Below are 57,671 nucleotides of genomic sequence, written 5' to 3'. Positions count from 1 at the left end.
ACTATTGATGCAGGTCAGATTGATGACTTGATGGAACGTAAAGCAGAAATCCGTGCGCCGAAAGGTTGGTCGGATAATGACGATACAATGAAACCATCAGGTAAAGAAGCACCTGAAACTGAATTAGCACCTGATGAGCCAATTGGCGATGGTATTGATGCGTTGACGAAAGAAGACGATACCGATACAAAACCTCAGGCTTAATTTAGCGTTGAATAAAAACCCTGGCCTTGGTCAGGGTTTTTTTTATCTTAATAAAATGGAATAGCAGATGCAGTTAACCAGTCGTAATAAAAACTTGGATCTATCTACCCCGCAGGTCATGGGTATTTTAAATGTTACGCCAGATTCATTTTCTGATGGTGGAAAGTTTAATCGTATCGATTATGCGCTAAATCATGTAGAGAGCATGCTGCAAGCTGGTACATCCATTATCGATATCGGTGGTGAATCAACACGACCAGGCGCGAAAGATGTAGCACTGAATGAAGAATTAGATCGTGTGGTACCGATTATTGAAGCGATACGTCAACGGTTTGATTGTTGGATTTCAATTGATACCAGTAAAGCTTTGGTCATGAAAGAGGCGGTAAATGCAGGAGCTGATCTGATTAATGATGTACGTGCGTTGCAAGAGCCTAATGCATTAGAGGTTGCCGCAAAAGCGAATGTGCCTATTTGCTTGATGCATATGCAAGGACAACCTCGTACAATGCAGCACCAACCGAATTATAATAATCTTATTCAGGATGTTGCTAATTTTCTGGATGAGCGAATTTCAGCCTGTGAAAATGTTGGTATTTCACGTCAGCAGTTGATCCTTGATCCTGGTTTTGGTTTTGGTAAAACACTGGAACATAATTATCAAATGTTGGCTAAGTTTGAACAATTTCACCAATTTGGCTTGCCTGTATTAGCTGGGATGTCGCGTAAGTCAATGATATTTAATTTATTAGGTAAGTCACCGGCTGAATGTCTCGCTGGGAGTTTAGCTTGCGCTACCATTGCAGCAATGAAAGGTGCGCATATTATTCGTGTTCATGACGCTAAAGAAACAGCTGAAGTTATGAAAATCTATAATATGGTACAGCAACAATCGAAATAAAAATGAATAGTGATGTGTGATTAATGAGTGCGTCACTGAAGTATTCAATATAGCTAGGAGCAAAACATGACTGAACGTAAGTTCTTTGGTACTGATGGTATTCGTGGTTTAGTAGGTGAAGCACCAATTACACCTGACTTTGTGATGAAATTAGGTTGGGCTGCAGGTCGTGTACTATCGCAAACGGGAACAAAAAAAGTCTTAATTGGTAAAGATACCCGTATCTCTGGCTATATGTTGGAATCTGCTTTAGAAGCAGGTTTAGCGGCAGCAGGTTTAAAAGCTGCATTTACTGGACCAATGCCAACACCAGCGGTTGCTTATCTTACTCGAACATTCCGAGCAGAAGCTGGTATTGTTATTTCAGCATCACATAACCCATATTACGATAACGGTATAAAGTTCTTTTCTGCAAAAGGAACTAAATTACCTGATGATATTGAGCTTGCAATTGAAGCTGAAATGGAAAAACCATTAACGTGTGTAGAATCGGCGTTACTGGGTAAAGCTTACCGTATTGATGATGCTGCTGGTCGTTACATCGAATTTTGTAAAGGTACTTTCCCAACACATTTAAGCCTTGAAGGTTTTAAAATTATTGTCGATTGTGCTCATGGTGCAACTTACCATATCGCACCAAAAGTATTCGCAGAATTAGGTGCTGAAGTGATCACTATTGGTTGTGAGCCAAATGGTGTCAATATTAATGATAAAGTTGGCGCAACAGATGTTGTAGCACTTCAAGCGAAAGTATTAGAAGAGAAAGCGGATTTTGGTATTGCACTGGATGGTGATGGCGATCGTGTGATCATGGTTGATGAGCTAGGTAATAAAGTAGATGGTGACCAAATTGCCTACATCATTGCTCGTGATGCATTACGTCGTGGTGAGCTAAAAGGTGGCGTTGTTGGTACATTGATGACAAACATGGGCATGGAAGTTGCTCTTAAGAATTTAGGTATTCCATTTGTACGTGCCAAAGTAGGCGATCGCTATGTAATGGAAGAACTTCAAAATCATGATTGGTTGATTGGTGCAGAAAACTCTGGCCATGTCATTTTACTAGATAAAGTGACAACCGGTGACGGTATTGTTGCTGGTCTTCAAGTCATGGCATCGATTGTGGCTAGTAAGATGAGCCTTAAAGAGTTATGTGATGGAATGGTAATGTTCCCACAGGTACTTGAGAACGTACGTTTTAAAGGCGATTCTGATCCTCTACAATCTGATGCGGTCATTGCAGCCACAAAATTAGTGGAAGAAAAATTAGGTGATAATGGTCGCGTATTGTTACGTAAATCAGGCACTGAGCCGTTAATTCGTGTTATGGTTGAAGGTCAGGATGCGGCTAATGTTAAGCAGTATGCACTTGATATTGCAAAAGCAGTAAAAGAAAACTGTTAATTTGCATTTTGCGATAAATTTCAACTATGAATTTTATCGAATAAAGAAGAAGGCAGGGTAGCGTGTTACTCTGCCTATATTTTTATGTCGACTTTGTTTTGGCTAAATGTTGTGCAAGTGGTGTGGTGTAAAGCATTTTTCATCAAATATTACTTGTCACTACGATAGGGTTTCGCTAGTATGCAGTCGCTCCTTGGAAGATGGAGTGCGCTGGCCCTGCCTAGAGCAAAGCTGGCATAGCAATTTAACCATAGGTGGAAGCCATGTACGAAATTCTACTTGTGATTTATCTTGTCGCCGCGCTTGGTGTAATTGGCCTAGTTTTGGTACAGCAAGGTAAAGGCGCAGATATGGGAGCCTCATTTGGGGCTGGAGCATCAGGCACATTGTTTGGCTCTAGCGGTTCCGGTAACTTTTTAACCCGAATGACAACAGTTTTGGCTGCAATTTTCTTTGTTATTAGCCTTGTTCTTGGCAACATGAGTGCAAAACAAGCGACAGAGGGAAGTGGTTGGGATAACCTAACTGCACCAGCGACAACACAACCTGTTGTTGAAAAAACAAAAACTGAGAAGGCGCCATCAACTGATGAGATCCCTCAGTAATTAAAGATTTAGCCGAGATGGTGAAATTGGTAGACACGCTAGCATGAGGTGCTAGTGCCGCAAGGTGTAGGGGTTCAAGTCCCCTTCTCGGCACCATTATACTGGTTACTTGAAAAAGTAACGCCCGAACGATATAATTCGTTTAGAATTCGGACGCGGGGTGGAGCAGCTTGGTAGCTCGTCGGGCTCATAACCCGAAGGTCGTTGGTTCAAATCCAGCCCCCGCAACCACTTTCCTGAAAATAAACTATTCTTAAATGCGAATGTTTGTTTTCTTACTGAGACGCTTTTTATTGTGTCACAGTAATCAGGGTCCAGTAATAAAAAACCCCGTAATTCGGGGTTTTTTATTATCTGAAACATGACCATTCAGGTATCTACTGGGCTTTATGCCCTTTTTTTGTTTCCAGGGGGGTTGTTTTGACAGCTTTAGAGACACAATTAACCGAAATGCTTGAACCATCAGTACTAGCTTTAGGCTTTGAATTGGTAGGTTTAGAGTTCATTCGTGCTGGTGAGCACTCCACACTTCGCGTATTTATTGACCATGAAAATGGTATCAATGTTGACGATTGCGCAGAAGTTAGTCGCCAAATAAGTGCAGTGATGGACGTTGAAGATCCAATTACTGTTGCTTATAACTTGGAAGTATCTTCCCCTGGATTGGAAAGACCACTATTCAAAGCAGCACATTATCAACAGTTTGTTGGCCACGAAGCTAACATAGTGTTAAAAATGGCGATGGGTAACCGTCGCAAGTGGAAAGGTGACATTGTCGCAGTTGAAGGCGAATTGATCACACTTAAAGTAGATGGCAATGAAGAGTCCTTTGCACTGAGCAATATCTCGAAGGCCAACCTGGTTCCAAAATTCTAACCGCTAAATTGGGGCATTAGAAATGAACAAAGAAATTTTGGCTGTCGTAGAAGCGGTATCCAACGAAAAAGCTGTTCCTCGTGAGCGTATTTTTGAAGCATTAGAAATTGCACTTGCAACAGCGACTAAAAAGAAACACGAAGCAGAAATTGATGTACGTGTAGCAATTGATCGTAAAACTGGTGAGTTTGAAACTTTTCGTCGCTGGAAAGCGGTAGAAGAAGTGACTCAGCCAACGCTTGAGATCACTCTAGAAGCGGCGCAGTTTGAAGATCCAACAATTGCAGTTGGCGATTACGTTGAAGATGATATTGAATCTGTTACGTTTGACCGTATTACGACACAAACTGCAAAACAAGTTATCGTACAAAAAGTACGTGAAGCTGAACGCGCTCAAATTGTTGAGCAATTTATCGATAACGAAGGTGAGTTGATCACTGGTATCGTTAAAAAAGTAAACCGTGATGCGGTTATTATTGATCTTGGTAACAACGCAGAAGCTGTTATTCAACGTGATGACCAGTTACCACGTGAAAACTTCCGTCCGGGTGACCGTGTTCGTGGCCTGCTATATAAAGTTGCGCCAGAAGCGCGTGGCTTCCAGTTATTCATGACACGTTCTAAGCCAGAAATGCTTTCTGAGCTATTCCGTATTGAAGTGCCAGAAATGGGCGAAGAGCTTATTGAACTAATGGGCGCTGCACGCGATCCTGGTTCTCGTGCAAAAATCGCAGTAAAAACTAACGATAAGCGTATTGACCCAGTGGGTGCGTGTGTTGGTATGCGTGGTGCACGTGTTCAAGCTGTTTCTGGTGAGCTTGGCGGTGAGCGTATTGATATCGTGCTTTGGGATGAGAATCCAGCGCAATACGTGATCAATGCTATGGCTCCAGCTGAAGTTGATTCAATCATTGTTGATGAAGATAACCATACGATGGATATCGCAGTGCAGAAAGATAATCTAGCACAAGCGATTGGTCGTAGTGGTCAGAACGTGCGTCTAGCCTCTCAACTTACTGGTTGGGAACTAAACGTAATGACGGTTGAAGATCTTCAGAAGAAACACCAAGAAGAAGCGAAAGAGTCAATTGAAGTGTTTACTAAGCACCTAGATATTGATGAAGAGTTCGCAACGGTATTGGTTGAAGAAGGTTTCACTACATTAGAAGAAATTGCTTACGTTCCAGTAAGTGAGCTAATGGATGTTGATGGTCTTGATGAAGAGACTATCGATCAACTACGTAGTCGTGCAAAAGCAGCATTAACTACGCTTGCGCTTGCTAAAGAAGAAACGCTTGACGGTGCTGAGCCAGCTGAAGACTTACTAGGTCTTGAAGGTTTAGAGCGTGAATTGGCGTTCAAATTTGCAGCGAAAGGTATTTGTACGCTTGAAGATCTTGCTGATCAGGGAACTGATGACTTGACCGACATTGAAGGCGTGGACGATGCAAAAGCGGGTGAGCTAATTATGGCTGCGCGTAATATTTGCTGGTTCAGTGACGAAGCGTAATAAAAAATAAAGCAAGGGAGGAGCATTATGTCAGAGGTTACCGTTAAAACATTGGCGGAAGAAATTGGTACGCCAATTGACCGTTTACTTCAACAGCTTTCAGAGGCAGGTATTGCTAAGAAAGCTGATGAAAATGTAAGCCAAACCGAAAAGCAGGCGTTACTTAACCATCTCCAAAAAGAGCATGGAGGTAACAGCAATACTGACGGCGCTCCAAATCGTCTTACTTTGCAACGCAAGACACGCAGTACGCTTAGCGTGTCTGGTAGCGGCGGCAAGAACAAAAATGTTCAAGTAGAAGTGCGCAAAAAGCGCACTTACGTAAAACGTTCAGCTTTGGAAGAGGAACAACGCGCAGCAGAAGAAGCTGTGAAACGTGAAGCCGAAGAAGCCGCAAAACGTGAAGCGGAAGCTATTGCCAATAAAGCAGCGGAAGAAGCTGCAAAACGTGAAGCTGAAGAAGCAGCTAAGCGTGCCAAAGAAGAGCAGAGTAAAGCAGAAGAATCTGCAAAACGAGAAGCGGAAGAAAAAGCAAAGCGAGACGCAGAGGAAAAAGCGAATCGTACCAAACAGGATAAGCGTAAAGCTGAAGAAAAAGCTTTGCGCGCTGTTGCTGACAAACAGGCTAAACTAGATGCTGAGGCACTACAGCGTCGTCTGGAAGAGGAAGCCAAGCGAAAAGCCGAAGAAGAAAGTCAGCGCCAGCTAGAAGAGGCTCGCAAGATGGCAGAACAGAATGAAAAGAACGGGGTAAAACCTGATCAAAACGTAAGTATGGAAAAATCTGATTACCATACAACGACATCAACTTACGCACGTGCTGCGGAAGATGAACAAGACCGCAAAGAAGAAACTTCTCGCCGTCGTAAGAAGAAAAAACCAGCTGCTAAGCAAGATGAGCGCGGTGGCCGTGGTGGCCGTAACCAACGTGGTCGCGGTAAACCTCAAATGAACAAGCCAAGCTCAATGCAACATGGTTTCGACAAAACAGCGCAAGTTGCTAAGCAAGACGTTGTTATTGGCGAAACAATTGTTGTTTCTGAACTTGCTAACAAGATGTCTGTAAAGGGCGTTGAAGTTATCAAGGTGATGATGAAGATGGGCGCTATGGCGACTATCAACCAAGTTATCGACCAAGAAACAGCAGCACTTGTTGCAGAAGAAATGGGTCATAAAGTTATTCTACGTAAAGAAAATGAGCTTGAAGAAGCTGTGCTTTCTGATCGTAACGCAGATGACCTAGCAAAAGTTTCTCGTGCTCCTGTTGTAACTATCATGGGTCACGTTGATCACGGTAAAACATCAACACTTGATTACATCCGTAAAGCGCACGTTGCTTCTGGTGAAGCGGGTGGTATTACTCAGCACATTGGTGCATACCACGTTGAAACTGACAACGGTATGATCACTTTCCTTGATACTCCTGGACACGCAGCGTTTACAGCTATGCGTGCTCGTGGTGCTCAAGCGACAGATATCGTTGTTCTTGTTGTTGCAGCAGACGATGGCGTAATGCCTCAAACAATCGAAGCAATCCAGCACGCGAAAGCGGCAGGTGTTCCTCTGATTGTTGCTGTGAACAAGATCGATAAAGAAGATGCTAACCCAGATAACGTTAAAAACGAGCTTGCTCAATACGACGTTATTCCTGAGGAGTGGGGCGGTGAGAACATGTTTGTTCACATCTCTGCGAAACAGGGTACAAACATCGATGGTCTTCTAGAAGCTATTCTACTTCAATCTGAAGTACTAGAGCTAACAGCAGCTTCTGAAGGTATGGCGAAAGGTGTGGTTGTTGAATCACGTCTAGATAAAGGCCGTGGTCCTGTAGCGACTGTGCTTGTTCAAGAAGGTACGCTTCATAAAGGCGATATCGTTCTTTGTGGTTTAGAGTACGGTCGTGTTCGTGCGATGCGTAATGAACTAGGTAAAGAAATCGAAGAAGCGGGTCCATCGATTCCTGTTGAGATCTTAGGTCTTTCAGGCGTACCAGCATCTGGTGACGAAGCGACAGTTGTACGTGACGAGCGTAAAGCACGTGAAGTTGCACTTTACCGTCAAGGTAAATTCCGTGATGTGAAACTAGCTCGCCAGCAGAAAGCGAAACTTGAGAACATGTTCTCTAATATGACTGCAGGTGAAGTTGCTGAGCTTAACGTTGTACTTAAGGCTGACGTTCAAGGTTCTGTAGAAGCTATCGCAGATTCTCTACGTAAACTTTCTACTGATGAAGTTAAAGTGAACATCGTAGGTTCTGGTGTTGGTGGTATTACTGAAACTGACGCAGTTCTTGCAGCGGCTTCTAACGCTATCGTGCTTGGTTTCAACGTTCGTGCTGATGCTTCTGCGCGTCGTACTATCGAAAATGAAAACCTAGACTTACGTTACTACTCAATCATTTACCAGCTAATTGACGAAGTTAAAGCGGCAATGGGCGGTATGCTTGCTCCTGAATTCAAGCAAGAGATCATTGGTCTTGCTGAAGTTCGTGACGTATTTAAGTCACCTAAGATCGGCGCAATCGCTGGTTGTTTGGTAACTGAAGGTACTATCAAGCGTAACAACCCAATCCGTGTTCTACGTGATAACGTAGTAATCTACGAAGGTGAGCTTGAGTCACTACGTCGCTTTAAAGATGACGTTAACGAAGTTAAGAACGGCTACGAATGTGGTATCGGCGTTAAGAACTACAATGATGTTCGCGTTGGTGACCAGATCGAAGTTTACGAAATTGTTGAAATTCAGCGTACTCTTGATTAATTATCAACGTCGCTAACTGATTCAACAACATGATTATGGGGAGCTTCGGCTCCCCATTCTTTCAAGAGCCCTATTCTTAGAGAGAGCAACAAAATGGCAAAAGAATTTAGCCGTACCCAACGTGTAGCACAGCAGCTACAAAAAGAATTAGCTGTAATTCTACAGCGTGAAATCAAAGATCCAGCGATCGCAATGACAACGATTTCAAGCGTTGATGTATCACGTGATATGAATTACGCCAAAATCTATGTGACGTTTTTCCCTATCGGTGAGCAAACTGCTGAAGGTAGCCTAGAAGCACTACGTGAAATGGCTCCTTACATTCGTTCACTATTAGGTAAAGAGATCCGTTTACGTGTAACCCCAGAGCTGAACTTTATTTTTGATCAGTCTCTAACAGAAGGTATGCGTATTTCAAACCTAGTATCGAAAGCGGTACGTGACGATGAAGATCGTCGTGGTGATGAAGACGAAGAGAAAGGCGAGGAGTAAGCATGGCACGTCGTCGTAAAGGTCGCCCAATTAATGGTGTCATTTTAGTTGATAAGCCTACGGGAATTAGTTCAAACGATACCTTACAGAAAGTAAAACGTATCTTTTTTGCTCAAAAGGCGGGCCATACCGGTGCGCTTGATCCTTTGGCGACGGGTATGCTGCCCATCTGTTTTGGTGAAGCAACAAAGTTCTCTCAGTTCTTATTAGATTCAGATAAACGCTATCGTGTGATCGCAAAGCTGGGTGAACGTACTGATACTTCTGATTCTGATGGCGAAGTGGTTGAAACACGTGATGTAAACGTTAATCGTGAGCAACTTGAAGCGTGTATTGATAAGTTCCGTGGTACAACTGATCAGATCCCATCGATGTACTCTGCGCTGAAGTACAAAGGGCGTAAATTATACGAATATGCGCGTGAAGGCGTCGAGGTTCCTCGTGAATCACGAAAAATTACTGTTTATTCTGTTGATTTACTGCGTTTTGATAATGATGAAGTCGAAATGGAACTTCATGTATCAAAAGGTACTTATATTCGTACTATCGTTGATGATCTGGGCGAAATGCTGGGTTGTGGTGCTCACGTTATCATGTTGCGTCGTACAGGGGTTTCTAACTTCCCGTATGAGCGAATGGTTACTATTGAGCAGTTACAAGCGATGCTTGATGATGCAAAAGCGAATGAAATAGAGCCAGGCTCTGTGTTGGATGCGTTATTGTTACCAACCGACACCGCAGTACAAGATTTGCCTGAAGTGAATATCAGTACTGAGGTTGCGGTGCATGTGCTTAATGGTAATCCGGTACATGCTGACAATGTTCCTGAAAAAGGGACATTAGTACGTATTTCTGTCGGCTCTGAGCGTGAGTTTATTGGTGTGGGTACTATCGATCTTAAAGGTATGCTAGCACCAAAACGCGTCATGGCGAATGAACATCAGCAAGATTAATCGACAATTGTAGAACCGTTCACTGCTTTGTTTTTAATGAATGTAATGAAGACTTCTATTTATTGTTTATTATTGCCATGGTTACTAATTATTCGCTTGTAGTTATCTATATCGATCAGTATAATCCGCGGCTTGGGTGTCGGCTGAATCAGAGATTGGCGGCACAAATTAAAACATCTTTGTATTAGGAATGAGTTATGTCTCTGAATGCAGAAACTAAAGCAGCAATCGTTGCAGAATACGCACAATGTGAAAATGATACTGGTTCTCCTGAAGTTCAGGTTGCACTTTTAACAGCGCAAATCAACCACCTTCAAGGTCACTTTGCTAACCATAAACACGACCACCACAGCCGTCGCGGTCTGCTACGTATGGTTTCTCGTCGTCGTAAGCTTCTAGATTACCTAAAAGGTAAGAACCTAGATCGTTACCAAGACCTAATCAAGCGTCTAGGCCTACGTCGCTAAGATTGCTTTTAGAAAGGAGCCTTATGGCTCCTTTCTTTTTGTTTTAGAAAAGATAATACATACCGCAGTTTATATTTTTCCTTCTGTTATTTTCCTCAATTTCGTCTACTATCTGTACCGAAGTTAATCTTATGTTTGTTGTATGCATGCTAAGGCAGGAATATGATGGATAAAGAGATATGCTGTAGTTAACTCCATTTTTATGTATCACGAGTCGTTTTCGTCGACCTTTAGGTCGCGGCTAATAAAATACCTCATCATGATGAGATATTTCCTTAGTCGCGATACGTGAAATTACATGAAAGTGAATATCATCACATGACGCTGTTGTTTGTCTTAGTTATAATTAGCAAGCAAATAGAAAGCGGAATATATTTAAGGAAATTCACGTGAATCCTATCGTAAAGACTTTCCAGTACGGTAACCACACGGTTACTCTAGAGACTGGTGTTATGGCACGTCAAGCGACTGCTGCAGTAATGGTTAGCATGGACGACACTTCAGTGTTCGTTTCTGTTGTTGGTAAGAAAACAGCAGTAGAAGGCCAAGACTTCTTCCCACTAACAGTGAACTACCAAGAGCGTACTTACGCGGCAGGTAAAATCCCTGGTGGTTTCTTCAAGCGTGAAGGCCGTCCTTCTGAAGGCGAAACTCTGACTGCACGTCTAATTGACCGTCCAATCCGTCCACTATTCCCTGACGATTTCAAAAACGAAGTTCAAGTTATCGCTACTGTGGTTTCTGTTAACCCTGCAGTAAGCCCTGACATCGTAACTATGATCGGTACATCTGCAGCACTTGCTATTTCTGGTATTCCATTTAATGGTCCTATCGGTGCAGCACGTGTTGGTTACATCAACGATCAATTCGTACTTAACCCAAGCAATGTTGAGCTAGAAGAAAGCCGTCTAGATCTTGTTGTTGCTGGTACGAAAGATGCTGTACTAATGGTTGAGTCAGAAGCTGACCGTCTATCTGAAGAGCAAATGCTACAAGCGGTTGTATTTGGTCATGACCAACAACAAGTTGCTATCAATGCAATCAACGAGTTTGCTGCTGAAGTTGCAACGCCAGCTTGGGATTGGGTTGCTCCTCAAGAAAATACTGCACTTAAAAATAAGATCGCAGAACTTGCTGAAGCTAAGCTTGTTGATGCTTACCAAATCACTGAGAAAATGGCTCGTTACGACCGTATTCATGAGATTGCTGGTGAAGTTAACGACGCAATTCTTGCTGAAGATGCAGAAGCAAATACCAAAGAAATCCACACTATCTTCCACGATCTAGAGAAGACAGTTGTACGTGGTCGCATCATTGCGGGTAACCCACGTATCGATGGTCGTGAAAAAGACATGGTTCGTGCGTTAGACGTACGTACTGGTGTGCTTCCACGTACTCACGGTTCTTCACTATTTACTCGTGGTGAAACTCAGGCACTTGTTACTGCAACACTGGGTACACAACGTGACGCACAGATCATTGATGGTCTAACTGGTGAGACGAAAGATCACTTCCTTCTACACTACAACTTCCCTCCATACTGTGTTGGTGAGACGGGTTTTGTAGGTTCGCCTAAGCGTCGTGAAATTGGTCACGGTAAACTGGCTAAGCGTGGTATTGCTGCTGTAATGCCATCTGTAGACGAATTCCCATACACAGTACGTGTAGTATCAGAAATCACTGAATCTAACGGTTCATCTTCAATGGCTTCTGTATGTGGTACGTCTCTTGCTCTTATGGACGCTGGTGTGCCAATTAAAGCGTCTGTTGCGGGTATCGCAATGGGTCTTGTTAAAGAAGGCGACGATTTCGTTGTTCTTTCTGACATCCTTGGTGACGAAGATCACCTAGGTGATATGGACTTTAAAGTAGCAGGTACTGATGACGGTATTACTGCACTTCAAATGGATATCAAGATCGAAGGTATCACTAAAGAGATCATGCAGATTGCTCTTAACCAAGCTAAAGGCGCGCGTAAGCACATCCTTAGCGTAATGGATAATGCAATTAATACTCCACGTGAAGATATCTCTCAGTTCGCTCCTCGTATCCATACAATGAAGATCAACCCTGAGAAGATCAAAGATGTTATCGGTAAAGGTGGTGCTGTTATTCGTGCACTTACTGAAGAAACTGGTACTACAATCGAGATTGAAGACGATGGTACTGTGAAGATTGCTGCGACTGAAGGTACTGCTGCGAAAGAAGCAATCCGTCGTATCGAAGAAATCACCGCTGACGTTGAAGTAGGTCGTATCTACACAGGTAAAGTAATGCGTATCGTTGATTTCGGTGCGTTTGTATCTGTGATTGGTACTAAAGAAGGTCTAGTACACATTTCTCAAATCTCACAAGATCGTGTAGAGAAAGTGTCTGATTACCTACAAATGGGTCAAGAAGTTCAAGTTAAAGTGCTAGAAATCGACCGTCAGGGCCGTATCCGTCTAAGCATGAAAGAAGCAGTTGAAACACCAGCTGCTGAAGCGCCAGCTCAAAACGAACAGCCTCAAGGCTAAGTTTTTTGCTAAAAGCATGATATAAAGGGGCTATCTAGCCCCTTTTTGTTATCTAAAAAACATCATGCAGTGTTCTATGATGTAGAGTAATACAATAGGACCGTGATTATTAAGCCTTAGGGAGAAGTGCTTTGATAGCAACTCGCTTTACATTTGCCGTTATGACTGTAGCGATGATGCTAACAGGCTGTTCGGCGATGCCAACCAAGTGGACCCATCCACCGATGGCGATACCATTTCAGCCAACCTTACAGCAGCAAATTCAATTAGCTCGTATTGATCAAATTTTGCAGCGAGATGATATTCCAGAGGCAACATTAGCAAAGATATATTACGAACGCGGGCTAGTTAATGACAGCTTAGGGTTACGCGATTTAGCACGATTAGATTTTAATAAATCCCTCACTTTAGAGCCGAATCAACCCGATTTATATAATGTGTTAGGGGTTTATTTTACCCAAATGGCACATTTTGATGCGGCTTATGAAGCGTTTGATTCTACCTTAGAGTTAGCGCCTAACCATCTTTATGCTCAACGTAATCGTGGTATTGCCTTGTATTACGGTGAGCGCTATGAATTAGCGAATCAAGATCTATTACCTCATTACGAACAAGATCATAATGATCCGTATCGCGTGATCTGGCTATACCTTAATGATGTTGAATTAACTCCAGAGCAGGCGCAAGCTCAATTAAAACAGCGTTATGATGCTAGTGATAAAAAAGCATGGGGATGGCAGTTGGTACGTTTGTTTTTAGGACAAATTACAGAACGACAACTACTGAGTGATATTGCAGAGCAGAGTGAAAATAACGATCAACTGGCTGAACATTTAACTGAAGCGTATTTTTATTTAGGTAAGTTGCATCAAAACAATCAGGATTATTCTACCGCGGTAATGCTCTATAAATTGGCGTTAGCAGGCAATGTGTATGAGTTTATTGAACACCGATTGTCGCTTCTTGAGCTCAGTCGATTATACTCAGCGTATCAAGAGCAATCCCCTGAGACACAAAATGAAGAAACTGTTCCAGTCGTCCCTGGGGGATAAAAAGAAAAGCCGCTAATGCGGCTTTTTTTATATTTTAGTAATTATTCGCTGATGTTCAATCCAGCCAAACTATGCCAATAACCATTACATTGGTGGCTATTCTCTAGTTGATGACGAGTTGCACTTTGTTCATTAGCACGGAAATCATCAACCAAAGATAATGTATCAAGGCCAAGTGGGCTTAAACGTACGACATCAACGATATCTGCCATACCTTTAAGATCGTTTATTAGATTATAGCAGTAGCCTGATTGAGTCTGAATTCCATTTAGGGTAAAGACTTTTTGGTTTTCTTGGCTATTTACCGTGATCCCTTGTGGATACTTAATACAGCAGGTTTCACAATCATCTTTGGCACGGTTCTCAGCACGAGCAGTAAAACAACGTGCTGAATACGCTAATGGCAGATAGCCATAGCTAAATACTTCCGTTTCAAATTTATTGCGAATACCCAGTTTTTCACATTCAATTAAGGTGTTATTTAACCATTCACGTGATAACTCAACCGGCATACACCAGCGGGTCATACCTTGTTTTAAAAACAGGTTTAATGTTTGGGCGTTGTAACAGTTAACTGCAGGGCCAACGACAAATGGGATCTTTGCCTCAGAGGCTAATTGAATCGCAGAAACATCGTTAGCTTCAATGATAAAGTCACCATTATCGATGTACTTTTTCATGATGTTAACTTCGCTTGGCGCTTCGAGTAGCGCCATCGTCGATAGCACGACTTGTTTTCCACTATTGGCAATATCTTTCGCGATCTCTAACCATTGTGCTGGCTTTAGTTCACGGCGCTTTGAACACACGCTTTCGCCTAAGTAAATGATATCAACAGTGCTGTTTTTTGCTTGTTGATAAAACGCTTCAACATCATTTTTAGGCCAGAAGTAAAGTAATGGGCCAAGAGAATATTTCATGGTTTGGCTCCTATTGCCATTTACGGTGATAAGCACCAAGTGTGGTTTGTTTACCTTCTGATACATTACCAAGACATGCATTCCAAGCTGGATTCACTTGGTAGCCTTCTGGATTAGCTAAATAGTGATCAATCGCTGCACGCCATGTGCGGGTTACCTGTTCAACATAAGCAGGGCTACGCTGACGACCTTCAATTTTTACTGAAGCAATATTAGCTTTAAATAGCTCAGGAAGAATCTCAAGGGTGTTTAGGCTCGTTGGCTCTTCAAGGGCATGATAGCGTTTGTTTTCACCATCGATGTTGATATCAAAACGACCTTTACACAGTGTAGGGTAGCCAGCATTTTCACCATGACCATAGCGATCAATGAGTACCTCGTTTAAGCGAGACTCCAAGCCTTGTGGCGTTTCTTGCCAACGGACAAATTTGGCTGGTGAACAAGCGCCTACAGTATTAGGGGATTCACCTGTCATGTAAGACGATAAGTAGCAACGTCCTTCTGACATAATACATAGGCTACCAAAAGCAAACACTTCTAGCTCCATATCCGTATTACGTGCCAGCTGTTTTACTTGGTGGATAGATAAAACGCGTGGTAATACAACGCGTTTGATATTGAAATTTTGTTTATAAAAATCAATCGCGGCAGTGTTAGTTGCTGAAGCTTGTACTGATAGGTGAAGTTCTAAATCTGGATACGTCGTAGCGGCGTATTCTAGCACTGCAATATCAGCGACAATCAGCGCATCAACCCCCATAGCCGCGGCATTATCTACCGCTTTTGTCCAGCGGTTGAAACCATCGGGATGGGCAAAGGTGTTGAGTGCAACATGTAATTTACGGTCGTGATCTTTTACGTACTGTACGGCTTTTTCGAGTTTACGGCCTGTAAAGTTTAAACCTGCAAAATGGCGGGCGTTAGTATCATCCTTGAAACCGATATAAACGGCATCTGCACCATTATCAATTGCGGTTTTTAAGGCTGGAAGGTTACCAGCGGGGCAGAGAAGCTCCATTATTTTTTATCATCCAGTCTTTGAATAAAATTATGACCGTTGATACTAAATTTGTTTATCTTATGGTGCTTTGACTTTAGGCAGGTTTTCGTTGTTTTTATTAATAAAAAGGAGCGTTATCGCTCCTTTTTTGAGGTGTTTTTGACTCATTTGTTTTGTAATAAAATCGCTTCTAGCTCATGTTTTGGCATAGGGCGGTAGAAGTGAAAACCTTGGATATAGTCACAGTTTAAATTAGAGAGTAGTGTGGCTTGTTGACGGGTTTCAATCCCTTCGGCAACCACACTCATTTTGAGTGATTTACCTAAGTTGATGATGTTTTCAATCAAGGTTACTTGTTTGGGAATGGTGTCGATATCTTGAATAAATGCACGATCCACTTTAAGTTCATCTAAGGGAAAGCGTGCTAGGTAAGAGAGTGATGAATACCCTGTGCCAAAATCATCAATAGAAAGTGCAAACCCTAGCTTTTTAATCGAGTTAAGCATTTGGACAGTATGTTCACCATCGCTCATTACCGCACTTTCTGTTAGCTCGAAAGTAATATCTGCAGGGTTAATGTTAGTAGAAAGACGGAGCTTATCAACAAAACTAATTAAGCCTGAATTACCAAATTGTTGTGGTGATAAGTTAATCGCGACACGACCTGTTAGCAGGTTACGCTTTTTCCATTGGCTAACGGTGGTAAAGACTTCACGCATGACCACGCAACCGAGTTGCTCAATCAAGCCTGAGCTTTCAGCTACTGGAATAAATTGAGCTGGGCTAATATAGCCTTCAACAGGGTGCTTCCAACGCACTAATGCTTCTGCCCCGTCAATTGCAAAATCACGAGCATTAACTTTGGGTTGGTACCAGACTTCAAGGCCATTATTTTGTAGCGCTTTTTGCAGTTCAATTTCGAGCCATAAACGCATTCGCGCTTCTTTGCTCATGGCATCATTAAATTCAACTAAGCGATTTCTACCCCGATGTTTTGCTTCATACATAGCGGTATCGGCATTTTGTAGCATCATGCGCGCATCATTACCGTGACCTGGGGAGGTAACCATTCCTATTGAGCAGGCTAAGTGCTTTCTAAAATGGCGGAGTTCAAACGGTTGATTAACCAGTGCGATGATCTGCTCAGAGATGATTTCGCCAGTACGTTCATGTTCAGGATTTGGTAGTAAGATCGCAAATTCATCACCGCTTAAATAACCTAAAATAGCCGTTTCGGGCAGTAATCGACGTAAGCGTTGTGCAATTTCTTGTAGTACTTTATCGCCAATGTGGTGACCCAGTGAATCATTGATATTTTTAAAATTATCAATATCAATATAAAGCATAACTACAGGTGTTTCTGCTTTCATTAATTGGTCTAATTGACGGGTAAAGCCATGACGATTGAGTAAACCAGTTAATGGATCCATTTGGACTAACTGCTCAATTTGCCCTTGTTGGCGCTTATTGTCATTGTCTTGGATCGTTTCGAGTTTAACCAGTAAGGCTTCAGTACCCATTTGCTTAACAGGAGAGACGGTCAGTTTTAAAGGTTTAGTCTGTTCGTTCTGAATGATAGGAAAGTAGTTTATTGTTTCTTTATTATCATTATTTTTTAAACGGTGACTGGTGCAAGGCTGTTTTTGATTATCGTGTAGTAGTTGATCCAGTGAACGCCCGAGTAATTCTTTTTTTGACGGTAAACCCAATTGAATTGCTGCTTGATCATTCGCATTAATGATTATGTTATTTTCAACTAAACAAATACCTTCAGTGATCAAGTTATTCAGTTGTGTTAGCTGATGCTCTGTTTCTTCTAATGAATGGATCAGGATCTGGCGTTCAGAGGTATCAATGGAATGTAGAACAATATGTTGAACTGTGCCGTTGCTATCTAATAATGGGGCAAGGCTAAAATGTAGACTTGATTCATGGCGACTGTCGTTAAGCACGACTTCAGCTTCAATACTTTCGCCATTAAATGCGCGCTCATAGTAAGGCTTTAGGGAATGGTAATAATGTTGCCCTAAGACATTGGTGTCGTTATTTCCGAGTAACTCGTCTCGTTCAAGGCCACTGATTTCACTAAAACGGTTATTTACCGCATGATAGTTATGTTGACGATCAAGGATCGCAAAAAAGAAGGGGCTATTGTCAGTCAGCAAAGGAAACCAATAGTCTAGTTGCTCTGTTGGCATGTCGTCACCACTCTCCATAATTGGTGCAGATATGTACATTGCTTAATAGTAGGCAATCACATTTTTTATTCATTAATGTACTCTAACTCGAATACGCCTAACATAGCGAAAATTATTATCAACTTTGCTAAAACAGAAGCATTTTTTTTGACTCAAGGCATAAAACGAAATAGTGATCTTGCCATACAATCGAAGACTAAGTGCGATTTTTAACAGGAATAAATCATAGTGATTGCTCAACTTCGAAAACAACTCGTTCAACATGGCCCTTCATTACTGCGTGTACCAGCAAAATTGACACCTTTTTCGCTTCAGAAAAAAGTGATGCTGGAAGGATTAGCTATGGTTTTCAAAGAAGCACTAGAGGATGGTGATTTTGAGTTTTTAGAAGATCGCTGGCTAAAAGTTGAAGTACGTGATTTAGGTTTACAGTGGTTTATTAGCTACGAAGATGAAAAACTGGTTGTGGCTGAGTCTTGTGAACAAGAAGACGTCAGTTTTAGTGGCGAGTGTAATGATTTAGTACTTATTGCTGCACGCAAGGAAGATCCTGATACACTGTTCTTCCAACGTCGTCTTCGAATTGAAGGTGATACTGAGTTAGGGCTAGAAGTTAAAAACTTGATGGATAGTATCGATCTTGATTCTCTACCTGCTCCTGTGAAATTTATTTTGCAGCAATCTGCTGATTTCATTCATCAAGGTATGCATGATCACAGTGCTGCCCAAGAGGCCTTAAATGCTCATTAGATCCGAAGCTCCTGCTGATATCTTAACGATTGATACGCTATTAAAAACCGTATTCCCCACTGATGCTGAAGCTAAACTTGTTATGGCGTTACGCGAGAATGGTAATCGAACCTTATCGCTGGTGGCATGTAATGATGACGGCGAAGTGGTAGGCCACGCTTTTTTTAGCCCTGTAACGGTTAACGGTATAGATACTAATTGGCAAGGTCTTGCCCCTTTAGCTGTACGAGAAGATTATCAACAGCAAGGCATTGGTTTAGCACTAATCGAAGAAGCGAAAAGTGTATTAGCTGATTTTGATTACCCTGCAATTGTGGTGTTAGGTCATCCTGAATATTACACCAAAGCAGATTTTCAAAAAGCGTTAGATCATCAACTAACATGCGTTTGGCCTGATACAGAAGAGGCATTTATGGTATATGAAGTTCTACCTGAATCAGTCTCGCAATATCAAGGTACTGTTGAATATTGTCGTGAATTTAACACACTGTAAAGATGAGTATGGGTATGTATCGATTAATACTCTAACGTCTTATAATGAAAGCACAGCTAACTCACGCTGTGCTTTTTTATGTTTTAAAATGATTAGTATTGAGAAGTAAGATATCTAATTTTTGCATATAGCTAATTACTACATCGTGATAATTTATTACTCATATAAATATATGATTAGGACTGTCACCGATGATCCCTCGCAGTATCACATCGCCAAAAAAATTCATTATTGGTCAAGATTTACTGTCTCAACTTGATGTTTTTATAAAAGACTTTGGTAATAATGCCTTATTGATTTGTGATGATTTTATTGTAGATCGTGTTCAACAAGACGCGATGCCTTGTTTAGAGCAAGCGGGGATCAAGGCATGTAGCGAGAAATTTCAATATGAATGCACTGATAACGAAATTGAACGTTTACGTAAGATAGTAACAGCACAAAATGCAAATGTTGTTGTTGGTATTGGTGGCGGTAAAACCATGGATGTAGCAAAAGCTGTTGCGCATTATAGCAATACATCTGTGGTGATCTTCCCAACAATAGCGTCAAGTGATGCACCTTGTACCGCCGTGTCTGTTATCTATAAAGAGAGCGGTGAATTTGATCGTTACTTGTTATTACCGCAAAACCCTGATGTGGTATTAGCAGATACTCGACTTATCGCTCAAGCACCGGAAAAATATTTTGCCGCGGGTATTGGTGATGCGCTAGCGACCTTTTTTGAAACTCGCGCTTGTTGTTATGCCGCGAGTTTAAATTTAGTGAAAACCCGAGTATCTCGTACCGGATTAGGTATGGCATTGATGTGTTATGAGCTGATTGTAGATAACGTTGAAATGGCAATGCAAGCCGTACGTCGTCAGGAAGTTACACCAGCGTTAGAAGAGATGGTGGAAGCCATTGTTTATTTAAGTGGTGTGGCGGCAGAATCAGGCGGTATTGCATGCGCCCATGCGATTTGTAATGGCATGTCGTCACTTGAGAAATTTAATCATATTCAACACGGTGAAAAAGTAGCATTTGGCTTGTTAGTGCAATTGATGCTTGAAAAAGCCGATATCGAAGAAATCGAGAATGTTATTTATGTGATTAAAACTGCAGGGTTACCATTAACATTGGCTGACTTTGGTATTGATGAGTTTATAGAGTCAGATTGGCGAGACGTTGTTGATATTGCTTGTTCGCCTAACAATTCGATGGGCAATATGCCTATTGCTGTAAGTGCTGAGCAAGTGTATCAAGCGGTGATTGCGGCCAATGAATTAGCACAACGTTATCACGATTAAGTTGAATGTGATGAAAAATACCGACCTAGAGTCGGTATTTTTTTATCTCTGATTTTTGATAAGAGTTTATGAGTACAACCGATACGTAATTTGGTAGGATCTGCGCTCATTGATCTTCATAGTATGTAAATATCATACCGTGATTGATAGATAAGATAGCAGGTGTGGAATGAAACAGCGTGATATTCAGGTTCTACAAGAAATGGGGCTGACTTATTGGCAGGTCAGAAAGCCTGAAATATTTCCCAATCAAGAGATCCCAGTCATCGATCTTCCTGAACATTGCAAGTTACTGCTTGTGACTAATGATGAGCTTAATGAGCATGATGCCTGGCTTTTCGGACGGATCCTGAGCAGTATGAAACTAACACCAGAACAAGCATTATGCTTGCCTCTTGAAGCCGTTGAGCAAGTCGGTGAGCATTACTTAACGTGGTGTTGGTTTGCTGGTTGCCAAGGGGCGCACCCTACAGGCTGTCAGGTATTAAATTCCGTATCTTTACACTTAATGCATAATGATCCTTCATCGAAGAAAGCATTATGGCAACAGATTTGTAGTTATGACGCATAAAATTATTCCGTTAGACACCCAACATGTTGATGATGTTTGGCGTATTGAACAAGCAGCTCATGCATTTCCATGGGCTGAGTCGATGATCCGTAAAGAGCCAAATCGTATTGCAGCAAACTATGTGTTAGTTATTGATGATCAGGTAGTGGGTTACTGCTTTGGTCAATTAGTGGCAGGTGAAGGAACGCTATTAAATATTGCAATTGATCCAGCACATCAACGAAAGGGATATGGCAAAGTATTACTTAATGGCTTTATTGATGCGTTAGAAGCCAAGCAAGCGGAAGAGATTTGGTTAGAAGTCCGCGAAAGTAATACCGGTGCGTACAAACTTTATGAAGCAACAGGCTTTAATGAAACTAACCGCCGTGTTGATTATTACCCAACGGAAAATGGGCGTGAAGATGCCTTGATCATGGCGTATATGTTTATGCCTTTTGGCTAAGTCCAGAATCAGTGATCAAGTGATATTAAAAAGCCGAGCGTGATGCTCGGCTTTGTTCTATCTAGCTGAGGTGATTAGTGCTCACGAGTCGCACGGAAATCAACTTCAGGGAAACGCTCTTTTGCAAGGTTTAAGTTAACCATCGTTGGTGCGATATAAGAGAGGTTATCGCCACCATCTAGTGCAAGGTTAGATTGGTTCTTACGTTTAAACTCTTCGAGTTTTTTCACGTCATTACACTCAACCCAACGCGCCGTTGCAACGTTAACGCCTTCATAGATCGCTTCAACGTTATATTCAGCTTTAAGACGGGCAACAACCACATCAAACTGAAGTACACCAACGGCACCAACGATCAAATCGTTGTTTTGTAATGGACGGAATACCTGTACCGCACCTTCTTCTGAAAGCTGTACCAGACCTTTTAATAGTTGCTTTTGCTTTAGTGGATCTTTAAGGCGAATACGACGGAACAATTCTGGTGCGAAGTTAGGAATACCAGCGAACTTCAGACTTTCACCTTGAGTGAAGGTATCACCAATTTGAATTGTACCGTGGTTATGTAGGCCGATAATATCACCTGCATAAGCCGTTTCTGCGCGAGAGCGGTCACCCGCCATAAACGTTACCGCATCAGAGATACTTACGTTTTTGCCCGTACGAACATGGTTCATCTTCATACCTTGGGTGTAAGTACCCGATACAATACGCATAAAGGCAATACGGTCGCGGTGTTTAGGATCCATGTTTGCTTGGATCTTAAATACGAAGCCAGAAAATTTCTCTTCCGTTGCTTCAACTTCACGCTCATTAGCTTGGCGAGGAAGTGGTGCTGGGGCCCATGCTGTTAAGCCATCAAGCATATGGTCAACACCAAAGTTACCCAGTGCGGTACCGAAAAATACCGGTGTTAGCTCGCCGGCTAAAAATAGCTCTTCATCAAATTCATTTGATGCGCCCATCACAAGTTCAAGCTCTTCACGAAGTTGTTCGGCAAGATCTGCACCAATTGCTTCATCAAGATCCGGGTTTTCTAACCCTTTAATGATACGTTGTTCTTGAATTGTGTGGCCTTGACCTGTGCTGTACAAGATCGTTTCATCACGATGAATATGGTAAACACCTTTGAATTCTTTACCACAACCAATAGGCCATGAAATAGGGGCACAAGCCATACCTAATTCATTTTCTACTTCATCAAGAAGCTCCATTGGATCACGAATATCACGGTCCAATTTGTTCATGAAAGTAACAATCGGTGTATCACGTAGACGCGTAACTTCCATTAACTTACGGGTACGATCCTCGACACCTTTTGCCGCATCGATAACCATTAAACATGAGTCAACAGCGGTTAGGGTACGGTAAGTATCTTCAGAGAAGTCTTCGTGTCCGGGAGTATCAAGAAGGTTTACTAGGCACTCGTTATATGGGAACTGCATTACAGATGTAGTTACCGAGATACCACGTTCTTTTTCCATCTCCATCCAGTCTGACTTGGCGTGTTGGTTTGAACCACGACCTTTTACTGTACCGGCTTTTTGGATAGCGTTTCCGAATAACAGTACTTTTTCAGTAATGGTGGTCTTACCCGCATCGGGGTGAGAGATGATAGCGAAAGTACGACGTTTAGATACTTCGCCCTGAAACTGAGTTTGCGACATTAGCGTGTTCTTTTTTAATAAAAGTACTCCGTTGCTGCCGTATTACATCAAGCAAAGCAACAGAACAGAATGAATGGAGTGAGTTATTACTTATTGTCGCTGATTTTAGCGCGAGACTCAATCTAGGTGTATAAGAATCATTAATAGTAGGTAGAAATAATATTAAGCTTATATTGAATCATCACTATCTACGTATTAATTACTACAGGAATATTTATGATAGATACCCACTGCCATTTTGATTTCCCACCCTTTAGTGATGATCCAAAGCAAGCACTAATGTTGGCAAAAGAGGGAGGGATACAGCAAATTGTGATCCCAACAGTAGGACAATCGAATTGGAGTAAAGTACAACAGTTATGTCAGCGCTATTCTGATCTTTATTATGGCTTAGGCATTCATCCTTTCTTTAGTGCCGAACATGTTGATGATGTTTGTCAGCGTTTAAACCTTGAACTGAGAAATGCACTTCAACAATCGGATACAAAGTGTGTTGCAGTGGGAGAGTGTGGATTAGATTTTGCCATTGAAACAGTAAATAGAGAATTACAGCAAACATGGTTACAAGCACAATTACAGCTAGCCAATGATTATCAACTGCCTGTTATCTTGCATTGTCGCAAAGCCTTTCCAGAATTAGTTCGAGCTATAAAAATTGATACACCGTCTCAAGGTGGAGTTTATCATGGGTTTAGTGGCAGTTATCAGCAAGCGGTTCAGCTACTCGACTTAGGATTAAAAATTGGTGTTGGTGGCACCATTACCTATGAGCGGGCGAAAAAAACGCGAGAGACTATCGCAAAATTACCACTTTCAGCGATTGTGCTAGAAACCGATGCACCAGATATGCCTGTGTGTGGCTTTCAAGGTTTACCTAATAGACCTGAGCGTTTAATTTATATCGCGCAGTCTGTTGCTCTACTTAAAGGGATAAAAATAGAACAAGTCATCGATGTAACAACCTTAACTGCACATGAACTATATAAATTCTAACCGTGATGTTGGTACAAAAGACAAACGATTGCGTAAAACGTTTGCTTTCTTGTGGGAATGTTTTGTGATGACCTTCACAGAGTGGTTAACTCTTTCATGTTTATGGCACCAAAATTGTGAAGTTAGCATTACTTTGTCCGCGCATCGATGGGTATAATGCGCCGGACTCTTATAGAGCCGAATTGTCGAGACGCCAAACTTAACTTAATAGGATAGACATAAACCATGAGCATGTTTATGAGCCTGGTTGGGATGGTTGTTCTGCTACTTATTGCAGTACTTCTATCAGACAACCGTAAAGCAATTAATCTACGTACTGTTGGAGGCGCGTTCGCGATCCAATTTTTATTAGGTGCATTTGTTCTTTATGTACCCGTTGGTCGTGATGTGCTGTATGGCATGTCTCAGGCAGTTGCTAATGTTATTGCTTATGGTAATGACGGTATCAATTTCCTATTTGGCGGTCTAACATCGGACAAAATGTTTGAAGTGTTCGGTGGTGGCGGCTTTGTATTCGCCCTACGCGTTCTTCCTGTTATCGTTTTCTTCTCCGCGTTGATCAGTGTTCTTTACTACCTAGGTGTGATGCAAGTTGTTATCAATATTCTAGGTGGTGGTCTGCGTAAAGTATTGGGTACTTCTCACGCTGAATCTATGTCAGCGACAGCGAACATTTTCGTTGGTCAAACAGAAGCGCCACTAGTTGTTCGTCCATTCATTCCTAAAATGACTCAGTCTGAGCTATTTGCAGTAATGTGTGGTGGTTTGGCATCAGTTGCAGGTGGTGTACTTGCAGGTTACGCATCAATGGGTGTTCCGCTAGAGTACCTAATTGCAGCATCATTCATGGCAGCCCCTGGTGGTTTACTATTTGCTAAAATCATCAAGCCAGAAACAGAGCAGCCTGTAGAGCAGCTTGCTGGCGATGATGAAGAAGGCGTTGAAAAGCCAGCTAACGTTATTGACGCAGCAGCAGCAGGCGCATCGTCTGGTATGCAACTTGCGCTAAACGTAGGTGCAATGCTTCTAGCATTCATCGGTTTGATTGCTCTAATTAACGGTATGCTTGGTGGTATCGGTGGTTGGTTTGGTATGCCTGAGCTGACACTTGAACTTATTCTTGGTTACGTATTTGCACCATTAGCTTACCTAATCGGTGTGCCATGGGGTGAAGCACAAGTGGCAGGTTCATTCATCGGTCAGAAGATTGTTGTTAACGAATTCGTTGCTTACTTAAACTTTGCACCATACCTAAAAGATGTGGCTGACGGCGGTATGGTTGTAGCACAAACAGGTGTTGCAATGACTGAGAAGACGAAAGCTATCATCTCATTCGCACTATGTGGTTTCGCAAACCTATCATCGGTTGCAATCCTATTAGGTGGTCTAGGTGGCCTTGCTCCAAGCCGCCGTGCAGAAATCGCTCGCTTTGGTATGAAAGCGGTAGCAGCAGGTACATTATCTAACTTAATGTCTGCAACAATCGCTGGTTTGTTTATCTCTTTAGCAATGTAATTGTTGAGATAACTGCCTAAAGAAGAACGCCTCAATGAAAATTGAGGCGTTTTTTTATGCTTGTATTTAGCAGATAAAAGGCAATCAACAGTAAAGGTAAACATTATGACTCATGTTCTAAATTAACTTCATAAAATCGATTGCGTTCCCTTTTCTTAAATTTCACTCTGCTATTCTTACGCTACTGATTATCAGGGTGTGGATACAGGTAGTATCAGGGGTAGAAGCAATATAATGACAATGAAATGTGTTCATTAACTGTTTCTGATTCTCTATTTTAGTAAACACATTATCCACTGGTGGAAACATAAGTTTGATAGGCGAAAGACGACGGTCTTGCTATTATTGAGCCTAGCAAATACAGCGATTTTGTAAGAGCAGGCAAGTTGAGCGGCTCTTACGCGGGAATAGGGATAAGTCATTTAGTAAGTATTTACTTACTGAAACTTCAAGGAATCAAGTCCGCTCATTTGTTGCAGTAATTTTTACTGTATTCGGTAGCCTAATGAATAATTATTAGCGCTTTACCTTCGTTTATACTGATATTTAGAGCCTTATAGCTAAGCGCTTTAAATGTAATATTACGACTGGAGATAGTCATGAGCGATTTAAAAACTGCTGCACTACGTGCACTTAAATTAATGGATTTAACAACACTGAACGATGACGACACTGACGCAAAAGTGATCGAGCTTTGTAAAAATGCAAAAACAGTGGTTGGTAATACTGCAGCAGTGTGTATTTACCCTCGCTTTATCCCAGTAGCGAAAAAGCAACTACGTGAGCAAGGTACGCCAGATGTACGTATTGCAACGGTAACTAACTTCCCACACGGTAATGATGATATCGAGATTGCTGTTGCTGAAACGAAAGCGGCGGTGGCTTACGGTGCTGACGAAGTAGACGTAGTATTCCCATACCGCGCACTTATGGCTGGTAATGCAGATGTTGGTTTTGAACTAGTGAAGCAATGTAAAGCGGCGTGTGGCGATAACGTGTTGCTTAAAGTTATCATTGAAACAGGTGAGCTAAAAACAGAAGCACTAATTAAACAAGCATCTGAAATTTCAATTAAAGCGGGTGCTGATTTTATTAAAACCTCAACCGGTAAAGTACCTGTTAATGCGACACCAGAATACGCACAAATCATGCTTAACGTGATCAAAGATATGGGTGTTGCAAAAACAGTTGGCTTTAAGCCTGCAGGTGGTGTTCGCACCGCTGAAGATGCACAACAATATCTAGCAATGGCTGATGATATTCTTGGTGCTGAGTGGGCTGATAGCCGCCACTACCGTTTTGGTGCATCAAGCTTACTTGCTAACTTGTTACACACATTAGGTGAAGGTGAAGAAGCAGCGCAAGGCGGCTACTAATACCTTTAAACAAGGTGGTGAAATACCACCTTGTTTTTAACTCTCTGGCGGCATTATTAATGTCGTACTAATTCTTTAATTGGTTTTTCCAGCACTGCGTTTTCGTGGTTGTTGCCTTTTTTGCACCTAAAATTTAGAAATAAAGCAAAACGAAAAATAATTAAAGCATTGGTAATCCCTACTTCGCTGAATTAAAAACAAGAGGATCAGCATGTACTTACCTCAAGAAATTATTCGTAAAAAACGTGACAATATTGAATTAACCGCCGATGAAATTAACTTTTTCATTCAAGGTGTGGCGAAAAATACCGTCTCTGAAGGCCAAATCGCGGCATTTGCAATGGCTATCTATTTTAATGATATGACGATGGATGAGCGTGTTGCCTTAACTTGTGCGATGCGTGATTCAGGCATGGTGATTGATTGGGGATACATGCATTTTGATGGTCCTATTGTTGATAAGCACTCAACGGGTGGTGTAGGTGATGTCACTTCATTGATGTTAGGTGCTATGGTCGCAGCATGTGGTGGTTATGTGCCAATGATCTCAGGTCGAGGTTTAGGCCATACAGGTGGCACATTAGATAAATTAGAAGCTATTCCTGGTTATAATATCACACCAACTAATGAGGTGTTCGGTAAAGTAACTAAAGAAGCCGGTGTGGCGATTATTGGCCAGACAGGTGATTTAGCGCCAGCGGATAAACGTGTGTACGCAACTCGTGACGTTACTGCAACGGTTGATAATATCTCATTGATCACTGCGTCTATTTTGTCGAAGAAGCTAGCAGCAGGACTCGATTATTTAGTGATGGATGTCAAAGTGGGCTCTGGCGCTTTTATGCCAACGTACCAAGCATCTGAAGATCTAGCAAAATCAATTGTAGCTGTCGCAAATGGTGCTGGCACTTGTACATCTGCATTGTTAACGGACATGAACCAAGTCTTAGCATCAAGTGCGGGTAATGCTGTTGAAGTACGCGAAGCGGTACAGTTTCTAACCGGTGAATACCGTAATCCTCGATTGTTTGAAGTAACAATGGCATTGTGTGCAGAAATGTTATTGATCAGCAAGTTAGCGGCTGATACTCAACAAGCGCGAGCAAAGCTGCAAACAGTATTGGATAACGGTCAAGCCGCTGAGCGTTTTGGTAAAATGGTAGCTGGCTTAGGTGGCCCTACTGATTTTATCGAAAACTATGACAACTATTTAGAGAAAGCTGAGATTGTAAAACCAGTATTTGCTGAAACAACAGGCTTTGCTCATGCTATGGATACTCGTGGCTTAGGTATGGCCGTTGTAGGCATGGGTGGTGGTCGTCGTGTTGCTAGCGATAATATTGATTATGCGGTTGGTTTTAGTGACATGATCCGTTTAGGTGATGAAGTTTACGCTGATACTCCTCTTGCAATGGTACATGCTCGTACTGAAGCGCAATGGGAAGAAGCAGCGAAAGCGATTCGCAGTAATATTACGGTGAATGATACTAAACCTGAATCGACCCCTGAAGTTTACCGTCGTATCAGCAAACAAGATGTGTAATGGAGTAACAATGAAACGTTCAATTATTTTAGTACTAGATTCTTTTGGTATTGGTGCCTCAGCAGACGCGGATAAATTTGGTGATGTAGGTGCAAATACCTTAGGTCATATTGCACAGGCGTGTGCGCGTGGCGAAGCCAATAATGGCGATCGCAACGGTCCATTACACTTACCTAATTTAACCAAGCTTGGTTTAGCAAAAGCGTGTGAAGAATCATGCGGTAGTTTTCCAGATGGCATGGATCCAAACTCTGAGATCACTGGTGCTTATGGTTATGCGCAAGAGCTTTCTTCAGGTAAAGATACCCCGTCAGGTCACTGGGAAATTGCAGGTGTGCCTGTATTGTTTGAGTGGGGTTATTTTAGCGATAAAGAAAACAGTTTCCCTAAAGAACTGACCGATCGCATTCTTGCTCGTGCAGGCTTAGAGAGTTTCTTAGGTAACTGTCATGCATCAGGTACACAAGTGCTTGATGATTTAGGCGAAGAACATATGAAGACGGGCATGCCTATCTTCTACACATCTGCTGACTCTGTTTTCCAAATTGCGTGTCATGAAGAAACATTCGGTTTAGAGCGCCTATTAGAACTTTGCCAAATTGCGCGTGAAGAGCTAGAAGATTATAACATTGGCCGTGTTATTGCGCGCCCGTTCATTGGTGCTGGAAAAGGTCAATTTGAACGTACGGGTAACCGCCGTGACTTGTCGCTTGAGCCGCCAGCAGCAACAATTCTGCAAAAGCTTGTTGATGAAAAACAAGGCGAAGTAGTATCGATTGGTAAAATTTCCGATATCTATGCAGGCTGTGGTATTTCAAGCAAAGTAAAAGCGACAGGTATTCCGGCTTTATTTGATGCGACACTTGAACAAATTAAACAAGCGGGTGACAACACTATCGTATTTACTAACTTTGTTGATTTTGATTCAGCCTACGGTCACCGTCGTAATGTTGCGGGTTATGCTGCAGCGCTTGAGTACTTCGATCGCCGTCTTCCTGAGATTTTAGCGTTACTTCAATGTGACGATGTACTGATCATTACCGCCGATCACGGTTGTGATCCAACATGGCCAGGTACTGATCATACCCGCGAACATATTCCTGTGCTTGTTTCAGGACCAAAGATTAAGCCTGGTTCATTAGGTTTACGTGAAAGCTTTGCTGATATTGGTCAGAGCCTAGCTGAGTACTTTGGTACAACAGATATGGAATACGGTAAGTCGTTTCTATAACTCAAATTAAAAATAAGGGTAAATCTTATTTACCCTTATTTATTATAAAAAAGACATGATTGTTTAGCATTTTCCACTTTATAATGCCAAGCAATCACAGCATGTTTAGCTAAACGTTAGTGATTAATTTTTAACACTGACAGCTAACTAAAAATAGGAAAAGGATACAACTATGGCTACTCCACATATTAATGCTGAAATGGGTGATTTTGCAGATGTAGTTTTAATGCCGGGCGATCCGCTACGTGCTAAATACATCGCAGAAACTTTCCTAGAAGATGCTAAAGAAGTATGTAATGTACGTAGTATGTTAGGCTTCACTGGCACATACAAAGGTCGCAAGATCTCTGTTATGGGTCACGGTATGGGTATTCCATCATGTTCTATCTACGCAACAGAATTAATTAAAGATTTTGGTGTGAAGAAGATCATTCGTGTGGGTAGTTGTGGTGCTGTACGTGATGACGTTAACTTGCGTGATGTTGTTATCGGTATGGGTGCATCAACAGATTCTAAAGTAAACCGTATTCGTTTTGGCGGTCATGACTTTGCAGCGATTGCTGATTTCGGCATGGTACAAAATGCGGTAGATGCAGCAAAAGCGAAAGGTATCCCTGTTAAAGTGGGTAATATCTTCTCTGCTGATCTGTTCTACAATCCTGATTTTGAATTCTTCAAAACAATGGATAAGTACGGCATCGTTGGTGTTGAGATGGAAGCGGCGGGTATCTATGGTGTTGCAGCTGAGTTTGGTGCTAAAGCACTAACTATCTGTACTGTTTCTGATCATATCCTACGTGGCGAAGCAACAACATCGGAAGAGCGTCAATTGACATTCAACGAGATGATCGAAATCGCGTTAGATTCTGTGATCCTAGGTGATGCAGAAGCATAATCTTTACTGATTAAGCACAAAAAACGGAAACAGTTCGCGCTGTTTCCGTTTTTTTATATTATTAATTTTTCTGTGATTAATAACCGTATTTAGTCTTTCGCGTTTGCCGTAAGTAAAAACGGGAAATGCCAAATATCTTTTCGACGACCAAAGGTGAGAGCTAATAGCAAGCCAATCATTAATGCAACGAGGATCAAGCCACGAATAATACTGGTCATGTATTCAATTTGGCTTTTTGCATGCGCTAATAGTTTATTGTGTTCAAGCGTAATACGAACAAAGCCAATCACATGTTTATTAGCAAAAATAGGCTGAACAATTTGTTGGCGACCAATACTTGCCATCGCCAGTGGTGTGGATAGCCCGGTTAGTTGCGTCAATGGCATTGATTTATCGGTTTTCGCCAAGGTCACACCTTCAATATTGTAGATACTCGCATCTAAAATTAAAGGCTCATCGGATAAATTATTCACCAATTCTTGCAGTTGATCTTGGTTATTATCCGTAATATTACTGGCTGCATTTTCTGCTGCTTGACGTACTAACATGCGTGATAATGTTTGAGTTTGTTCACTTAGCATTTGGTAATTACGCTGGGTTAAGAGCGCGCCGTATTCCAGCATTCCAATTAATGCCAAGCTACATAATAGGAGAACAGAAAGCCGTCCTAGATGTTGCCAGCGTTTCTTTTTCCACTTTATCATCGAGTTAACCTTTGCTGTGTTCTGGTGGTATTTTACACGATAATGAAGTAGTTAAGAATATTCTTGTTCATTGGGGTTATTATAATAAAAAACAAATAGTTAAACATACAGGATGGTTTTTAGTCATAAATAATTACTCTTTTTATTGTATTTATTTAAGATAAACAAGTGAAAATTAACTATGTTTTATTACAGTTTAGTAACATTTTGGGTTGCTCTTCACTATCAGTATCGGTAGTTTGTAAAGAAGTAGCGACAAGTTGCACCATTATTACGATATTGGCATTAAAATCATCGTAATATAGCAATAAGTTACTTTTAGGATAAATAATATGGATATTGAGTACGTGCTGAAAATAAAAAAACACCCCACGCTGTATAAACGTTTCCCACAACTATTAACGGTAACCAATGGTGATAAACGCCAAGCGCAATGGTTATTTTATGGGAAAAATATTAGCCATTATGATGTTGAATTATTAAATAGTGCGGTACACGGAGATCTTCAATTACTGGCTGGCTGGAAAGTGGGATCTTATGATGTTTTCACGATCGCCAATGATCTAACAGAGCAAGCAGAGCAAACACTGGCTGAATTACAATTAGATTATTTCCAACTTTCCGATCTTCCTGATCTAATTGAGCCAGGCTTAGTTGTTTTCGATATGGACTCTACTGCAATTCAAATTGAATGTATTGATGAAATCGCTAAGCTAGCTGGTGTGGGAGAGCAAGTCGCTGAAGTGACAGAGCGCGCGATGCAAGGTGAACTCGATTTTGAGCAGAGTCTGCGTCAACGTGTTGGTACTCTCGCAGGTGCCGATGAAGCGATATTGGCACAAGTAAAAGAGAACTTACCCTTGATGCCTGAAATGCGTGAAGTCGTGGCAACATTGCATGCTTATGGGTGGAAAGTCGTGATTGCTTCTGGTGGTTTTACTTATTTCTCTGATTATTTGCAGCAAGAGTTAGATTTAGTTGGGGCATTCTCTAATCAATTAGAAATCGTTGATGGTAAATTAACCGGGAATGTTCTTGGTGATGTGGTAGATGCGCAAGCAAAAGCCAATATTTTGCAAGGTCTTGCTGAGCGATATGATATTGAGCCCCACAATACGGTGGCAGTGGGTGATGGAGCAAATGATCTGGTGATGATGAAAGCGGCAGGTTTAGGGATTGCTTATCACGCGAAGCCCAAAGTTGAACAACAAGCCCCTGCGGTGATCCGTCACGCTGATCTGGGTGGTATTTTATGTATATTATCAGCATCGCTCGTACCACAACGACTAAGCTGGTAAGCCATTTATAGATAGATAAAAAGCCGTTGATTGTTTCTATTGATTATGGAAACGATTAACGGCTTTTTTTAATGGGTAAGCAGTAGCGTTATTAGCTGATCTCTAATCGAACTAACACTTCATCCGTTATATCAAAGATTTCTCCACAACCGATCAAAGAGATAAACTCTGCTTCTAATGCTCGTGCTCGATGGAGAGTTAAACGGGCTAATTCACTGAGCTTTTCACCAATTAATGCCGTTAAAGGGTTAAAAATAGGTAAGGCTGTGATGCGAATGGCAATAAAGCTACCGCTTTTACGTGCCAATGAAATAAATCTAACCCGTGATTCAATATCGTCAAATTCATAGCTGGCTTTGACTGCGATCTGTTTTATTTTGCCATCGACTTGTTCAAAAGCGATATAGAGTTCATGAACATAAGGTTCACGTACATTCTCGATCGGACGCATTGGGTAAGCTAACATTTCTTTGACTCGGCGTTTAAATAGCAAACCAAGTTCAAAATGTTTTTGCTCACCCAGTTGATAAAAAATGTCAGCGAGTGGTGACAGTGGAAAGTTCGATCCGACAGCTTTGACTTTTATTTTGTGATCTATTTTTTCTGCGAAATAGGGAATGCTATTTAAACGAGTTAATAGCATTTGATGCATAGCGAGCAGCATTGCGGGAGAAGGCAGGTGTTCTTCACAAAGGGAAAATCGTTCTTCATTACTTTGAATAAGTTTACGTAAAAACTTTTCACCAACACGTGATTCTTGACTATCGCGTATCGTAAGTTGGATATTTTTTCCGTTAGGGCTAGTACGAATCACTTGATAAGGCATTCTGCCCAAGATATCGAGCTTAGCTAAGCGTTGTAGCTGCTCAAATTTAATTGTAACGGGATCATCTTTTTTACAGCGAAATGGCGTATCAAGATTAATATTGAGTCCACGGCTCGAAAAGTCGATCGAATGACCATGGCTAATTAATTGCCCTTGTTGATATAACGAGATCGTTGTTTTATAGCTAAAACGTGATTCACTGCGTTGAGGTTTGGGATCAAAATGGATCGCTTCAGCTAAACAAATTGGATTTTTTGGATGCCTAAATGGATTGATCGCTTGGCTTGATAATGTTGATTTTTGTGTTAAACGGTAATCTGACTGGGTATTTTTATGGGTGATATCTTGCAGTACACCCACATGGGTGAGGTCTTGAAATTTCTCAATCATTTCAGGAGCAACATCATTGAGCTTTTCAAGCTCTTGCTGACGTAAAGGATAAACCGTTAACCGCATCACTCGCCAACTATCACGGTGTGAGCCTAATTGCCAAAAAATACGGCGTTGCTCTTGGTCCATTTCAGGTAAGGCTGCTGAATAAAAATAGCGTTGCCCTTGATGATCGTGATGGAAACAATAAATTAAGGTGCTAGATTGCTTTAGCCCTTTATGCCCTAGTGAAGCAATACGTTGCTCTGATAATAATTGATTGATCACGGGCTGATTACGTTCATCATGCCAGTATTGCCATAAATAACGGTTGTGATCGGTCAGTAAAGCGTATTTAAGATCAGTATCAGAGAAAAAGAGAGGTAGCCCTACGGTATGTTTTAGGAAGCAGTGTTCGTAGCCTTGGGTACGCGCCTGAATGATTTTATCTTCATGATTATTTCGATGGCGTAGTAGGCCTTTATTTTGACTGTCGATGATCAGTTGCTTTAACGCTTCATTTTCACTTAGTGCAATGAGACGTAGCCATTTAAAGCTAGTATCTTCAGGATTATCATCAATCCCTAATACACGGTAGCGATGAGGTTGTTCTAAAAGAGGCTCATTGTGTATTTTTGCTAATTGTGGGAAATAAGCATCAATACTTTGTCCTAACCGATAGCTAAATGCAGAGGGAACTTTAAATTTAGCTCCTGATGATGAAAGATCAGTTGTCATTCCCCAGATCTGTTGATTGAAAGGAATGCTGATAGTCACGGGTGTGCTAATTTGTAATCGGTTTTCTTCTCGATGGAGATAGTGACCAAAACGGATCAAATTAGCGGTAAATAACTCTGGGGCGGCTTTTTTCTCTGTTGATATGGCACGCTCACCTTGTTGATGTAATTCTCGAAAATCATTATGGGTATTTACCAATGCTTCATAGAGACCAATGCAATATTGATTATTGAACACTTTGCTACGACGATGAAGAATATTGATAGCAACATCATCAAGCCAATGGGTTTGACCATTGAAAATATAAGAGCGGCATTGGCCTTTTACGCGACCACGTAAATCAATAATTTTTTTGCATGGCGTCATTAACCGATTAATTTCCATTTTTATACGGAGTTTGATCGGCCCTGATTCGGTACTGGTTAAACTATCAAAAACTTGGTGGAAATCTTCACTTCCATAAACCGGTAATAGTTGTTCTATGAGTGCTTTGTAATCGTCCAACTGCATTTTATTTTCTGTTAAAAGATTCGCTGATAGTATTATCTGCTTATGGTGACAAAAGTTTAATGTAAAGTGATAAAAACTGACATTTGAAGTGGGTTTTACATCAAAAAAATTCTTGTTTATTCGACGAGTTAGACATTTAGGATAGAGAATGGCAAAAGCAGCGAAACGCGCATACGTTTGTAGTGATTGTGGGATGGACTTTGCTCGTTGGCAAGGCCAATGTTCTGGTTGCAAATCGTGGAATACGATCACTGAATTTACCATACCGAATACGAAATCTGGGTTAACCAGTACTTCTGCTCGTTCGAGTGTTGGTGGTTATGCGGGGATCATTGGTGGCGGCTCGAAAAAACTTCACGAAGTTGAAACCGTTGAAGCAGAAAAAATGCTGACTGAGATTGGTGAGCTTGATCGTGTGTTGTGTGGTGGTTTAACTACAGGCTCGGTTAATATTATTTCTGGTGATCCGGGAGCGGGTAAAACAACACTGTTGTCTGATCTGGTTGCTCGAATGTCACAACTGATGCCATCACTTTACTGTACGGCAGAAGAATCACTGTCGCAGTTTAAAAACCGTGTCAATCGCCTAAAGCTGAACTGTAATGAAGATAATTTATATCTGATGGCGGAAACCAGTGTTGAAGCCATCATCGCAGAGCTTGAAGTTAAGCAAATCAAGTTTGCGGTTATTGACTCCATTCAGGCGGTATCTACTGAACTGGCTAATGGTAGCCCGGGTTCGCCATCGCAAGTAAAAGCAGCAGCGCAAGCCCTTACACAGTATTGTAAACAAAATAATGTGACGATGTTTTTGATCGCACACGTAAATAAAAACAATGAGATTGCAGGTCCTCAAACGCTTGTTCACATTGTCGATTCTCTGCTGCACATTGATACCAATGATGGGCAGGTACGTACATTGCGTGCCAATAAAAACCGTTTTGGTGATGTTGATACGGTAGGTATTTTCCGTATGACAGAGCGCGGTATGCTTAGTGTTGATAATCCAAGTGAGATCTTTTTATCTGGCTCAACAACGGAATCTTCAGGCTCTGCGATTACTTGTATTCGAAAAGGTAATCGTAATCTATTGTTAGAGATCCAGTGTTTAACCACTGAAACTGAAGGTGAGTTTCCACAGCGTGTCTGTGTTGGTTTGAATATGAACCGGATTAAGATGCTAACGGGGATCTTACGTAAACATGCGAAGACCAAGATTTACCACGATACCTTTTTTAATATTGTTGGTGGTTTGAAAATTGATGAGTCAGAAACCTGTATTGATTTGGCGCTGGTGGCTGCGTTGTTAAGTAGTCTTAATGAATTTGTGGTGCCGCGTACTACGTGCATTATGGGAGAGCTCAGCCTTAACGGTGATGTACGCCCGATCGATAGTGGTGTACCTCGGGTAAAAGAAGCCGCGCAGCATGGTTTTACTGAGATTTTTATCCCTTTCCGTAATTACCATAAATCAATGGAAGGGTTAGGGGCGAAGATCACTCCCGTAAAAACTATTCATGAACTATTAGATCTTATCAATTAAGAGTGGGTGAGAAGCGATGATTCTGAATAAAAAGGATCCGCTTCTCATTTTTTATGGTTGATGGTTAAAGCTTGTTACTTAGTGGCGTGAGGAGCTGATTTGGGTTGATTCACCGTTTCAAATGTTGCTTCTTGATTTTTAGAAGCGAGTTGAACCTGCACTTTGACCATACTACCTACCGTATTGAGTAATGATGTCCATTGCACATTGGGTTCTTTTTTAAAGATACTATCGAAGTTTTTAATATCCCAATCGACAAAAGGGCGAGGATTTAACGGTTTACCTAAAAAGTGGATCTCATAATGGAGATGTGGACCTGTTGAAAGGCCTGAATTTCCTGTCCAGCCAATCAACTCCCCTTTATTAACAAACTGCCCAGCTTTGACATTAAATTTGCTCATATGAGAGTACGTCGACACAAAGCCCATAGTGTGATTTAAAGTCAGCTGATTGCCATAACCATGTTGGCTGCTGTTCACTTTTTCTATTACCGCATCGGCTGGGGCATAAATAGGTGTCCCTGTTTTGGCTGCAAAGTCTAATCCATCGTGTCTTTTTCGTTGTTTAGTAATCGGATGGACACGAGTGCCAAACCCCGATGTTAATTGTACATTCGGTGTAGGTTCACCATTAGGAATAAGTTGAAATAGTGTTGCTTTCACCGCCGAATTAATCGCAGCGGTATTAACGCGATCTTGGAGGTCGAGATCTTTATTGTCCTCACGTAATCCCAACACATTTTCCATGTCATCAATACGTTGATTTAATGTTTTTAACGTTTGTTTTTTTTGCTCGATTGTCTCGTTTAACGTTTTATTTAAAGCCGTCTCTTCAGATAATGACGCACTGAGCTCTAAGGCTTTATTCCGTAGTTGAGATACTTGCTGGTGAGAGTCTTGAACGGAGATATAAAGTTCAAATATGGCATGTGTGCTGTAGGTGAGTGCGCCACAAAGTAGACATAGAGCAATATAACGAAAACTATTAGTTAGCAATGCTCTCTTATTACTTTTACGTAGCTTGGTAGCAAGAGATTTCATATAAAACATCATGGAAGAATACACATTGAGCAATTTCTGAAGCTAGAGTCTATGTGTTAAGGCTAATTATTGCTAGTTTCCTATCTCTCATTTGTGCAACAGTCTTGCTATTTTATGGTCTTACCCACTTGTTTTTATTCATAAAAAAAAGAGCAACCGAAGCTGCTCTTTATTTTAGTATTATTGGTTTGTTACTTATTTAGCAATACGCTTGTATTTAATGCGGTGTGGCTCTGCTGCATCGGCACCTAGCGTTTTCTTCAGCCAATCGGTGTATTCAGTGAAGTTACCTTCAAAGAAGCTTACTTGGCCTTCATCACGGTAGTCCAAAATATGGGTTGCCACACGGTCAAGGAACCAACGGTCGTGCGAGATCACCATTGCACAACCAGGGAACTCTAGTAGCGCTTCTTCAAGTGCACGTAGCGTTTCAACATCAAGGTCGTTGGTTGGCTCATCGAGCAGTAATACGTTACCGCCTGCTTTCAGTAGTTTTGCAAGGTGAACACGGTTACGTTCACCACCAGAGAGATCGCCAATGCGTTTCTGGTGATCACTGCCTTTGAAGTTAAAGCGAGAGACATAAGCACGTGCAGGAATTTCGAAGTTGTTGATCTTGATGATATCAGCGCCTTCAGAAATTTCTTGGTAAACCGTGTTGTTGTCGTTCATGCTATCGCGGAACTGATCAACCGATGCCAATTTAACAGTATCACCTAGCTCAATGGTGCCTGAATCAGGTTGTTCTGTACCACTTAGCATTTTGAATAGGGTAGATTTACCCGCACCGTTTGCACCAATAATACCGACGATAGCACCTTTAGGCATGCTAAATGATAAGTCATCAATTAATACGCGATCACCGAACGATTTAGTCAGGTTTTTCACTTCGATAACTTTATCACCTAGGCGCTCACCTGGCGGAATGAATAGCTCGTTCGTTTCATTACGTTTTTGGTGTTCGTTAGTGCTTAGCTCTTCAAAGCGCGCCATACGTGCTTTTGATTTTGCTTGGCGGCCTTTAGGGTTTTGACGAACCCACTCTAGCTCTTTCTCGATGGTTTTTTGTAGTGCACGCTCTTGAGATGCTTCTTGTTTTAGACGCGCATCTTTTTGCTCAAGCCAAGAGGTGTAGTTGCCTTGCCATGGAATACCTTCACCACGGTCAAGTTCTAAAATCCAGCCCGCCGCGTTATCAAGGAAGTAACGGTCGTGCGTGATAGCCACAACAGTACCGTTGTAATCAACCAAGAAGTGCTCAAGCCATGCCACTGACTCTGCATCTAAGTGGTTGGTTGGTTCGTCAAGCAGTAACATGTCAGGTTTATCAAGCAGTAGACGACAAATCGCTACACGACGACGCTCACCACCGGATAGATTCTTAACAACTGCATCCCAATCAGGTAGGCGTAGTGCATCTGCTGCACGCTCAAGTTGCATACCTAGGTTGTGACCATCTTTGGTTTCGATCAGTGCTTCAAGCTCACCTTGCTCTTTTGCAAGAGCATCAAAGTCTGCATCTGGTTCTGCGTAAGCTGCGTATACTTGGTCAAGACGGATCAGTGCTTCTTTCACATCTGATACAGATTCTTCAACCACTTCACGTACAGTTTTGCTTTCGTCTAGGATTGGCTCCTGTGGTAGGTAACCAATTTTTAGACCTGCTTGTGGACGTGCTTCACCTTCGATATCGGTATCGATACCCGCCATGATGCGAAGTAATGTTGATTTACCTGCACCGTTTAGACCTAGGACACCGATCTTAGCGCCAGGGAAAAAGCTCAGTGAAATATCTTTTAGAATTTGACGCTTAGGTGGGACGATTTTTCCCACTCGCGACATGGTATAGACGTAATCAGCCATATCCGTGTGTGATCTCTATTTAAAATGAAAGGGAATATTTTACCTGTTCTGGACTGAAGTTTAACAGAATTGTTTATATTTGGTGGTGAGAGCAAAAAAAACGACGCAAAAAAGCTGGCTGATTTCGTCTTAATGTTACAAGTGCTTATTCCATTATGTGAATAGGCACATGAATTATTTGCTATTATGATTGTCTTAGATGTAGTTGCTGGCACTGTTTAGCCGTTAGCAACAGGGATTCTACTTTTATCTATAATGATATGGAGCTTCTAGTGCCACGCATTCCAACTTCCCCCAATATATTTTCAATTGCGCTGTTATCACTAGGTATTGCTAGCACGTTTACGGTGCAGGCAGCCTCTTTAGAGCAACAGCGTACTTGGTATGATCAGGCGCAAACGGCGTTTGATAATAAAGACATGGCGACATTTAATGCCAATAAGGCGAAATTAGGTGGATACCCACTTTATCCTTACTTGGAATATCGTTCATTTAATGCGGCTCTTGATCAAAAATCACCGACTCAAGTTAACTACTTTGTAAATAAATATAAAGCGTTACCGTTTAGTAGAACAATTAAACGAAATTACCTGTCTTACCTTGCAGGACTGGATCGATGGCGTGACTTCTTATCGGTACAATCGACAGTACCGAGTAGTACGTCATTGAAGTGTTCCTATTACTACGCTAAGAGCCAAACAGGTCATGCAAGTCAAGCATGGGCTGGGGCTGAAAAACTATGGCAAACAGGCAGTTCGTTACCTAATCGCTGCGACCCATTATTAGATGCGTGGACGGCTGCGGGTAAACGAACAAATACATTAGTGCTTGATCGTATGCTGTTGGCGTTTGAGAAAGGGAATAAGAGTTTAGTTACCTATCTTGATAAGCAACTAACAGGCAGTGCACAAGTTACTGGTGATAAAATTCTTGCGCTATTAACTAAGCCTCAAGGTGTTGCTGATTTTGCTAAACAGAGCAAAGTGACGAAGTTCAACCAAGCGTTAACTGAAGCTGCATATTATCGATTAGCGCGTGCTGATGTGAAACAAGCGGTTGCTTCTTACAACCAAGTAGTGTCTGGTCAGCATTTTGATAAAGCAAAAAAACAAGCATTAGCTGATGCAGTTGCATCACGACTCATGTCAACCAGCGATCCTGCGTTAGCGAAATGGCGTGATAGCAAACTGAAAACCAGCCAGAACGTGAGTATATTAGAGCGCCGTATTCGTAACTCGATCCGTGAAGCGGATTGGAGTGGTGTACAAACATGGATTAATCGTCTCCCCAAAGAAGCGAAAGACAGCCCACGTTGGAAGTTTTGGCAAGCACAGTTACTTGCGAAAAAAGGGCAAAAGAAGCAAGCCGATAAAATTTATCACTCTTTGTTAGGCGAGCGTGATTTTTACAGTGCAGCAGCAGCCACTATTTTGCATAAGCCAATTACTTACCCTAATCAGCAAGGGCCAACGTCAACCAAGTTAATTCAACCTTATACCAAAACATTAAAGCGTATTGGTGAGTTAATTGATACTGACAGGCTGGTGGCAGCCAATCGAGAGTGGGGTTACTTGTTATCGAGAACACAAGGCGTTCAAACTAAACGTCAGTTAGCGGTTTATGCTGAAAAACATAAGTGGCACCACTTAGCGGTACAAGCGACGATTTCGGGGAAACTATGGGATCACATGGCGCTGCGTTTCCCACTGGCACATAAATGGTGGTTTGACTTCTTTAGTAAAAAACGTGGTATACCGACATCGACCATGATGGCGTTAGCTCGACAAGAAAGTGCCTTAAATATTCACGCACAATCCCATGTTGGAGCGCGTGGCCTAATGCAGTTAATGCCAGCAACAGCAGCACATACGGCGAAGAAATTAGGTCGAGATTATGCGGGTAAAGAAAGCTTATTTGATCCGGGTGTTAATATTCGCCTAGGTAGTGGCTACCTGAAAATGATGTTAGATAATAACGACGATAATCGTATTTACTCTTTTGCGTCGTATAATGCGGGTCCTGGTCGTGTAAGGCAGTGGAAAAAACAGACCGATGGTAAGTTAGATGTATATAGCTTTATTGAGCAAATTCCGTTTAATGAAACCCGAGGTTATGTACAAAATGTACTGATGTTTGATGTGTATTACAACGAACTGATGGGTAAGAAGGCACCGTTACTAACGCAGAAAGAGTTAAACGCACGTTATTAATAACAGCGACTTACTATCGCGATTAACCAAGAAAGCCGAGTGGAATAACACTCGGCTTTTTATTATTGGTAATAACGATATTTACAAGTTGATATCTTGGTGTCGATAGATTAACAAGGTACACTGCAGCAAGATGACATACCTGATGAGGTAACTATGACAACAACTTCTGACAGCCCTGATTTTACCGAGTGGCAGAATGTACTTGATTTGATACGCCATGCTTCAGCAGAAGAGCGAGATGCGTTGTTATTCCAAGTATTATTAACGCACGATGAGCGAGAAGCATTAATTGCACGTGTGAATATCGTCCATGAATTATTAAATGGTGAACGTAGTCAGCGTAAGATCAGTGAATTATTAGGGGTAGGGGTCGCCACAATTACCCGTGGTTCTAATGAGTTAAAACATCAGGATGATGAAACCAAAGCATGGTTAGCGAATTTTCTTGCGCAGAATAAACCAGAGCAATAATCTTATGGAAATAGGATATTGTGTTCTAAACAATATCCTACTTTCTGTTAGAACAATTGCGGATTAAGAAAAGGGATCAAGGCTAAGATTAACGCTTGCTGATAAACCGAACTTCGCGTTAATAAATGATTCGTGAGCATCGCAATCGCTCCACCTTTTTGTTTCACATTTTGTTGGTTAAACATTTCATCCATAATGTCACCCAATTCCATTCCTTGTTGTATTTTCTCAAGTGCTAGTGGCGGTAACGGTAATGATGCTGAGCGTGATTCACTACATTGCCCACCATGCTCAATTACCATCCATGCAAATGTGAATTTATTATCAATTCCCGCTTCTAATCCCACAATATAGTCAGCATCAGGACATTGTTCACGGCAGTGTTTTACTCTATTTCGTGCGCCCAATAAGGTTTCTTCACTAGTAAGGGGTTGATCGCGAACACCACTTTGAGCTGCAATACCTTGAACATTAAAAGAAAGCATAGGAAAGGCGAGAGAAAAAGCATCGCGTACAGCAGCAACTTTTGCAGGGTTAGTTGAAGCGACCATAACTGTTTGCATCAGTGAATACCTAAATCAAATCGAATGCGTGTCAGTGTACTTGAAAGATATTGAGTCGGTAAACGATTGAAATGATATCGGGAAAAGGAAAATAAAAAAGCCTGCGATTTCTCGCAGGCTTTTGTATATTCGATGATCTCTGATGGTTACAGGCGATCGTAAGCCCAATCAGATTGGATGATATAACCGTGAATTTGAAACTCATCGTTATTAACGAATAAGTTAGGGAAATCAGGTTGTGAAGTAGAGAATACAACGCCATCAGCAAGTTGTGTCATATGGTAGAAGTCAGGCTCACTGCCACGTACAGAAGCAAAAACAGGTTGTTTAGGACGATAATCCGCTTGCTTTGTTGCTAATGCATAGCTACCAACAGGCGCACACTGTGAAATATTTTCGTTATCGATCAATAGACCTAAGCACTCTTCACGCTCTAGGTGCTGGGGGATCGCGCGCTTGCTGATCACCTCGACAGAGCTACCGTCGTTGTATGCTGAAAAATCTTTACGGTGAATAACAGGAATGTAAGTGCATGTTGCAGCACTGTCTAATTCAGTACTGATTGTTGTTGTTGCCTGAGTGCCTGTATCTACTTGTCCTGTTAGGATATAGCCAATAGAGGTGTTTAGGGTATCTGCAATTTTTTCTAGTTCACGAACTTCAATGCCGTACTTACCGGATAGTTTACGGCTCATCGTGCCTTGTTGAAGATCTAGAGCTTCGCCAAGTTGCTTCTGGCTGATACCTTGTACCTTTGCCAAACGCTTAATTCTCTCTAAATATTCCATAAAATTAGCTTCCTGCTTTAAAAAGGGGGAATGCAAAAGGGCATTCTTAAAAGTCATAATTGAGTTTACTGATAATTGTAATAAAGGAATCACTCAAGAAACAAAAGTGCGATTGATCTAGTTAAAGAAATATACCCTGAGGGAAAGATGGGTAAAAAAAGGGACAAAATACGCGATAAAAAATAAGTAATAAGTAGAGAAAGCGGCTTCTAGTCTTAATACAATAATATGTCATTTGAATGAATGGTAATGATAAGAAATAACATGTTGATTAACATGATGTTATAAATCAATCAGGCTGATATTTAACCGATGGATTATCACTTATCATTATGGGTGTTGATGTATTTTGTAGTTGAGGAAAATATTAATAGCTGCAATAGCTAATGTTTATAGGTATTAATTCAATACTAACTGTATTAGCAATAATTTATTATGAATTTAGTTGTAAATTAGATGTTAATTCCAAATAAGAATAACTAATAATTGTATATATTGAATGCAACTTTAATATACATTTGAGATGTGATAGCAAACTTTTTCTCCCATAATAAAAAGCCCATTCTCGATGAGAACAGGCTTTAGTGATTGATTGTATTATTACTTAGTGATTGGTGCTGGGGTGCGAATTAAGTAATCAAATGCTCCCAAACTTGCTTTAGCACCTTCACCCATTGCAATAATGATTTGCTTGTAAGGGACTGTTGTCACATCACCTGCAGCAAAGATGCCATCCACGTTAGTATTACCATGAGCACCAATTTCAATCTCACCGCGTGGTGTTAATGCAACTGCGGATTCTTTTAGCCATTCAGTATTTGGTACTAAACCAATCTGAACAAAAATACCTGCAAGTTCGATGTGTTTGATTTCATCCGTGTTACGATCTTTGTAACTGATGCCTGTAACGCGAGTACCATCGCCAACCACTTCTGTCGTTTGCGCCATTTTAATAATGTCGATGTTAGGCATACTTTCTGCTTTATTGATCAACACTTGGTCAGCACGTAATGTGTCAGCAAATTCAAGTACAGTAACGTGTTCAACAATACCAGCAAGATCAATCGCAGCTTCAATACCTGAGTTACCACCACCGATAACTGCTGTACGTTTGCCTTTGAATAATGGACCATCACAGTGAGGGCAGTAAGCCACACCTTTATTACGGTATTCTTGTTCACCAGGGACGTTCATTTCACGCCAGCGAGCACCTGTACTGATGATCACACTACGAGATTTTAGCATTGCGCCGCTTTCTAGATAAACGTGCGTATAACCATCTTCAGTATCAGCAGCTTCAACGATGTTATTAACACGCTGCTCGCTCATAATATCAACGTTGTATTGTTTTACGTGCTCTTCAAGGCTTGCCGCTAAACGAGGACCTTGTGTTTCTTTCACAGAAATAAAGTTCTCGATAGACATGGTATCCATTACCTGACCGCCGAAGCGCTCAGCAACAACACCTGTACGGATACCTTTACGTGCAGCGTAGATTGCAGCAGATGCACCAGCTGGACCACCACCGACAACTAACACATCAAATGGAGCTTTTTCGTTTAGGCTTGCCGCTACTTTTTTAGCTGCACCTGTGTCTAACTTATTTAAAATTTCAGTTAGCGACATACGGCCTTGACCAAAGACTTCACCATTCACATAAACAGTCGGTACTGCCATGATATTACGTTCAGTGACTTCGTCTTGGAAAGCTGCGCCATCAATCATGCTTGCTTTAATACGTGGGTTAATCGCTGCCATCATGTTGAACGCTTGCACAACATCAGGACAGTTCTGGCATGATAATGAAATAAAGGTTTCAACAACGATATCTTGATCTAAAGCTGCGATTTGGTCGATAACAGCTTGCTCTAGTTTCATTGGGTGACCACCACTGTGTAGTAGCGCTAATACCAATGAAGTAAATTCGTGTCCCATTGGAAGACCTGCAAAGCTCATTGAGGTCTGTTTGGTTGGGTTAACCACTTGCATTACAGGCTTACGTACACTGGCATTATTATCTTCAATAACACTAACTTTATCGTTTAGTTCTGCAATCTCATAAGCAAGTTCATGCAGTTTTTGTGCAGTGTCACTATCATCTAAACTTAATACCAGTTGGATATCTGTTTTTAAATTTTCTAAATACGCTTTTAATTGCTGCTTCATGCTTTGTTCTAACATAATCTCGCCTTTTAAATTATTTACGACTTAACAGCAGATAATGAATACGATTCTACTGTTATACGACATATCGCCTATATAAAAAGGCTTAAATATGTTTGAAGGTCTTGGAATAAATAAGGCACCAAACATGCAGTTTATGCTTGATGCCTTATTACTTTTAAATAAGTACATTATTTAAAAGCAGGATGAGTAATAAGCAACTCGAAGTAGGAGATAAAATCACTTACTATCATCAAAGGTAAATAAGATTAGATCTTACCAACTAGGTCTAGAGAAGGAGTTAGTGTTGCTTCGCCTTCTTTCCATTTAGCAGGGCAAACTTCACCTGGGTGTGCTGCAACATATTGTGCTGCCTTCACTTTACGCATTAGATCATCAGCTTCACGACCGATACCTTCAGCAGTGATTTCCATTGCTTGGATAACACCTTGTGGGTCGATTAGGAAAGTAGCACGGTCTGCAAGACCTTGACCTTCACGCATAACATTGAAGTTATTAGTGATGTTACCCGTTTGGTCGCCTACCATGTAGTAGTTAATTTTACCGATAGTGTCAGAACTGTCGTGCCATGCTTTGTGAGTGAAGTGAGTATCTGTTGATACAGAGAATACTTCAACGCCGCGCTCTTGAAGCTCTGCGTAATGGTCAGCTAGATCGCCAAGCTCTGTTGGACATACGAAAGTAAAGTCAGCTGGGTAGAAGAAGAATACTGCCCACTTACCTAGAACGTCTTTTTCAGTGATTTCTACGAAGTTGCCTTCTTTGTATGCTGTAGCGCTAAATGGCTTGATTTCAGTGTTGATCATAATATGGAATCCTTTTGAATATAATTTTAAATTTTTATGCTGTAGTGCAAATCAAATCTCTGAAACCATTATTGTTAAAACAGGTAAATTAAGGAAATCGTTATAGCCGATACATTCAATAGCTAAAACCTATTAGGTTGAACGATTATTTTTAAGCAGACGATTTTTATCGTCATTAACGCTAGAAGATAAAGGGTAGATTTAGTTTGTAGTGTTTAGAGCTTTATGGAAAAGGAGAGTATGGTTGAAAAAACTTGATCATAATTACCTATATTGGGTTGTTTAAGTGACTGATAATATAATCATAATTAACTTACTAATAATTATAAGCTTCAATCATTTCGTCTCTATTGTTCATGTACGTGAGCGTAATGTCATGCTCCATACGCTGTAGATTATAGTCATGGCTGTTATCAGTATCGGTAAAGACGTACTTTTTTGAGTAAACATCAAAGCAATGATCATCAATCAGTACGCGTAAGTCACATTCACGCCAAATGAGCGCCTGTACTTTGCGTCCATCAATTATCATAGGCTGCCGAGTAGATAGCATCGTGTGTAACCGGTCATACCAAATGTTCATTCCGATGCTATCCATATTATCCTCACTTATCATGCAGGTATATTCCTCACCGCTTGAGTGGTCTAGCCTTAGGTACTCAGTAATCATTATTTTGCCTCACTATTAACGATATAAGCATGGTATGTCTTACTGCTGTAATAATTACGTTTATGCTGTAAGGTGTTGATTTTTTTGATGGTTATGATAAATAAACCATGAGTGTAGGGTCTACGTATTCGTTGTGACTTGCATTACTAGCAGAATGAAGTGGTCAAGTTAGCAGTACTATATTTATGTGTACATTTAACCTTTTAATTTATATGGTTACTATCACGTTTTTTAGTTGGAAGTTATGGGAAAAGATATATAGGTAATAATTTAAGGCTACAGGTATTCATAATATATGAAGATAATCGTAACTTGCTGAATAGTATGATTAGACTGTTTTTAGTGAAGCTGTTCCTATTATCGATAAACCGCCTAGAGAAACTTGCTCAATATATTCTCTCCACCAAACCATCATAGGTAAGCGTCTTTCTAAATAATCGGTACGGTTATAGGCATTACGTACTTGGTTATCATCAACGTGTGTTAATTGGGATGCGGTGTTCACGACGTCTGTCATGCGAGCTGGTGGAATAGTCCACATTTAGCTTCTAGGCCGATTTCACCCCAGCGAGTACCTGCTGCTTCAGAAGGCCGTGTTATGGTATGCAATTGCTATTTGATTAAATAACGTGTGGTGCGTCTCATACTGGTGGTAATTCACGAGGCTGAGGGAAGTCATGTTTTCTCTAGGCTTTTTGAACGCCGCTTTGATTTCCTTATCTGTTAGCCTTGTTGTTCTTGCCATAATGGGTACACCAAATTACTACGTTAAAAGCAGTGTACCTTTCAGTGTACCTATAAATCAAAGGTGCTACTGGACGTATTAGAACCCTGTAGATACAAGAAAGCCCACTAAAACAATGTCTTAGTGGGCTCTCTGGACGTCCTTGGACGTCTTCGTATACGAATTTGGTGGAGCTGGCGGGATTTGAACCCGCGTCCAAAATCAGTCTAACAGATGGCGCTACATGTTTAGTCAATCTTTATTCTCGTATCGACACTGCGAATTGACACGCTATGCAAATACATACCAGAGTTCTATTTCGCGGTTCATCTCTCTAGTCAAAGAATCCCTCGCTATCTTGTTTGGGTTTGAACCCCTGTTATTCCCCGTCTTACAAGCGGAAGCTAGGGCAGGAGCGCTCTCAGCAGGGTATTAAGCTGCTAGTGCGTAGTTTTCGTCGTTTGCGACTATTTTTTTGCGGCTGTTTAACGAGGCAAACCGCACCTCGACATGCTCCACAAGCCTTCGTGATCCTGTCGAATCCTGAATCAGCCCCAGATGCGTTCGATGTTAGCAGAATATTTAACTAGGTCAACAGGTATATTGTAATTCAATTACCAAGTGATTGATTACTATTCAAATGCTAACACCGTGTTGCATTAAGTGGTTTAACGGTTATTACCTTTCAAGATTCTTGCTTTATCGCGCTGCCAATCTTTTGCTTTACTATCAGCACGTTTATCATGCAATTTCTTACCACGAGCAGTACCAATTTTGATCTTTACAAAAGAGGTGCTCCAGTACATGTTTAGTGCAACGATAGTATCGCCTTCACGGTTCACCGAATCCGCTAACTTTCGAAGTTCGCGGCGGTTAAGCAATAGCTTACGTACGCGTGTTGGATCGGCAACCACGTGGGTAGACGCCGCATTTAATGGGGAAATGGTTAGACCTGAAATAAAGGCTTCACCATTACGTAAGAAAACATAACTTTCGGTCATGTTTACTTTACCGTCACGGATAGCTTTTACTTCCCATCCTTGTAGAACCATACCTGCTTCGTATTCATCACCGATGGCAAATTCAAATCGAGCGCTTTTATTTTTAGCAATAGTATTGCTACTTTGCTTTGGTTTTTTAGCCATGTTGACCTCATTGAGTCATTGTTGCTGTCCCAGAACAAAATCTAATATAGGTGATTTTTCTGGTCGAATAAGCTATTGAAGTTAGCATATTTAAAGGTTGTAACAATAGCTATTTTGGCAGATTGCGGACTAATGGTATTATAGTGTTGTCTCTTTAAGCGCAATGGCTTTGAGCCTAAAGAGCTGTCTGTTCGATGAAGGAGAAACTATGCCGCAGATTAGTCGCTCTGCACTGGTTCCGTTTAGTGCCCAGCAAATGTTTGAACTTGTAAATGATGTAGAGTCTTATCCAGCTTTTTTACCAGGATGTGCTGGCAGTAAAGTTATTGAAAGTTCGGCAAGTCATATGATGGCATCGGTTGATGTTGCGAAGGCGGGTATTCGAAAAACATTTGTAACGCATAATAAATTGGTCGATTTTAATCAAATTAACATGCAGTTAGTTGATGGCCCTTTTCGTAAACTTGTCGGTGGATGGACGTTCACAGAATTAGATTCTACGGCATGTAAAATTGAACTTAATCTTGAATTTGAATTTACCAGTAGTTTGATTGATGCAGCTTTTGGTAAAGTTTTCCGCGACCTGACCGGTAGTATGGTGCAGGCGTTTACTCAACGAGCAAAAGAAGTTTATGCATTCTGATCAACCATTAATCCATGTTGAGGTTGTTTACGCATTACCCAATATGCAGCGCGTATTAAAATTAGCAGTTGTTGCTGATGCGCCCATTCAAGAAATAATCGAACAATCTGGCATTTTAGCCATGTATCCTGATATTGATTTAAAGAAGAATAAGGTTGGTATCTATAGCCGAAATGTGAAGCTAGATGGCACGGCAAGAGAAGGGGATAGAATTGAAATTTATCGCCCATTAGTTGCTGATCCTCGAGAGATCCGTCGTAAGCGCGCAGAGCAGGCTAAATTAGATGCTGAGAAAAATAAATAAGCTACTGAAGTGCTAATCACTAGATATAAAAAAGCTCGCTGATGCGAGCTTTTTTGTTATGTGTTTACAAAGGCTATTAATTCATGGAATCCATGAATTGAGCACCTTGTTTGAAATCCCCTTTCATACTAACAAGCTGGGCTTGTGGGTTGAAAGTTAAGATTAGATTCTTCTGGATCGGCTTATCATGGCCGTTCTTTTCATAGAAGATATAGTTCCATCTGTCTGGGTAACTTGGGTCTACCAACATAGGTGTGCCCAGAACATATTGAACTTGTGCTTTTGTCATACCGACACGAAGCATATCAACGCTTTTTTGTTCTACGTAGTTGCCTTGGTCTATATCAATGCGATAGACCAAACGTTCAGCGATTGAACAGCCACTAAGTAAGCCTAACGCTAGGGTTAGGGCTGCAATGTTTTTCCAAGTCATAGCATCCTGGCTTTTTAGCTTTAACTGCTGCGATGATAAACAAGGTCTATGCAGAAGTAAAAAGCGGTAAAGAAAAAAAGTAAATAATTTTGATATTCGACTATTACTTCGCGTAATAGTTGCATCTGTGTCTTAGTTTATTTCATAACCGTTAAATAAGCGAAACTTAATCAGGCTGCAATGAGTAACTCTTTTGCATTAGCTAATGTTCGTTCAGTAATTTCGCTGCCACCAAGTAGGCGCGCTAGTTCTGCAATACGGTCATCTTCTGTTAGTGGGCGCATATTGGTTTCTGTTTGTCCTTCCGATGTTTTTTTCGCCACAAACATTTGTTGATGTCCACAACCTGCGACTTGCGGTAAGTGCGTGACACACATTACTTGGGTTGATTCACCTAAGGTTCTTAGCATTTTTCCGACAATTGCGGCAGTTGGTCCACTGATACCCACATCGACTTCATCGAAAATCAAACTTGGTGTTTCTACTTTTTGTGCTGTGATCACTTGAATTGCGAGTGAGATGCGTGAAAGCTCACCACCCGATGCGACTTTACCTAGTGCTTGTAAAGGCTGACCTGGGTTGGTTGAAACTAAAAAGCTAATACTGTCATAACCAATAGGGCTTAGCATACGTTCAGGATCGCTGGCGATATTAATCGAGAACTCACCGTGCTCCATGCTAAGCGTATGCATACTTTCAGAGATCTTTTGATCTAGCTCTTTAGCATAACGTTGGCGACTTTTGCTTAGCTTTTCTGCGGCAAGAAGGCACTTTTGGCGTAATGCTTCTACGTTTTCTGCCATTTCTTCTAAACGTTCATCACTACAATCAAGATTGTCTAACTCTTTAAGTAGATCTTGATGTTTTTGGTATAACTCATTTGGCATTACGTAGTGTTTACGCGCCATCGACATGATTTTAGCTAAGCGCTCTTCTAAATAGATCAAGCGATGTGGATCCATATCTAAGTTATCAAGATAGCTGCGTAGCTCTTGGCTTGCTTCTTGAACTTGAATAATGGCTTCTTCAAGCATTTGCGGGATCACATTCAGGTTATTGTCATATTCACCTAAATTGCATACTTGTTGAGATGCCATTTGAAGCAGTTGTAATGCGTTACCATCGTCATTGTCATAAAGCATTGATAATGCCGTTTGGCTTGCAACTGCTAATTCACCACTATTCGATAAGCGTTTGTGCTCTTCTTCAATCTCGTTGAATTCTTCTTCACCCAGTGCGAGTTCATCTAATTCTTTTACTTGATATTGTAATAGCTGTTTTTGTGCTTCGTTTTCTTCACGGCTTTGAGTTAAGCGCTTTAATTCATTGTGCGCCTGACGCCAGCGTTGATAAGTTTCACGGGTTTTATCAAGTAACGAATGGTGACCTGCATATTGGTCTAGCATGTGTTGCTGATATTCAGGACGCATTAACTGCTGATGAGCATGTTGTCCGTGAATGTTGATCAGTAATTGTCCCAATGCTTTTTGCTGTGAAGCAGGAACTGGGCTGCCATTAATAAAGCCGCGAGAGCGACCTTCTTTGGTGATCACACGACGTAAGATACATTCTTCGCCATCCATTAAATCGTTATCTTCTAGCCAACGTCGAGCGGCCTGGTTATTAGCCAATAAAAAAGCGGCAGATATTTCTGCTTTATCTTCATTAGGGCGAACCATAGTCGCTTCTGCACGATCTCCAAGGCATAAGCCAAGTGCGTCGATAGCGATGGATTTACCTGCGCCCGTTTCACCTGTAATGGTGGTCATACCGGGTTTAAGTTCAAATTGAAGCGTTTTAACAATGGCAAAATTAGAGATAGTCATGTGTGCCAGCATGTGTTCACCTGTTTAAATCAACACCTGTTTTTTCATACAGTATATACTGTATCTATGACCAGTAAAGTGTTGAGTGAGGAAATATGCTGAAAAATTTGATTTAGGTTAAGTTAATGATATGCAGATAGAAATAAAGCCAGTACGAGACTGGCTTTATGAAAGTTTTTATTCAAGTAGAAGATGATTGAGGCTCAGAAAAGACGGCTTGACCAGCCTAACTTTCCTCTTAGTACGCTGTAGTAGCTGTAATCTTTAGGGTGGATCAGTTGTAGTCTGTCTTTACTTTGGTAAATATGGATTTCATCACCAGGGCTAACAGGTAAAGAGACTTGCCCATCACAGCTAACTTCAAGTGTACTTCCATTATTGGGTGAAACCAGAAGCTTAATACAACGATCACCATCAACCACTAAGGGGCGGCAAGAAAGCGTATGTGGGAACATTGGCACCAGGGCTATTGCATTTAAACTCGGTGATAAGATAGGACCACCGCCTGACAGTGAATAAGCAGTCGAGCCTGTTGGTGTTGCAATAATCAACCCATCAGAACGCTGTGAGAAAGCAAAACAATCATCAATATAGACTTCAAACTCGATCATATGAGCGATTTTATCAGGGTGAAGTACGGCTTCATTTAAAGCAGCATTTCGGCTTTTTACTTGTCCATGACGGTGTACTTCTGCTTCAAGTAAAAAGCGATCTTCTTTTATAAAGTCGCCGTTAAGCACTCGGGTGAGAGGTGCTTCAAAATCATCAGGATCAAGATCGGTAAGAAAACCAAGATTACCACGATTAACCCCAATTACTGAGATATCAAAACGAGAAAGAACACGTGCCGCACCCAGCATATTGCCGTCACCACCCACAACAATGGCTAGATCGGCTTTTTCACCTAATGTGAGTAAATCACAAAAACACTGTTCAGGGATCTCAAGATCATCTGATAGACGATGATCGAGTAACACTGTGTAGTCTTGTGCCACTAACCATTGATATAGGCTCATGTGAGTCTGTAATGCATCAGGGTTGCGTGGTTTACCTATTAACGCAATGGTGTCAAAAATTCGCGTCATCTCTTTGTTCCAACATCTAATAGTGAGGGCAGTATAGCCTTAGAAAAAATAACTTGTCGCTGTTTGTTATCAATATTGGGTTGAATCATTGAACTTCATCCCCATAATATGCCCAAGACTGTTGAAAAGTAGTGGCGTAGAATAGCCACTGCTGATTATACATACCCAATTATCTTGGCGGAGAACCAACGCATGACTAACAAAAACCACAATGTACAGGATGAGCAGCTAAATGATGCAGTTGACGCTGTTGAAGTAGAAGCTGTAGAGGGTGAGTTTGTTGAATCAGAACAAGAACTATACGAATCACGTATTGCAGAGCTAGAAGCGGCGTTACTGTCAAGTGAAGCACAAGCTAATGAAGCGAAAGATGCAGCATTACGTGCACGCGCAGAAGGCGAAAATATTCGTCGTCGTTCAGAGCAAGAAATTGATAAAGCACGTAAGTACGCATTAAACAAATTTGCAGAAGAATTATTACCTGTTATTGATAACCTTGAGCGTGCACTTGAGATGGCAGACAAGACTGATGAATCATCAAAAGCGATGATGGAAGGTGTTGAGCTAACGCTAAAAACAATGACAGACACCGTTGCTAAATTTGGTTTAACGCAAATCAACCCACAAGGTGAAGCGTTTAACCCTGAATTCCACCAAGCGATGGCAATTCAAGAAAGCACTGATTTTGCACCAAACACTGTAATGATGGTGATGCAAAAAGGTTATGAGCTAAATGGCCGTGTGATCCGTCCTGCAATGGTGATGGTATCTAAAGCTGCGGCAGGTAACGTAAATACTCAAGCGTAATAACTGTTATCAGTTAGCGTATAAAAGCCCACTTCGGTGGGTTTTTTTATTTTTTTTGAAAATATTTTTGTTTTGCCCTTGAAAAGCATTCTGGCGGCCTTATTTAGTAGTCATAAGACATTAAACATATTTGTCACGGGTAAAGCCCGAACCGCTAACTTTAGAATGCGTTCTAGGTGTAGCAAGTAAATATAACGAATTTCGGAGATAGTCTGATGGGTAAAATCATTGGTATTGACTTAGGTACTACAAACTCTTGTGTAGCAGTACTTGACGGCGACAAACCACGTGTAATCGAAAACGCAGAAGGCGAGCGTACAACAGCATCAGTTGTTGCCTACACTCAAGATGGTGAAACGCTAGTTGGTCAACCAGCAAAACGTCAGGCAGTAACAAACCCTGAAAACACATTATTCGCAATCAAGCGTCTAATCGGTCGTCGTTTTGAAGACGAAGAAGTTCAGCGTGATATCGAAATCATGCCTTACAAAATTGTTAAGGCTGACAACGGTGATGCATGGGTAGAAGCAAAAGGCCAAAAAATGGCTGCTCCTCAAGTATCTGCTGAAATTCTTAAGAAAATGAAGAAAACAGCTGAAGATTACCTTGGCGAACCAGTTACTGGCGCAGTAATCACAGTTCCTGCTTACTTCAACGATGCACAACGTCAAGCAACAAAAGATGCTGGTCGTATCGCAGGTCTAGATGTTAAACGTATCATTAACGAACCAACAGCTGCAGCGTTAGCTTACGGCTTAGACAAGCAAGGTGGTGATCGCACTATCGCTGTTTACGACCTTGGTGGTGGTACTTTTGATATTTCAATCATTGAGATCGATGAAGTTGAAGGTGAGAAAACATTTGAAGTTCTAGCAACTAACGGTGACACGCACCTAGGTGGTGAAGACTTCGATACTCGTCTAATCAACTACTTAGTAGAAGAATTCAAGAAAGAGCAAGGCATCGATCTTAAGAACGATCCTCTTGCAATGCAGCGTCTAAAAGAAGCAGCAGAAAAAGCGAAAATTGAACTATCATCTGCACAACAGACTGATGTAAACCTACCTTACATCACAGCTGATGCAACTGGTCCTAAGCACATGAACATCAAAGTGACTCGTGCAAAACTAGAATCTCTAGTTGAAGACCTAGTTCAACGCTCTCTAGACCCACTAAAAGTTGCGCTAGCTGATGCTGACCTAACTGTTGGTGACATCACTGATGTTATCCTAGTTGGTGGTCAAACTCGTATGCCTATGGTTCAAGCTAAAGTAACTGAATTCTTTGGTAAAGAGCCACGTAAAGACGTTAACCCTGATGAAGCGGTTGCTGTAGGTGCTGCTGTTCAAGGTGGTGTACTTGCAGGTGATGTTAAAGACGTTCTCCTTCTAGACGTTACTCCACTATCTCTTGGTATTGAAACCATGGGTGGCGTGATGACTAAGCTTATCGAGAAGAACACAACTATCCCAACAAAAGCGAACCAAGTGTTCTCTACTGCTGAAGATAACCAAAGCGCGGTAACTATCCACGTAATCCAAGGTGAGCGTAAGCAAGCAAGCTTCAACAAGTCTCTAGGTCAATTCAACCTAGAAGGCATTCAGCCTGCACCTCGTGGTATGCCACAAATCGAAGTAACATTCGACCTTGATGCTGATGGTATCCTAAACGTATCTGCAAAAGATAAGACTACGGGTAAAGAGCAGAAGATCACTATCCAAGCGTCTGGTGGTTTAAGCGATGCTGATATCGAGAAAATGGTTCAAGAAGCTGAAGCTAACAAAGAAAACGACAAAAAGTTTGAAGAGTTAGTAACTGCTCGTAACCAAGCTGACCAGCTAATTCACGGTACTCGTAAGCAAATCGAAGAAGCGGGTGACGCACTTCCTGCTGATGAGAAAGCAAAAATCGAAGCTGCAGTTGCTGAACTAGAAGAAGCACGTAAAGGCGAAGATAAAGAAGCAATTGATGCGAAAGTTCAAGCTGTAGTTGCTGCTTCTCAAAAGCTAATGGAAATCGCTCAACAGAAAGCACAAGCACAACAAGCTGATGGCGCTGGTGAGCAACAAGCTAAGCAAGACGACGACGTTGTTGATGCTGAGTTTGAAGAAGTTAAAGACAACAAATAAGAACGTTATTAATATCTATTAATTAACATCTTATTTAAATTACGGGCGTTTGAGGTTACTCTAGCGCCCGTAACTATATCTAGCCAGGTGACAATCAAGTTATGTCTAAACGTGATTTATATGAAGTGCTAGGCGTAGCCCGTGACGCAAGTGAGCGTGACATTAAAAAGGCTTATAAGCGCTTAGCAATGAAGTTCCACCCCGACCGTAACCAGGGTGACGAAGAGTCAGCAGAGAAATTCAAAGAAGTAAAATATGCTTACGAAATTCTAACTGATGGCCAAAAACGCGCAGCTTACGATCAGTACGGCCATGCAGCCTTTGAACAAGGTGGAATGGGCGGCGGTGGCGGCGGCTTCGGCGGCGGTGCAGACTTTAGCGACATCTTTGGTGATGTGTTTGGCGATATCTTTGGTGGTGGCGGTGGTCGTCGTCAACAACGCGCACAGCGTGGTTCAGATCTTCGTTACAACATGGAACTGACGTTAGAAGAAGCTGTTCGCGGTTGTTCAAAAGAAATCCGTGTACCTACCTTAGTAGGTTGTGACACTTGTGATGGTTCTGGTGCGAAGAAAGGTTCATCAGCAACAACATGTGGTACTTGTCACGGTGCTGGTCAAGTACAAATGCGTCAGGGTTTCTTTGCGGTTCAGCAAACTTGTCCACACTGTCATGGCCGTGGTCAAATCATCAAAGACCCTTGTAATAAGTGTCATGGCGAAGGCCGTGTAGAAGAAACCAAAACGTTATCAGTTAAAATTCCTGCAGGTGTTGATACTGGCGACCGTATTCGTCTTACTGGCGAAGGGGAAGCGGGTGAATTTGGCGCTCCAGCGGGTGACTTGTACGTACAAGTACATGTAAAAGAACACAACATTTTCCAACGTGATGGCAATAACCTACATTGCGAAGTACCTGTAAGCTTTACAATGGCGGCATTAGGTGGGGAAGTTGAAGTTCCAACCCTTGATGGTCGTGTAAGCTTGAAAGTACCAGCTGAAATGCAAACCGGTCGTATGTTCCGTATGCGTGGAAAAGGTGTTGATTCTGTCCGTGGCGGTATGACGGGCGATCTTATTTGTAAGTTAGTGGTGGAAACGCCTGTTAACTTAAGCTCACGCCAAAAAGAATTACTTCAAGAACTTGAAGAAACGTTTGGTGGCAAAGCTGCAAGTAAGCACAAACCAAAATCAGAAGGTTTCTTTAAAGGTGTGAAGAAGTTTTTTGATGATTTAACTAACTAAAAGTAGTTAAACACTGAATTTTAAAAGCCGACGTGATTGAAGTGACCCCATAAAGTTGGACATTTCGGTTAAGCGGCTTGTAAGGCCTGATTTCGATATTCAATCGGAGTCAGGCCTTTTAA

At 41.4% G+C, this 57,671-nt stretch carries 49 protein-coding genes, 2 tRNA genes, 1 other RNA gene and 1 pseudogene (1 of these 53 running past the window's edge); 34 read left to right on the top strand and 19 right to left on the bottom strand.

Annotated features, from left to right (window positions below; genetic code table 11):
• The 14 genes from ftsH to nlpI all read left to right on the top strand — a co-directional run.
• Positions 1 to 204 carry the end of an ATP-dependent zinc metalloprotease FtsH gene (ftsH, locus tag I3259_RS07700; protein WP_238029103.1) on the top strand. 1,749 nt of this gene lie to the left of the window's left edge, so only the last 204 of its 1,953 coding nucleotides appear in the window; its start codon lies off the left edge, out of view; its stop codon occupies positions 202 to 204.
• Positions 205 to 271: 67 nt separating this feature from the next.
• Entirely contained in the window at positions 272 to 1,105 is an 834-nt protein-coding gene (gene folP / locus I3259_RS07695; protein ID WP_238029084.1) for a dihydropteroate synthase, read from the top strand.
• Positions 1,106 to 1,171: 66 nt separating this feature from the next.
• Positions 1,172 to 2,509 carry a phosphoglucosamine mutase gene (gene glmM / locus I3259_RS07690; RefSeq protein ID WP_238029083.1) on the top strand — a complete coding sequence of 446 codons (1,338 nt, stop codon included), beginning with the start codon at positions 1,172 to 1,174 and terminating at the stop codon, positions 2,507 to 2,509.
• A gap of 263 nt (positions 2,510 to 2,772) precedes the next feature.
• Positions 2,773 to 3,114, top strand: a complete 342-nt coding sequence (secG, locus tag I3259_RS07685; protein ID WP_005369550.1) for a preprotein translocase subunit SecG — start codon at positions 2,773 to 2,775, stop codon at positions 3,112 to 3,114.
• Between the two features lie 11 nt (positions 3,115 to 3,125).
• Positions 3,126 to 3,210: transfer RNA gene (locus I3259_RS07680), tRNA-Leu, on the top strand.
• A gap of 58 nt (positions 3,211 to 3,268) precedes the next feature.
• Positions 3,269 to 3,345, top strand: a tRNA-Met gene (locus I3259_RS07675).
• Between the two features lie 189 nt (positions 3,346 to 3,534).
• Complete coding sequence (gene rimP / locus I3259_RS07670; protein ID WP_238029082.1) at positions 3,535 to 3,990, top strand: ribosome maturation factor RimP; 456 nt, start codon at positions 3,535 to 3,537, stop codon at positions 3,988 to 3,990.
• A 22-nt stretch (positions 3,991 to 4,012) separates the two neighbouring features.
• Positions 4,013 to 5,500 (top strand): transcription termination factor NusA, encoded by a 1,488-nt coding sequence (gene nusA, locus I3259_RS07665; RefSeq protein WP_238029081.1) that lies wholly within the window; start codon positions 4,013 to 4,015, stop codon positions 5,498 to 5,500.
• A 27-nt stretch (positions 5,501 to 5,527) separates the two neighbouring features.
• Positions 5,528 to 8,260 (top strand): translation initiation factor IF-2, encoded by a 2,733-nt coding sequence (gene infB, locus I3259_RS07660; protein ID WP_238029080.1) that lies wholly within the window; start codon positions 5,528 to 5,530, stop codon positions 8,258 to 8,260.
• Between the two features lie 93 nt (positions 8,261 to 8,353).
• On the top strand, positions 8,354 to 8,752 hold the full coding sequence (gene rbfA, locus I3259_RS07655) for a 30S ribosome-binding factor RbfA (RefSeq protein ID WP_105059538.1): 399 nt from the start codon (positions 8,354 to 8,356) through the stop codon (positions 8,750 to 8,752).
• Positions 8,753 to 8,754: 2 nt separating this feature from the next.
• A complete protein-coding gene (truB, locus tag I3259_RS07650; protein ID WP_238029079.1) occupies positions 8,755 to 9,705 on the top strand; it encodes a tRNA pseudouridine(55) synthase TruB in 951 nt (316 codons plus the stop codon).
• A gap of 197 nt (positions 9,706 to 9,902) precedes the next feature.
• Positions 9,903 to 10,172 carry a 30S ribosomal protein S15 gene (rpsO, locus tag I3259_RS07645; RefSeq protein ID WP_005369538.1) on the top strand — a complete coding sequence of 90 codons (270 nt, stop codon included), beginning with the start codon at positions 9,903 to 9,905 and terminating at the stop codon, positions 10,170 to 10,172.
• Between the two features lie 383 nt (positions 10,173 to 10,555).
• Positions 10,556 to 12,688, top strand: a complete 2,133-nt coding sequence (gene pnp / locus I3259_RS07640) for a polyribonucleotide nucleotidyltransferase (protein ID WP_105059540.1) — start codon at positions 10,556 to 10,558, stop codon at positions 12,686 to 12,688.
• 131 nt (positions 12,689 to 12,819) lie between these two features.
• Positions 12,820 to 13,740, top strand: coding sequence for a lipoprotein NlpI (gene nlpI / locus I3259_RS07635; protein ID WP_238029078.1), 921 nt, complete (start codon positions 12,820 to 12,822; stop codon positions 13,738 to 13,740).
• 41 nt (positions 13,741 to 13,781) lie between these two features.
• On the opposite strand, the gene I3259_RS07630 is transcribed toward nlpI, so the two are convergent.
• From I3259_RS07630 to I3259_RS07620, 3 genes are all read right to left on the bottom strand, one after another.
• A complete protein-coding gene (locus I3259_RS07630; protein WP_238029077.1) occupies positions 13,782 to 14,660 on the bottom strand; it encodes a U32 family peptidase in 879 nt (292 codons plus the stop codon).
• A gap of 10 nt (positions 14,661 to 14,670) precedes the next feature.
• Positions 14,671 to 15,678 carry a peptidase U32 family protein gene (locus I3259_RS07625; protein WP_045130299.1) on the bottom strand — a complete coding sequence of 336 codons (1,008 nt, stop codon included), beginning with the start codon at positions 15,676 to 15,678 and terminating at the stop codon, positions 14,671 to 14,673.
• A gap of 146 nt (positions 15,679 to 15,824) precedes the next feature.
• Positions 15,825 to 17,858 carry an EAL domain-containing protein gene (locus tag I3259_RS07620; RefSeq protein WP_238029076.1) on the bottom strand — a complete coding sequence of 678 codons (2,034 nt, stop codon included), beginning with the start codon at positions 17,856 to 17,858 and terminating at the stop codon, positions 15,825 to 15,827.
• A gap of 228 nt (positions 17,859 to 18,086) precedes the next feature.
• Here I3259_RS07620 and I3259_RS07615 point away from each other — a divergent pair, with 228 nt between their 5' ends.
• The 5 genes from I3259_RS07615 (at position 18,087) to rimI (ending at position 21,406) form a co-directional block, all read left to right on the top strand.
• Positions 18,087 to 18,608 carry an SCP2 domain-containing protein gene (locus tag I3259_RS07615; protein ID WP_238029075.1) on the top strand — a complete coding sequence of 174 codons (522 nt, stop codon included), beginning with the start codon at positions 18,087 to 18,089 and terminating at the stop codon, positions 18,606 to 18,608.
• Positions 18,598 to 19,101, top strand: coding sequence for an N-acetyltransferase (locus I3259_RS07610; RefSeq protein ID WP_238029074.1), 504 nt, complete (start codon positions 18,598 to 18,600; stop codon positions 19,099 to 19,101). The genes I3259_RS07615 and I3259_RS07610 overlap by 11 nt, the downstream gene beginning before the upstream one ends.
• 191 nt (positions 19,102 to 19,292) lie before the next feature.
• The gene (locus I3259_RS07605) at positions 19,293 to 20,390 is read left to right on the top strand and encodes a glycerol dehydrogenase (RefSeq protein WP_238029073.1); all 1,098 of its coding nucleotides are present in this window, start codon (positions 19,293 to 19,295) and stop codon (positions 20,388 to 20,390) included.
• 169 nt (positions 20,391 to 20,559) lie between these two features.
• Positions 20,560 to 20,961 (top strand): DNA polymerase III subunit psi, encoded by a 402-nt coding sequence (locus tag I3259_RS07600; RefSeq protein ID WP_238029072.1) that lies wholly within the window; start codon positions 20,560 to 20,562, stop codon positions 20,959 to 20,961.
• Positions 20,951 to 21,406 carry a ribosomal protein S18-alanine N-acetyltransferase gene (gene rimI / locus I3259_RS07595; protein WP_238029071.1) on the top strand — a complete coding sequence of 152 codons (456 nt, stop codon included), beginning with the start codon at positions 20,951 to 20,953 and terminating at the stop codon, positions 21,404 to 21,406. The genes I3259_RS07600 and rimI overlap by 11 nt, the downstream gene beginning before the upstream one ends.
• A 74-nt stretch (positions 21,407 to 21,480) precedes the next feature.
• Here the strand turns inward: rimI and prfC are convergent, their stop codons facing one another.
• Entirely contained in the window at positions 21,481 to 23,070 is a 1,590-nt protein-coding gene (gene prfC, locus I3259_RS07590) for a peptide chain release factor 3 (RefSeq protein ID WP_238029070.1), read from the bottom strand.
• 216 nt (positions 23,071 to 23,286) lie between these two features.
• Between prfC and I3259_RS07585 the strand changes: the two genes are divergently transcribed.
• From I3259_RS07585 to deoD, 6 genes are all read left to right on the top strand, one after another.
• Positions 23,287 to 24,063 (top strand): TatD family hydrolase, encoded by a 777-nt coding sequence (locus I3259_RS07585; protein ID WP_238029069.1) that lies wholly within the window; start codon positions 23,287 to 23,289, stop codon positions 24,061 to 24,063.
• Between the two features lie 225 nt (positions 24,064 to 24,288).
• Entirely contained in the window at positions 24,289 to 25,578 is a 1,290-nt protein-coding gene (locus tag I3259_RS07580; protein ID WP_238029068.1) for a NupC/NupG family nucleoside CNT transporter, read from the top strand.
• Positions 25,579 to 26,177: 599 nt separating this feature from the next.
• Positions 26,178 to 26,954 carry a deoxyribose-phosphate aldolase gene (deoC, locus tag I3259_RS07575; protein ID WP_005369517.1) on the top strand — a complete coding sequence of 259 codons (777 nt, stop codon included), beginning with the start codon at positions 26,178 to 26,180 and terminating at the stop codon, positions 26,952 to 26,954.
• 211 nt (positions 26,955 to 27,165) lie between these two features.
• A complete protein-coding gene (gene deoA / locus I3259_RS07570; protein WP_238029067.1) occupies positions 27,166 to 28,497 on the top strand; it encodes a thymidine phosphorylase in 1,332 nt (443 codons plus the stop codon).
• 10 nt (positions 28,498 to 28,507) lie between these two features.
• A complete protein-coding gene (locus I3259_RS07565) occupies positions 28,508 to 29,728 on the top strand; it encodes a phosphopentomutase (protein WP_238029066.1) in 1,221 nt (406 codons plus the stop codon).
• A 172-nt stretch (positions 29,729 to 29,900) separates the two neighbouring features.
• Positions 29,901 to 30,623, top strand: coding sequence for a purine-nucleoside phosphorylase (gene deoD, locus I3259_RS07560; protein ID WP_238029065.1), 723 nt, complete (start codon positions 29,901 to 29,903; stop codon positions 30,621 to 30,623).
• An 89-nt stretch (positions 30,624 to 30,712) separates the two neighbouring features.
• Here deoD and I3259_RS07555 read toward each other — a convergent pair whose 3' ends face one another.
• Positions 30,713 to 31,327: an AhpA/YtjB family protein gene (locus I3259_RS07555; protein ID WP_238029064.1), complete on the bottom strand. Its 615-nt coding sequence runs from the start codon at positions 31,325 to 31,327 to the stop codon at positions 30,713 to 30,715.
• Positions 31,328 to 31,659: 332 nt separating this feature from the next.
• Between I3259_RS07555 and serB the strand changes: the two genes are divergently transcribed.
• Complete coding sequence (gene serB, locus I3259_RS07550) at positions 31,660 to 32,625, top strand: phosphoserine phosphatase (protein ID WP_238029063.1); 966 nt, start codon at positions 31,660 to 31,662, stop codon at positions 32,623 to 32,625.
• Between the two features lie 91 nt (positions 32,626 to 32,716).
• On the opposite strand, the gene I3259_RS07545 is transcribed toward serB, so the two are convergent.
• Entirely contained in the window at positions 32,717 to 35,068 is a 2,352-nt protein-coding gene (locus I3259_RS07545) for a PilZ domain-containing protein (protein WP_238029062.1), read from the bottom strand.
• A 148-nt stretch (positions 35,069 to 35,216) separates the two neighbouring features.
• Between I3259_RS07545 and radA the strand changes: the two genes are divergently transcribed.
• Entirely contained in the window at positions 35,217 to 36,611 is a 1,395-nt protein-coding gene (gene radA / locus I3259_RS07540; protein WP_238029061.1) for a DNA repair protein RadA, read from the top strand.
• 74 nt (positions 36,612 to 36,685) lie between these two features.
• On the opposite strand, the gene I3259_RS07535 is transcribed toward radA, so the two are convergent.
• Together I3259_RS07535 and ettA are read right to left on the bottom strand one after the other, a co-directional pair.
• Positions 36,686 to 37,651: a M23 family metallopeptidase gene (locus tag I3259_RS07535; protein WP_238029060.1), complete on the bottom strand. Its 966-nt coding sequence runs from the start codon at positions 37,649 to 37,651 to the stop codon at positions 36,686 to 36,688.
• A gap of 195 nt (positions 37,652 to 37,846) precedes the next feature.
• Positions 37,847 to 39,514, bottom strand: coding sequence for an energy-dependent translational throttle protein EttA (ettA, locus tag I3259_RS07530; protein WP_238029059.1), 1,668 nt, complete (start codon positions 39,512 to 39,514; stop codon positions 37,847 to 37,849).
• 260 nt (positions 39,515 to 39,774) lie between these two features.
• On the opposite strand from ettA, the gene sltY reads away from it, so the two are divergent.
• Both sltY and trpR read left to right on the top strand, forming a co-directional pair.
• Entirely contained in the window at positions 39,775 to 41,724 is a 1,950-nt protein-coding gene (sltY, locus tag I3259_RS07525; protein WP_238029058.1) for a murein transglycosylase, read from the top strand.
• A 156-nt stretch (positions 41,725 to 41,880) separates the two neighbouring features.
• On the top strand, positions 41,881 to 42,198 hold the full coding sequence (trpR, locus tag I3259_RS07520) for a trp operon repressor (RefSeq protein ID WP_045083794.1): 318 nt from the start codon (positions 41,881 to 41,883) through the stop codon (positions 42,196 to 42,198).
• 47 nt (positions 42,199 to 42,245) lie between these two features.
• On the opposite strand, the gene yjjX is transcribed toward trpR, so the two are convergent.
• The 8 genes and pseudogenes from yjjX to smpB all read right to left on the bottom strand — a co-directional run bounded on the left by yjjX (position 42,246) and on the right by smpB (position 49,078).
• Positions 42,246 to 42,761, bottom strand: coding sequence for an inosine/xanthosine triphosphatase (yjjX, locus tag I3259_RS07515; RefSeq protein ID WP_238029057.1), 516 nt, complete (start codon positions 42,759 to 42,761; stop codon positions 42,246 to 42,248).
• 146 nt (positions 42,762 to 42,907) lie between these two features.
• A complete protein-coding gene (locus I3259_RS07510; protein WP_238029056.1) occupies positions 42,908 to 43,549 on the bottom strand; it encodes a helix-turn-helix transcriptional regulator in 642 nt (213 codons plus the stop codon).
• Between the two features lie 600 nt (positions 43,550 to 44,149).
• Positions 44,150 to 45,730: an alkyl hydroperoxide reductase subunit F gene (gene ahpF, locus I3259_RS07505; RefSeq protein ID WP_238029055.1), complete on the bottom strand. Its 1,581-nt coding sequence runs from the start codon at positions 45,728 to 45,730 to the stop codon at positions 44,150 to 44,152.
• A gap of 251 nt (positions 45,731 to 45,981) precedes the next feature.
• Complete coding sequence (gene ahpC, locus I3259_RS07500; RefSeq protein ID WP_238029054.1) at positions 45,982 to 46,539, bottom strand: alkyl hydroperoxide reductase subunit C; 558 nt, start codon at positions 46,537 to 46,539, stop codon at positions 45,982 to 45,984.
• 316 nt (positions 46,540 to 46,855) lie between these two features.
• Complete coding sequence (locus I3259_RS07495; protein WP_238029053.1) at positions 46,856 to 47,137, bottom strand: hypothetical protein; 282 nt, start codon at positions 47,135 to 47,137, stop codon at positions 46,856 to 46,858.
• Positions 47,138 to 47,537: 400 nt separating this feature from the next.
• A pseudogene (locus I3259_RS07490) lies at positions 47,538 to 47,921 on the bottom strand (hypothetical protein); the annotation flags it as partial.
• 198 nt (positions 47,922 to 48,119) lie between these two features.
• Positions 48,120 to 48,489: a transfer-messenger RNA gene (gene ssrA, locus I3259_RS07485) on the bottom strand.
• Positions 48,490 to 48,601: 112 nt separating this feature from the next.
• On the bottom strand, positions 48,602 to 49,078 hold the full coding sequence (gene smpB, locus I3259_RS07480; RefSeq protein WP_238029052.1) for an SsrA-binding protein SmpB: 477 nt from the start codon (positions 49,076 to 49,078) through the stop codon (positions 48,602 to 48,604).
• 208 nt (positions 49,079 to 49,286) lie between these two features.
• Between smpB and I3259_RS07475 the strand changes: the two genes are divergently transcribed.
• A complete protein-coding gene (locus tag I3259_RS07475) occupies positions 49,287 to 49,721 on the top strand; it encodes an SRPBCC family protein (RefSeq protein ID WP_238029051.1) in 435 nt (144 codons plus the stop codon).
• Entirely contained in the window at positions 49,711 to 50,025 is a 315-nt protein-coding gene (locus I3259_RS07470; protein WP_238029050.1) for an RnfH family protein, read from the top strand. Before I3259_RS07475 ends, I3259_RS07470 begins: the two co-directional genes overlap by 11 nt.
• Before the next feature lie 76 nt (positions 50,026 to 50,101).
• Here the strand turns inward: I3259_RS07470 and bamE are convergent, their stop codons facing one another.
• From bamE to nadK, 3 genes are all read right to left on the bottom strand, one after another.
• Complete coding sequence (gene bamE / locus I3259_RS07465) at positions 50,102 to 50,458, bottom strand: outer membrane protein assembly factor BamE (RefSeq protein ID WP_006646244.1); 357 nt, start codon at positions 50,456 to 50,458, stop codon at positions 50,102 to 50,104.
• A 170-nt stretch (positions 50,459 to 50,628) separates the two neighbouring features.
• Positions 50,629 to 52,296, bottom strand: coding sequence for a DNA repair protein RecN (recN, locus tag I3259_RS07460; RefSeq protein WP_238029049.1), 1,668 nt, complete (start codon positions 52,294 to 52,296; stop codon positions 50,629 to 50,631).
• Between the two features lie 191 nt (positions 52,297 to 52,487).
• Positions 52,488 to 53,369 carry an NAD(+) kinase gene (nadK, locus tag I3259_RS07455; RefSeq protein ID WP_238029048.1) on the bottom strand — a complete coding sequence of 294 codons (882 nt, stop codon included), beginning with the start codon at positions 53,367 to 53,369 and terminating at the stop codon, positions 52,488 to 52,490.
• Between the two features lie 192 nt (positions 53,370 to 53,561).
• Here nadK and grpE point away from each other — a divergent pair, with 192 nt between their 5' ends.
• From grpE to dnaJ, 3 genes are all read left to right on the top strand, one after another.
• Positions 53,562 to 54,176, top strand: a complete 615-nt coding sequence (grpE, locus tag I3259_RS07450; RefSeq protein WP_107207319.1) for a nucleotide exchange factor GrpE — start codon at positions 53,562 to 53,564, stop codon at positions 54,174 to 54,176.
• A 215-nt stretch (positions 54,177 to 54,391) separates the two neighbouring features.
• Positions 54,392 to 56,305, top strand: coding sequence for a molecular chaperone DnaK (gene dnaK / locus I3259_RS07445; RefSeq protein ID WP_238029047.1), 1,914 nt, complete (start codon positions 54,392 to 54,394; stop codon positions 56,303 to 56,305).
• A 101-nt stretch (positions 56,306 to 56,406) separates the two neighbouring features.
• Positions 56,407 to 57,549, top strand: coding sequence for a molecular chaperone DnaJ (dnaJ, locus tag I3259_RS07440; protein WP_238029046.1), 1,143 nt, complete (start codon positions 56,407 to 56,409; stop codon positions 57,547 to 57,549).
• Positions 57,550 to 57,671 lie beyond the last annotated feature (122 nt).

The organism is Photobacterium sp. Ph5 (genome assembly GCF_022129445.1).
In the GTDB taxonomy this organism is placed as follows: Bacteria; Pseudomonadota; Gammaproteobacteria; order Enterobacterales; family Vibrionaceae; genus Photobacterium.
The sequence above is the reverse complement of the archived record's forward strand: the minus strand, read 5'-3'. Positions and strand labels throughout refer to the sequence as shown.

What these genes read in the sequence shown, in the direction of transcription:
- I3259_RS07580 (WP_238029068.1), top strand. Translation starts at nt 24,289, where the DNA reads ATGAGCATGTTTATGAGCCTGGTTGGGATGGTTGTTCTGCTACTTATT.
- dnaK (WP_238029047.1), top strand. Translation starts at nt 54,392, where the DNA reads ATGGGTAAAATCATTGGTATTGACTTAGGTACTACAAACTCTTGTGTA.
- glmM (WP_238029083.1), top strand. Translation starts at nt 1,172, where the DNA reads ATGACTGAACGTAAGTTCTTTGGTACTGATGGTATTCGTGGTTTAGTA.
- folP (WP_238029084.1), top strand. Translation starts at nt 272, where the DNA reads ATGCAGTTAACCAGTCGTAATAAAAACTTGGATCTATCTACCCCGCAG.
- I3259_RS07600 (WP_238029072.1), top strand. Translation starts at nt 20,560, where the DNA reads ATGAAACAGCGTGATATTCAGGTTCTACAAGAAATGGGGCTGACTTAT.
- truB (WP_238029079.1), top strand. Translation starts at nt 8,755, where the DNA reads ATGGCACGTCGTCGTAAAGGTCGCCCAATTAATGGTGTCATTTTAGTT.
- I3259_RS07495 (WP_238029053.1), bottom strand. Translation starts at nt 47,137, where the DNA reads ATGGATAGCATCGGAATGAACATTTGGTATGACCGGTTACACACGATG.
- I3259_RS07555 (WP_238029064.1), bottom strand. Translation starts at nt 31,327, where the DNA reads ATGATAAAGTGGAAAAAGAAACGCTGGCAACATCTAGGACGGCTTTCT.
- trpR (WP_045083794.1), top strand. Translation starts at nt 41,881, where the DNA reads ATGACAACAACTTCTGACAGCCCTGATTTTACCGAGTGGCAGAATGTA.
- deoC (WP_005369517.1), top strand. Translation starts at nt 26,178, where the DNA reads ATGAGCGATTTAAAAACTGCTGCACTACGTGCACTTAAATTAATGGAT.
- I3259_RS07630 (WP_238029077.1), bottom strand. Translation starts at nt 14,660, where the DNA reads ATGAAATATTCTCTTGGCCCATTACTTTACTTCTGGCCTAAAAATGAT.
- grpE (WP_107207319.1), top strand. Translation starts at nt 53,562, where the DNA reads ATGACTAACAAAAACCACAATGTACAGGATGAGCAGCTAAATGATGCA.
- nadK (WP_238029048.1), bottom strand. Translation starts at nt 53,369, where the DNA reads ATGACGCGAATTTTTGACACCATTGCGTTAATAGGTAAACCACGCAAC.
- sltY (WP_238029058.1), top strand. Translation starts at nt 39,775, where the DNA reads ATGGAGCTTCTAGTGCCACGCATTCCAACTTCCCCCAATATATTTTCA.
- serB (WP_238029063.1), top strand. Translation starts at nt 31,660, where the DNA reads ATGGATATTGAGTACGTGCTGAAAATAAAAAAACACCCCACGCTGTAT.
- bamE (WP_006646244.1), bottom strand. Translation starts at nt 50,458, where the DNA reads ATGACTTGGAAAAACATTGCAGCCCTAACCCTAGCGTTAGGCTTACTT.
- rpsO (WP_005369538.1), top strand. Translation starts at nt 9,903, where the DNA reads ATGTCTCTGAATGCAGAAACTAAAGCAGCAATCGTTGCAGAATACGCA.
- deoD (WP_238029065.1), top strand. Translation starts at nt 29,901, where the DNA reads ATGGCTACTCCACATATTAATGCTGAAATGGGTGATTTTGCAGATGTA.
- nusA (WP_238029081.1), top strand. Translation starts at nt 4,013, where the DNA reads ATGAACAAAGAAATTTTGGCTGTCGTAGAAGCGGTATCCAACGAAAAA.
- rbfA (WP_105059538.1), top strand. Translation starts at nt 8,354, where the DNA reads ATGGCAAAAGAATTTAGCCGTACCCAACGTGTAGCACAGCAGCTACAA.
- I3259_RS07545 (WP_238029062.1), bottom strand. Translation starts at nt 35,068, where the DNA reads ATGCAGTTGGACGATTACAAAGCACTCATAGAACAACTATTACCGGTT.
- I3259_RS07625 (WP_045130299.1), bottom strand. Translation starts at nt 15,678, where the DNA reads ATGGAGCTTCTCTGCCCCGCTGGTAACCTTCCAGCCTTAAAAACCGCA.
- I3259_RS07565 (WP_238029066.1), top strand. Translation starts at nt 28,508, where the DNA reads ATGAAACGTTCAATTATTTTAGTACTAGATTCTTTTGGTATTGGTGCC.
- rimI (WP_238029071.1), top strand. Translation starts at nt 20,951, where the DNA reads ATGACGCATAAAATTATTCCGTTAGACACCCAACATGTTGATGATGTT.
- I3259_RS07585 (WP_238029069.1), top strand. Translation starts at nt 23,287, where the DNA reads ATGATAGATACCCACTGCCATTTTGATTTCCCACCCTTTAGTGATGAT.
- ahpC (WP_238029054.1), bottom strand. Translation starts at nt 46,539, where the DNA reads ATGATCAACACTGAAATCAAGCCATTTAGCGCTACAGCATACAAAGAA.
- I3259_RS07470 (WP_238029050.1), top strand. Translation starts at nt 49,711, where the DNA reads ATGCATTCTGATCAACCATTAATCCATGTTGAGGTTGTTTACGCATTA.
- I3259_RS07510 (WP_238029056.1), bottom strand. Translation starts at nt 43,549, where the DNA reads ATGGAATATTTAGAGAGAATTAAGCGTTTGGCAAAGGTACAAGGTATC.
- I3259_RS07620 (WP_238029076.1), bottom strand. Translation starts at nt 17,858, where the DNA reads ATGCCAACAGAGCAACTAGACTATTGGTTTCCTTTGCTGACTGACAAT.
- secG (WP_005369550.1), top strand. Translation starts at nt 2,773, where the DNA reads ATGTACGAAATTCTACTTGTGATTTATCTTGTCGCCGCGCTTGGTGTA.
- yjjX (WP_238029057.1), bottom strand. Translation starts at nt 42,761, where the DNA reads ATGCAAACAGTTATGGTCGCTTCAACTAACCCTGCAAAAGTTGCTGCT.
- I3259_RS07605 (WP_238029073.1), top strand. Translation starts at nt 19,293, where the DNA reads ATGATCCCTCGCAGTATCACATCGCCAAAAAAATTCATTATTGGTCAA.
- ettA (WP_238029059.1), bottom strand. Translation starts at nt 39,514, where the DNA reads ATGGCTGATTACGTCTATACCATGTCGCGAGTGGGAAAAATCGTCCCA.
- infB (WP_238029080.1), top strand. Translation starts at nt 5,528, where the DNA reads ATGTCAGAGGTTACCGTTAAAACATTGGCGGAAGAAATTGGTACGCCA.
- prfC (WP_238029070.1), bottom strand. Translation starts at nt 23,070, where the DNA reads ATGTCGCAAACTCAGTTTCAGGGCGAAGTATCTAAACGTCGTACTTTC.
- dnaJ (WP_238029046.1), top strand. Translation starts at nt 56,407, where the DNA reads ATGTCTAAACGTGATTTATATGAAGTGCTAGGCGTAGCCCGTGACGCA.
- recN (WP_238029049.1), bottom strand. Translation starts at nt 52,296, where the DNA reads ATGCTGGCACACATGACTATCTCTAATTTTGCCATTGTTAAAACGCTT.
- I3259_RS07475 (WP_238029051.1), top strand. Translation starts at nt 49,287, where the DNA reads ATGCCGCAGATTAGTCGCTCTGCACTGGTTCCGTTTAGTGCCCAGCAA.
- smpB (WP_238029052.1), bottom strand. Translation starts at nt 49,078, where the DNA reads ATGGCTAAAAAACCAAAGCAAAGTAGCAATACTATTGCTAAAAATAAA.
- I3259_RS07610 (WP_238029074.1), top strand. Translation starts at nt 18,598, where the DNA reads ATGCTCATTAGATCCGAAGCTCCTGCTGATATCTTAACGATTGATACG.
- deoA (WP_238029067.1), top strand. Translation starts at nt 27,166, where the DNA reads ATGTACTTACCTCAAGAAATTATTCGTAAAAAACGTGACAATATTGAA.
- I3259_RS07535 (WP_238029060.1), bottom strand. Translation starts at nt 37,651, where the DNA reads ATGAAATCTCTTGCTACCAAGCTACGTAAAAGTAATAAGAGAGCATTG.
- radA (WP_238029061.1), top strand. Translation starts at nt 35,217, where the DNA reads ATGGCAAAAGCAGCGAAACGCGCATACGTTTGTAGTGATTGTGGGATG.
- ahpF (WP_238029055.1), bottom strand. Translation starts at nt 45,730, where the DNA reads ATGTTAGAACAAAGCATGAAGCAGCAATTAAAAGCGTATTTAGAAAAT.